Below are 57,076 nucleotides of genomic sequence, written 5' to 3'. Positions count from 1 at the left end.
GCGAGTTCGCGGTAGAACTTCGCGCCGTGGTAGTCGTGCGGTCCGACGAGGTCGGCGCGCAGGACCGTACGCGAGATCAGGCCGGAGACCGTGGAGTTGAGGCAGGCGGACGGGATGAGGAAGTCCTCGCGGGTGCCGTAGGTCCGTACGCACGCGCCGGGGTCGGCCAGCACCGCGATCTCCGGGTCGAAGCCGGTGATGCCCTCGGCTTCCTCGAACTCCCTGACAGCGTCGGCGAGTTCGCGGGTGATGGCGCCCTTGCCGGTCCAGCCGTCGACGAAGACGACGTCCTGCAGGTCGTGGTGGGCGGCCAGCCAGCGCAGCGCGTTCGCGTCGATGCCACGGCCGCGCACGATGGAGACGGCGTAGTGCGGCAGGTCGAGTCCGTGCCGGAACCGGGCCCAGCGGCGCATCAGCACGCCGACGGGGGTGCCCGCGCGGGCCAGGGAGACCAGGACGGGGCGCGGGGACCGCTCGGCGATCACCGTCTCGGTGACGACGCCGACCGCCCGTGCCAGCCGTGCGGCGGAGGCGTCGAGGGCCTGGTGGAACAGCTCCTGGTACTGCGCGCTCGGCTGGTACTCCACCGGCAGCGACTCGGCGTAGTGGGCCCCGCCGCTCTGGATGGCCTCCTCGCGCTCCTCGGTCGGCGCCTCCAGGGTCACGTCCGAGAGGTCCTGGAGCAGCCAGCCGACCTCGTCGGGTGCGTACGAGGAGAAGGCGGGGCCGCGAAGGGGCTCGGACAGCATGGCGGATCTCTCCTCGCAGGAGGCGGGGACGTACAGGGGCTCGGGGACGTACGACGGTACGACGGCGAGCAGGACGTGCGGGCTGTGCTCGCCGAGCAGGGCCAGCAGGCCGTCGGGGGCGTGCAGTTCGGGGGTGTCGGCGACCGAGTCGACGACCGCGACGACGGCGTCGAAGCCGCCGCCCGCCACGTTGTACGCGTAGCGCTCGCCGGGGCCGTCGGCCGGGTCGTCGTGGGCGGGGAAGACGATGCGGCTGCGTATCGCGTAGCCGGGGTCGTCGACGGCGAGGACGGGCGAGCGGGTGGTGGTGGAGTAGCGGACCTCGGCGGTGACGACCTGCTCCAGTTCGCGGGCGAGCCGCAGCGGCGCGTACATCAGTTCCTCGAAGCCGAGGACCAGGACGCGCCGGGCGTCGGCGGGCAGTGCCTCGGCGACGCGGGCGGCCATGGCCGGCAGGGCCCGCTCCAGGCGGGCCCGGTGCGCGGGCGTGAAGCCATGCCGCCCCCCGTCGGGCAGCCCGTGCGGCCAGCGCACCTCGATCCGCCCACTCCGAATGGGTGCGCCGGGGGCGTCGGCGGCTGTGCCGTCGGGTGTGGTGGGCTCGTGATGGGCGACCAGGGCGCGGCCCTTTTCCAGGACGCCCGCCGGGAGGCGTACCGTGCCCGAAGCCGCTGCGACGAGGTCCACCCGGGCGCCGATCTCGCGGGCGAAGTCCGCCAGCCGGGCGGCGTCGGCCGGCGAGCGCATGTCGACCAGGGCGACCACCACATAGCGTGAACGCGGATAGCGTTCGTGCAGATCACGAATGGTGTTCAGCACCGTGTTCCCGGTGGAGAACTCGTCGTCGACGAGGACCAGCGGGCCGTCGCCGACCAGCAGCGCCGGATCCTCCGGCAGCAGCAGATGCGAGGTGGCGTGCGAGTGGGACTCCTCGAAGCCGCCGGCCCGTGCCACGCCAGGTACCGGGCGGCGCGTGGAGTGCAGATAGGGGGCCAGGTACAGGCCGTCGGCGACCGAGTGGCCGAGCCCGGTGGCGGTCTCCGCGTAACCGAGGACGACCGCGGCGGCGGCCTCCTCGTCGCCCAGCAGCTCGCGCACCCGCCGGCCGAGGGCGACCCCGTGGCCGTAGACCACGGCCGGCGACTGCGGCACGTGCTTGCCGAGCACGTTGGAGACGAGCAGATGCGCCCGCTTGGGGTTGCGACGCAGCGCGAGCCCGAGCATGTCCGTCAGGGTGTCGTCGCCCGAAAGCTCGACGCCCAGCCGCTCGGCGACCCAGCTGCCGGACCAGACCGTGGGAGTGGGATTCATGGGGTTCATGGGTTCCTTGTGCCGCGGGCGCTCAGCCGGGTATTCCGGCGGCCAGCAACTCGACGAAGCCGACGTCCTCATGCGCCACGCCGAACATCTCGGCGCGCAGCAGGGTCCGCTCGGCCCAGGCGCGATGCGGCTTCACCTCGTTCATCTTGTTGGTGTACGCCGACCGGAGCACGCCCCCGCCGCCCCGGTCCGGGCGCAGGATGTCCTGGGCGTCGCTGAACTCCTCGTGACTGACCACGGACAGCGCGTGTACGGGGAGCACATGGGAAGGATGGATGCAGGTCTTGCCGAGCAGGCCGTTGGCCTGGTCCAGGGAGATCTCCCGCAGCAGTCCGTCCATCGCGTGCTCGATGAGCCGTTCGCGCAGCTCGACGGCCTGCCCCTCCAGGAAGGGGCTGCGGCGCAGCATCGGCTTGAACATGCGCTCCGGGACCCGGAAGTACTCCCACACCGGTCCGGTGACCGTGAAGCCGGTGCCGTCGGCCCGGCCCAGCATGTTGACCACGTCGGCGATCACGGAGGCGACGATCTGGACGTCGTACGCCGTCATGTCGGGCGGCCGGCGCAGTCCGTAGGAGGAGCAGAAGTCGGTCACGCCGAGACGCAGGGCAAGCACCCGGTCGCGGTACTTGTCGACCGCGCGCAGGATGCCCTCCAGGGTCTCCACCCGTGACTCCCGGTACAGCAGTTCGGGTGATTCCAGGACCGGCATGGCGAACAGTCGCCTGCCGCTGGCCGCCTCGGCGCCGGTCAGCGCCTCCAGGAAGGGGATGCCGCGCTCCTCGGTGAACTTCGGCAGGACGAAGCCGGACAGCAGCCGGATGCTCGGGCCCAGGCGCCGTACCAGGTCGGGGATCTGTTCGGGGTGGCGGACCCGGATGAACAGCAGCGGCAGCTGCGCGCCCCGACGGGACGCCAGGTCGGCGAACTGCCGGACCAGGTTCTCCTCGCCGGCCACGACGTCCGCGTCGTCGATCGAGTCCTCCAGGCACAGCACCATCGAGGCCACACCGAGTCCGGCCTGCTTGACGATGTCGTCGGCCAGCCGCGGCCGGGTGGCCGGGCTGTACAGCGTGGCGCCCAGGCCTGCGGAGAGCAGCCGGGCCGCGGAGTCGGCGGTGAACTCGCACGGCTCCTGATGGAAGAGGCGCCGTCGCACCTCAGGGGCGATGTGCCCGAAATGACGCATATAACTCCCCCGGGGGCGCAAGGTGGGCCTGTGGGTTCCGTGTTGGGGTGGCCGGTAATAGTACGTAGGGATCCATGCCCTAGGTTCCCGCCGGGCATGAATTTCAGGTAACTCGACGATGTCGACCACGGCCACCCCCCGCGTTGTCGTGACCAGGGCCGAGAGGGCAGGATGACCGCATGACGCACGCGATGCTGAAAGGGTCGAACGTCCCGCTGGAGGCCACGACCGTGCGGGCCGTGCTGCGCTGGTCCCCCGGGCAGGGGGTCCCCGACATCGACGCCTCGGCGCTGCTCCTCGGCCCCGGCGGTCGTGTGCGTTCCGACGAGGACTTCGTCTTCTACAACCAGCCCCGGCATCCGTCGGGGACGGTGTGGCGGCTCGGCAAGAAGCGGGTCGCCGAGGGCCTCACCGACACGATCCAGACAGACCTCTCGGGAGTCGACCCCGGGGTGGGCCGAATTCTGCTGGTCGCCTCGGCGGACGGCGTCGCCTTCGACCGCGTACGGTCCCTGCGCATCCTGCTGTACGACGCGACGGCGGCCGACGGTGAGGCGCTGGCGCACTTCGATGTGAAGCCGGAGACCGGGGCGGAGACGGCGCTGATCTGCGGCGAGCTGTACCGCCGTGGCGAGGGGTGGAAGTTCCGCGCCCTGGGCGAGGGTTACTCCAACGGGCTGAAGGGGCTGGCCACGGACTTCGGTATCTCGGTGGACGAGTCGGAGGCGGCGGAGGAGGAAGCGGCGGCGCCTGCTCCTTTGGAGGTGTCTCGGCCGCTGCCGCCCGAGCAGCCGTCCACGGTGCCTTCGACCGTGCCGGTGCAGCCTGCGTACGGGTATCCGCAGGTGGGGTCGCCCCAGCCGGCGTACGGGTATCCGCCGGCGGTGGCTGTGACCGCGCCGGTGAGTGCTGCTCCGCCGGATGTGCGGTTGCCGCCGCAGGGGCCGCAGTTCGTACGCTAGCGGTGTGGCGGGGTGCGGCCACTGCTGTGGCGGTGCGGCCACTGCTGTGGCGGTGCGCCCACTGGGGTGCCTCGGTTGGTCGTCGGCGGCTGCGGCGCCGTCGTGGCTTGGCGCGCAGTTCCCCGCGCCCCTTTGGGGCGGTTAGTGGCCTGGTTGGGTTTTGTGGCCTCTGCCCCATTGGAGGCCCCAGCCGTATAGGCGGTCCAGTTCTCCCTGGAAGCCGTAGACGAACTGGACCTCGCGTCGGACGACCAGTTCGCCCTTGATGTTCTCGATCATCACCACGGCGCAGGAGCGTGCCTGCGGGTGCCGCTCGTCCAGGCCTATCTCGATCCGCGGACCGTTGCTCGGATAGAGCGTGACGATCGCGTGCGTGCGGTCGAACGCCGGTGTCTGGTCGTAGATGTACACGAACACCAGCAGCCGCTTGATGTTCTCGCGGTGGTCCAGATTGACGTACATCGTCTCGCCGGACGCCGAACCGAACCGGTCGTCGCCGCTCAGCTTGACGTACGGCGGTGCGTTGATGTCGCCGAGGTAGCCGCCGAGCGGCTGTACGACCCCCTTCGTGCCGTCGGCCAGCTCATACAGGCAGCCCAGGTCGAGGTCGACGTTGACCATGCTCTGCCCGTGGCCCAGGATCTCCGGGGGTTTCAGTGCCTTGAAGGGGTGCCGGAACAGACTGGTGCGTTCGACGCCGCCCATGATGTCGGACGTCCGCATCCGCCAGGCCAGGTTGACCCGCAGATGCCCGGTGGCCGCGTCCTGCTTGGACAGGGACACCTGCTGGTGCCGCTTGGTGAGCTGGATGGAGTTGGTGGCGGCGCTGCCCGAGTCGAAGTCGGCCGCGCGCCCGCCCAGCAGCCCGTCGAAGAAGCCCATTCCCGCCCCCAGTACTCATGCCCGGCCTGTGCCGGGGCGGCCGAGCGCGTCGGCCGCCCCGCACAGAGCGTTCCTCACCGGCCGGGGTGTCACACCCCGGACGGGACCTCGGTCTTCTCGTCCGAGCCGGTGCCGCCCTCGGCCGCGGCGAGGGCGCGGTTGCGGCGCACGGAGGACCAGAAGGAGGCGGCGATCAGGACGACGCCGACCAGACCGGTGATGACCTCGTGGATCTGGTACTGGATGGTGACCATGAGGATCACGGCCAGCGCGCCGATCGCGTAGTGGGCGCCGTGCTCCAGGTAGACGTAGTCGTCGAGGGTGCCCTGGCGGACCAGGTAGACGGTCAGCGACCGGACGTACATCGCGCCGATGCCCAGGCCGAGGGCCATCAGCACGATGTCGTTGGTGACGGCGAACGCGCCGATCACGCCGTCGAAGGAGAAGGACGCGTCCAGGACCTCCAGGTAGAGGAACATGAAGAACGCGGCCTTGCCGGCCAGGGCGACGGCCGAGCGCTTCTTTCCGGTGCGCGCGGCCTCCTCCTCTTCGTCGTGTTCGCGTTCCTCCTCTTCTTCGAGGCGGTCCTCGAAGAAGCCGGACAGGCCGCCGACGACCATGTAGGTGATCAGGCCGGCGATACCGGAGATCAGGACGGTCTGGGCCTTGTCGACATGGGCGCCGCCGTGCTGATGGGCGTGGGTGGCGAAGGTGAAGGCGGTGACGAGCAGGACGACCAGCGCGATGCAGACCGACAGCATGTCGACCTTGCCGAGTTTGGCCAGCGGCCGTTCGATCCAGCGCAGCCACTGGATGTCGCGCTCCTCGAAGAGGAAGTCGAGGAAGATCATCAGCAGGAACATGCCACCGAAGGCGGCGATCGCCGGGTGGGCGTCAGTCACCAGTTCCTGGTAGCGGTCCTTGTTGTTGAGCGCGAGGTCGACGGCCTCGATGGGGCCCATCTTCGCGCTGATCGCGACGATCACGACCGGGAAGACCAGCCGCATACCGAACACCGCGATGAGAACGCCGACCGTGAGGAAGATCCGCTGCCAGAAGGCGTTCATCTTCTTCAGGATGCCGGCGTTGACCACGGCATTGTCGAACGACAGCGAGATTTCGAGGATGGACAGGATCGCCACGATACCGAATCCGGTCCACCCCCCGTAGAAGACCGCAGCGACCAGGCCGAGCGCGGTGACCGCGAACGACCAGCCGAAGGTTTTGAGAACCACTGGCTACCCCATCGTGTGTTGGGGGTCCCCACCCAGACGCAGTCTGGGGGAGGGGTCTCCCCCGCGCCGTACTCGGCTTTACGAAACGTTGACTCCGAAGTCTAGAGCGATGCCCCGAAGCCCCGCCGCGTACCCCTGTCCCACTGCACGGAACTTCCACTCGCCCTGGTAGCGATACAGCTCGCCGAAGATCATGGCGGTCTCGGTGGAGGCGTCCTCGCTGAGGTCGTACCGTGCGAGTTCCTGGCCGTCGGCCTGGTTGACGACGCGGATGAAGGCGTTGGAGACCTGGCCGAAGGTCTGGCCGCGCTCGTCCGCCATATGGATCGAGACGGGGAAGACGATCTTGTCGCAGTGGGCCGGGACCTTCGGCAGGTCGACCAGGATGCTCTCGTCGTCGCCCTCGCCCTCGCCGGTGAGGTTGTCACCGGTGTGCTCCACCGAGCCGTCCGGGCTCTTCAGCTGGTTGTAGAAGACGAACCACTCGTCGCCGAGGACCCGGCCGCTCTGGCACAGCAGCGCGCTGGCGTCCAGGTCGAAGTCGGCGCCGGTGGTGGACCGCGCGTCCCAGCCGAGTCCGATCAGGACGTTGGTGAGGTTCGGTGCGGCCTTGGAGAGGGAGACATTGCCCCCCTTGGCGAGTGTGACGCCCATGTTGCTGGTCCTCCCCTGGGTGGAGCCGTTCGGTTGTCCTGCGCGTCCGGCGCCGGCCCCGGGCGGGGCGGCGGCGCCGGACGGAACGGGTCACAATCTCAGACGTTGACGCCGAAGTCCTGCGCGATGCCGCGCAGGCCCGAGGCGTAGCCCTGGCCGATGGCGCGGAACTTCCACTCCGCACCGTGCCGGTACAGCTCGCCGAAGACCATGGCGGTCTCGGTGGAGGCGTCCTCGCTGAGGTCGTAACGGGCGATCTCCTGCTGGTTGGCCTGGTTGACGACGCGGATGAACGCGTTGCGCACCTGGCCGAAGGACTGCTGGCGGTTCTCGGCGTCGTAGATCGACACCGGGAAGACGATCTTGTCCACGTCGGCCGGGACCGACGCGAGGTTGACCTTGATGACCTCGTCGTCGCCCTCGCCCTCACCGGTGATGTTGTCACCGGTGTGTTCCACCGAGCCGTCCGGGCTCTTGAGGTTGTTGAAGAAGACGAAGTTCTGGTCGCTGCCGACCTTGCCCGACCCGTTCAGCAGCAGTGCGCTGGCGTCGAGGTCGAAGTCGGTGCCGGTGGTGGTGCGGACGTCCCAGCCCAGACCGACGAGGACAGCGGTCAGGCCCGGGGCCTCCTTGGTCAGTGATACGTTGCCGCCCTTGCTGAGGCTGACTCCCACGAGTCCTCCATATGTGTCCGGGGGCGGGGAGCCCCGTAGTGCGTCGGATACCGGATCAACGAGTCGATCCTAGTGACGGGTTCCCGCCCCCCGCAGGCCCTGGAACCGAAGAATCGACGGTATCGGTGGCGGGGGGCCGCGTCACAGGGCGCCGAGCGCCCGCACGTACTCGTCCAGGTCACGCGCGTTGGGCAGGGCGTTGACGACGGTCCAGCGCACGACCCCGTCCTTGTCGATGATGAAGGTGCCGCGCAGGGCGCAGCCCTTGTCCTCGGCGAAGACGCCGTACGCGCGCGAGGCCTCGCCGTGCGGCCAGAAGTCGCTGAGCAGCGGGTACTCCAGACCCTCCTGCTCGGCGAAGACGCGCAGGGTGTGGATGGAGTCGTTGGAGACGGCGAGCAGCTGCGTGTCGTCGTTGACGAACGTCGGCAGGTTGTCGCGCAGTTCGCACAGCTCGCCGGTGCACACTCCGGTGAAGGCGAAGGGGTAGAAGAGGAGCACCACGTTCTTCTCGCCGCGGAAGTCCGAGAGCCGCACGGTGCGGCCGTGGTTGTCCTTGAGTTCGAAGTCGGGCGCCTTGTCGCCGACCTGGATCGCCATCGTCCTGTGTCCCTTCGGTGGGGCTGTTCGGGTGAGACCACCCTACGCAGCGATCACCGGGGTGCGGCGGACGGGCCGGGGCGGGCCCGGCCCGTCCCGCGTACGGGATGAGGCGGCCTACTTCCTGGTCTTGGCGGCCTTCGGCGTCACCAGACGCGAGCCGCTCCAGTCCTTGCCCACGCTGACGCTCTTCGAGGCCGACAGCCCCGCCGTCGTCGCGGCTTCGGAGATGTCACTCGGCTCCACGTACCCCGAACGGCCGGTCTTCGGCGTGAAAAGCAGGATCGCGCCACCCTCCTCGATGTATGTGGTGGCGTCCACCAGCACATCCGTCAGGTCGCCGTCGTCGTCGCGGAACCACAGCACCACGGCGTCGGCCACGTCGTCGTACTCCTCGTCCACCAGGTCGCTGCCGATGACTTCCTCGATGGACTCGCGGAGCTCCTGGTCGACGTCGTCGTCGTAGCCGATCTCCTGGACCACCTGCTCGGGCTGGAACCCCAGCCTTGCGGCAGGGCTCGTCCGCTCCTCCGCGTGGTCCGCGGTCGCGCTCACGGGTTGCCTCCTGATCATGTTTCGGTGAATGACTCAGCCACGCGCGTGCGCGAAGCATTGGCCGTAGTCCACACGGGCGGGGCGGATCGCGCAAGTACCCGGCCGTTCAGACCGCCGAAACGGTGACGATCCCGGCCGTGTCGACGCAACTCCTGGCACCGTATCGCGCGGCACTCGACCGCACACCACACCCTTGTGCCCGGTTTGCCTCGTTCGGAATCATCCGCCTATACGGCCATCGAACAGCTTTGCCACGCACCGTACACCCTGAGGCGTATCGTTGCGTTTCGACTGGACCGCCCGGAATACGAGGTGGCCAGGGGCCGGACGGGCGCCTCCACGCCGCACGGTGGAGGTGACGTACGCCTTGCCGAGGTACACGATGTTGGCAGGCAGAGCCAGACACAGCAGCCCTTCGACAGGTAAGGAACAGCGTGGCTTCCGGATCCGATCGCAACCCGATCATCATTGGCGGCCTTCCGAGTCAGGTTCCTGACTTCGATCCCGAGGAAACCCAGGAGTGGCTCGACTCCCTCGACGCCGCCGTCGACGAGCGCGGCCGGGAGCGGGCGCGCTACCTGATGCTCCGCCTGATCGAACGGGCCCGCGAAAAGCGGGTGGCCGTGCCCGAGATGCGCAGCACGGACTACGTCAACACCATCGCGACCAAGGACGAGCCGTTCTTCCCGGGCAACGAGGAAATCGAACGCAAGATCCTCAACGCGACCCGCTGGAACGCGGCCGTGATGGTCTCCCGCGCACAGCGCCCCGGCATCGGCGTCGGCGGCCACATCGCCACCTTCGCCTCCTCCGCCTCGCTGTACGACGTGGGCTTCAACCACTTCTTCCGCGGCAAGGACGACGGCCGCGGCGGCGACCAGGTCTTCTTCCAGGGCCATGCCTCCCCCGGCATCTACGCGCGCGCGTACCTGCTCGACCGGCTCACCGAAACGCAGCTCGACGGCTTCCGCCAGGAGAAGTCGAAGTACCCCAACGGGCTGTCCAGCTATCCGCACCCCCGCTCCATGCCGGACTTCTGGGAGTTCCCGACGGTCTCCATGGGCCTCGGCCCGCTCGCCGCGATCTTCCAGGCCCGGATGAACCGTTACATGGAGGCGCGCGGCATCGCCGACACCTCCGGATCGCACGTGTGGGCGTTCCTCGGCGACGGCGAGATGGACGAGCCGGAATCACTCGGCCAGCTGACCATCGCCGCGCGTGAGGGCCTGGACAACCTCACCTTCGTCGTCAACTGCAACCTCCAGCGGCTGGACGGCCCGGTGCGCGGCAACGGCAAGATCATCCAGGAGCTGGAGTCGGTCTTCCGGGGCGCCGGCTGGAATGTGATCAAGCTGGTCTGGGACCGCACCTGGGACCCGCTGCTCGCCCAGGACCGCGACGGCGTGCTGGTCAACAAGATGAACACCACCCCGGACGGCCAGTTCCAGACGTACGCCACCGAGTCCGGCGCATACATCCGCCGGCACTTCTTCGGCGACGACCACCGGCTGCGCGCGATGGTCGAGAACATGACCGACGACCAGATCCTGCACCTGGGCCGCGGCGGTCACGACCACCGGAAGATCTTCGCGGCGTTCTCCGCGGCCAAGGCGCACAAGGGCCAGCCGACGGTGATCCTGGCCAAGACGATCAAGGGCTGGACGCTGGGCCCCAACTTCGAGGGCCGCAACGCCACGCACCAGATGAAGAAGCTGACGGTCGACGACCTCAAGCACTTCCGTGACCGGCTGCACCTGCCGATCTCCGACCGTGAGCTGGAGTCCGGCCCGCCGCCGTACTACCACCCCGGCCGGGACACCGAGGAGATGCAGTACATGCACGACCGGCGCAAGGGGCACGGCGGCTATGTGCCGACCCGGGTCGTGCGCTCGAAGCCGCTCGCACTGCCGGGCGACGCGACGTACGCGACCGTGAAGAAGGGTTCCGGACAGCAGTCCGTCGCCACCACCATGGCGTTCGTACGGCTGCTGAAGGACCTCATGCGGGACAAGGAGATCGGCCGGCGGTTCGTGCTGATCGCACCGGACGAGTACCGCACGTTCGGCATGGACTCCTTCTTCCCGAGCGCGAAGATCTACAACCCGCTCGGCCAGCAGTACGAGTCGGTCGACCGGGATCTGCTCCTCGCCTACAAGGAGTCGCCGACCGGCCAGATGCTGCACGACGGCATCTCGGAAGCGGGCTGCACGGCCTCGCTGATCGCGGCGGGCTCCGCGTACGCGACCCACGGCGAGCCGCTGATCCCCGTCTACGTCTTCTACTCGATGTTCGGTTTCCAGCGCACCGGTGACCAGTTCTGGCAGATGGCCGACCAGCTGGCGCGTGGTTTCGTACTGGGCGCGACCGCCGGGCGTACCACCCTGACCGGAGAGGGGTTGCAGCACGCGGACGGCCAGTCCCAGCTGCTCGCCTCCACCAACCCGGCGTGCGTGGCCTACGACCCGGCCTACGGGTACGAGATCGCGCACATCGTGCAGGACGGGCTGCGCCGCATGTACGGCGCTGACGCCGAGCACCCGCACGGCGAGGACGTCTTCTACTACCTCACCGTCTACAACGAGCCCATCCGGCACCCGGCCGAGCCGGCGAACGTGGACGTCGAAGGCATCCTGAAGGGCATCCACAGGATCGGCGAGGGCACGGCGGGCTCGATCCCGGCGCAGATCATGGCGTCCGGCGTCGCGGTGCCGTGGGCGCTGGAGGCGCAGCGGATCCTCGGCGAGGAGTGGAACGTCCGCGCGGACGTCTGGTCGGCGACCTCCTGGAACGAGCTGCGGCGGGAGGCGGTGGCGTGCGAGGAGCACAACCTGCTCCATCCGGACGAGGAGCAGCGCACGCCGTACGTCACGCGGAAGCTCGGCGGTGCGGAGGGGCCGTTCGTGGCCGTGTCCGACTGGATGCGGTCGGTGCCGGACCAGATCGCGCGGTGGGTGCCGGGGACGTATCAGTCGCTGGGCGCGGACGGGTTCGGCTTCGCCGACACCCGGGAGGCGGCGCGGCGCTTCTTCCACATCGACGCGCAGTCGATCGTGGTGGCGGTGCTGACCGAGTTGGGGCGGGAGGGGAAGGTCGACCGGTCGGTGCTGAAGCAGGCGGTCGACCGTTACCAGTTGGCTCCGCCGGCTTAGCAGTGGGGTCGTGTTTCGGGGCGGGGGTCGGCCTTTGGGGTGCGGGAGCGTTGTGGTTCTCGCGCCGTTCCCCGCGCCCCTGACGGGGCGCCGACCCCCGGCCTTCCCGTGCGGGAGCGTTGTGGCTTGTCGCGCCGTTCCCCGCGCCCCTAACGGGGCGCCGACCCCCGGCCTTCCCGTGCGGGAGCGTTGTGGCTTGTCGCGCCGTTCCCCGCGCCCCTAACGGGGCGCCAACCGCCGGCCTTCCCGTGCGGGAGTGTTGGGGGTTCTCGCGGCGTTCCCCGCGCCCCTGACGGGGCGCGGGGGTGTTTTGCTGCGGTAGCGCGGTGCGGGTGAGGGGGTGAACTGGTTAGATGTGGCCCACGCCCGCGCCTGCCTCCGCGTTTTCGCCGCGCTTGGTCAGGAACGCGACCAGGACGGCGACGATCGCCACGCCCGCGGCGACCAAAGAGGCCAGGCTCATGCCGGAGATGAACGTGTCGTGCGCGACGGCGGTGATCTTCCCGGCGACGGCCGCGGGCGTGCCCTCGGGCACCGGGGCCACCCCCACCTGTACCGCCTCGGACGCCTGGGCGAGCTGTTCGGACGAGAGCTTCGGCAGCCCCGCGTCCGTCCAGTTGCCCGGCAGTGCGCTGTCGACCTTGGACGCCATCACGGCACCCAGCACCGCCGTCCCGAGGCTGCCGCCGATCTGCATCCCGGCCTGCTGGAGACCGCCGGCCACACCGGACAGCTCCATCGGGGCGTTGCCGACGATGACCTCGGTGGCGCCGACCATGACGGGCGCGAGGCCGAGGCCCAGCAGGGCGAACCAGATCGACATCACAGCGCTGCCGGTGTCGGTGTCCAGCGTCGACATGCCGTACATGGCGATCGCGGTGGCGGCCATGCCACCCGCGAGCGGGATCCGCGGGCCCAGCTTGGTGATCATGGCGCCGGCGAGCGGGGAGCCGACGATCATCATGCCGGTGAGCGGGAGCAGGTGCAGACCGGCGTCGATCGGGCTCATGCCGTGCACGTTCTGGAGATAGAACGTGACGAAGAACAGGCCGCCCATGAAGGCGATGGCCATGAGGACCATCAGCACCACACCCGCCGACAGCGGGATGGAGCGGAACAGGCCGAGCGGGATCAGCGGCTCCTTCACCCTCGTCTCCCAGAAGGAGAAGAGCCCGAAGAGCAGCACAGAACCGGCGATGAACGCCCACGTCAAGCCGGCGCCCCAGCCCCACTCCGGCGCCTTGATGAGCGCCCAGACGAGGCAGAACATCGCACCGGACAGCAGGACGATGCCGGGGATGTCGAAGGAACGCGGCGCGTTCTCGGCCCGGTGGTCCCTGAGGATCAGCACACCGAGGACGAGGGCGAGGATGCCGACCGGCACGTTGATGAAGAACACCGACTGCCAGTTGACGTGCTCGACCAGGACACCGCCGAGGATCGGGCCGCCCGCGGTGGAGGCACCGATGACCATGCCCCAGATGCCGATCGCCATGTTGAGCTTCTCGGCCGGGAAGGTGGCCCGCAGCAGGCCGAGCGCGGCCGGCATCAGCAGCGCGCCGAACAGGCCCTGGAAGACACGGAAGGTGACGACAAGACCGATGCTGTCGGACAGGCCGATGGCGCCCGATGCGGCGGCGAAGCCGACGACGCCGATCAGAAAGGTCTGCCGGTGACCGAAGCGGTCACCGAGCTTGCCCGCGGTGATCAGGGAGACCGCGAGTGCGAGGAAGTAGCCGTTGGTGATCCACTGGACCTGGGCGAAGGTCGCGCCGAGGTCCTTCTGGATCGCCGGGTTGGCGATGGCCACGATGGTGCCGTCGAGGGCCACCATCATGACCCCTACGGCGACGGTGATGAGCGTGAGCCACGGATGGCCGCGCAGGCCTGCGGCCGGGGCCTGGACCGACGGGTCCGACGGAACCCGGTCCGCCTTGTCCCCCGACCCCGCCGCGTCGATGGTGGTCTGACTAGTCATACCTTCGAGGCTAATGACAGCGGCTGACAATTGACAAACCAATTCACAAGTCGGTAACTGTCATGTCACTCACATATAGCCTGAACTGGGAGAACGGTTCGCCCAAAGAGGCGCCCAGAGGTGGAGGAGCCCCGTGGAGACGCTGCGCGAGCGCAAGAAGCGTCGCACCCGGGACGCCCTGCTGCACGCCGCACTCGACCTGTTCACCACCCAGGGGTACGAACAGACGACCGTCGACGAGATCGCCGACGCCGTCGAGGTGTCGCAGCGCACATTCTTCCGGTACTTCCCCGGAAAGGAGGAAGCGGCCTTCGCCATCCAGGAGATCACCGAGGCCCACTTCCTCCAGGCGGTGCGCGAGCGCCCGCCGTGCGAGCCCCCGCTGGAGGCGCTGCGCCAGGCCGTGCTGGAGGGCTGGGAAACCCTGAACGAGGCCGTCGCCTCCGTCGTCCCGGTCGAGACGTATCTGCGCATGTTCCGGGTGATCGAGTCGACGCCCGCGCTGCTCGCCGCCCATCTGCGCCGCTCCGTGGAGACGGAGGAGGCGCTGGCACGGCTGCTCGCCGAGCGCGAGGGGGTGGACGTCGAGACGGACCCGCGCCCACGCCTCCTGGTGGCCGTGTTCGGCGCGGTGATAAGGGTCACCGGGCGCACATGGTCCGCGGGCGACGATGTCAGCGTCACGGCGATACGCGACCTCACCAGGTCCTATCTGGACCTGGTGGGACCCGAGCTGGTCGGGAGCTGGCGAGCGGGCTGAAGCCGCCGCGTCCGCCGAAACGTGATACCCGTCACTCGGTTACCGCGAGACCCTCTCGTTCTCCTAGTGTGTCCTCCCAGTGACTTCCTTCGACACCTCCCCGCAACTCAACGTCTGGCGCGCGCTGCTCGCGCTGGCCGTCGTGTTCGTGATGCTCGCGACCACCGGCTGGACCGCACTGCGCAGCCACCGCGAGGCGGGCCCCCTGCAGGCCTCGCTCACGGCGTGGGAGCACGGCAGCGTGCACGGCCGCCGGCTGCCCGACCCGCATGCGGCCCCCGCCGCGCTCACCCGGTTCTTCGCCTCGCTCAGCGCGCAGGAGCGGGTCCGGCTGGCGCACCGGTACCCGCTCGCGGTCGGCAACATGAACGGCGCCCCGGTCGAACTGCGCTACCGCGCCAACCGCATCGCCCTCGACGAGGCGCGCAAGGCCGAGCAGAAACGCATGCACGACACCAGGCTCACGCCCGCCGGCCAGCAGCAGGCGGGCCGTCGTATGCACCGCTTCGAGGCACTGCTGACCAAGGGCCGGCACATCCTGGCCTTCGACCCCGCGGGCCCGGGCCGGATCGCCGAGGTGTTCGGCAGTCTCCGCAAGGCGCAGCGGATCTCGGTCGTCGTCCCCGGCGTCGACACCGACCTGCTCACCTTCCAGAAGACGTACAGCCCGTACTCGGCGCCGGTCGGCATGGCCAAGGCGCTGTACGCGGCGGAGCGCACCCAGAGCCCCACGACCCGTACGGCCGTGATCGCCTGGGCCGACTACACCTCGCCCAACGGACTCGGCGTCGACGCGGCCACCGCGATGCGCGCCGAGGACGGCGCCGTCCGGCTGAACGCGCTGCTGCGGGCGCTGCCCGGCGCCGCGCCCCTGTCGCTGTTCTGCCACAGCTACGGCTCCGTGGTCTGCGGGGTGGCCGCGCACGGCATGCCGCGCCGGGTGACCGACCTGGCGGTGGCCGCGAGCCCCGGCATGCGGGTCGCGAAGGCCACCCACCTGGGCACGGACGCCCGGGTGTGGGCGATGCGGGACGCCACCGACTGGATCCAGGACGTGCCCTATCTGGAGGTCGGGGGGCTCGGGCACGGCGCGGACCCCGTGTCCGGCGCGTTCGGCGCGCGGGTGCTGTCGGCGCGGGACGCCCAGGGGCACAGCGGCTATTTCGAGCCGGGCACGGACAGCCTGCGCAACCTGGCCGACATCGGGGTAGGCGCGTACCACTCGGTGACGTGCGCCCGCGACGACGAGGGGTGCCGGACGGGTCTGACCGACGGCTCTACGGTCGAACGCGCGTAGAACTTGCAGGAAGTGCGGTCTGCTCGGGGAGGGACGGAGGAGCTTGTGCCGCATACGATGAGCCGCATGGGTGACGTGCTGGCCGGATTTCATGCCGCCTGGGAGTTCGAGTCCGACTCCGTGCTCATCCGTTACGAACGGGGGATTCGAACGCCCAAGTTGTTTCAGGCGCTGGGGGAACGACGTGTCCCACTGGCCGCGCTCGAAGGGGTGACGCTCTCCCCCGGACGGCGCGGCACCGTCGTGCTGCGCGCGGAACCCCGGCCCGGCGCCGATCCACTGATGGAGGCGGCGGCCGGGCAGCTCAAGGAGCACAGCGACCCCTACCGGCTGGTGCTGCCCGCCGAGCGGGCCACCCTCGCCGAGTACTACGCCGACGAACTGCGCGCGCAGCTCACCGAGTCCGGCCCGGCCGAGCGCCACCTGGTGGCCGCGCCCGAGGCGCCCCGGCACTTCAAGGCGTACGACGGGAAGGCGTCCTTCGACGGGACCTCGGTGCACTTCCGCTGGTCCTGGACGGGCGCCTCCACCGCGAAATGGAAGGCCGGCGACCAGCGCTTCCAGGTCGCCGACCTCGGCGGCGTCGAATGGCGCTCCCCCGAGGTGTTCGAGGGCCATCTGCGGCTTCTGCACCGCTCCCCCGCCGCCGGCTGGACCGCCCAGCCCGACCAGGACCCGGCGACGGTCGTCTTCGGCCTCGGCTACGGGCCCGTCCACGAGTCGCTGCCCTTCGCCGCGGCCGTGCTGGCCGCGGTGCGGGCGCGCGGGCCCGTGGCCGCGGTGCCGGCGACACCGCCGCGCCGGCGCGACCCCGCGGACATCGCCGAGCGGATCCGGCACCTCGGGGAGCTGCACCGGGCGGGGCTGGTCACGGACGAGGAGTTCTCCGTGAAGAAGGCCGAACTGCTGGCGGAGCTGTAGCCGCCGCGGTCAGCGGCCGGCCCGTTCCCGCTCGAAGTCGCGCCCGGCGTCCGCGTAGAAGCTGATCTTTCGGTCCAGTACGGCGAGGGTGTCCTGGAGTTCCGCGATCCGGGCCAGCACGTCCCGGCGGGTGGACTCCAGCAGTTCGTGCCGCTCCAGGAAGGTGTGGTCGCCCTCGCGCACCAGCTCCGCGTACCGGACCATGTCCGCCACCGGCATGCCGGTCAGCCGCAGCTTGGTGACCAGGTCGAGCCAGTCCAGGTCGCGGTTGGTGTAGCGGCGCTGGCCGGTGTGCGAGCGGTCGATGTGGGACATCAGGCCGATGCGCTCGTACCAGCGCAGGGTGTGGGCGGTCAGGCCGGTGAAGGCGACGACCTCGCTGATCGTGTAGTGGTCCTGGCCGTCGGGGCGTGGGTGCCGCCGGGGTGGGGCGGAGCAGATGTCGGCGGGGGTCTGGGCTTGCTCGGTGGCCGCGGGCGTGGTCTGCATCACCGTCATGGGTTCCACGCTATGACCTTTGAGTGCACTCCAAGCAAGTGGCTGCGCCGCCTTGGCCGGGTGGGGTGTTGCTCGCTGTGCCGTTCTTCGGGTGCGGGTGCGTCGTGGCCGGTCGCGCCGTTCCCCGCGGGCCCCTGCGGCGGGGCTTCGGCCGTCGATTCGGGTGCGGGTGCGTCGTGGCCGGTCGCGCCGTTCCCCGCGGGCCCCTGCGGCGGGGCTTCGGCCGTCGATTCGAGTGCGGGAGCGTTGTGGGTTCTCGCGCCGTTCCCCGCGGGCCCCTGCGGGGTGCCTCGGCCGTCGATACGAGTGCGGGAGCGTCGTGGCCGGTCGCGCCGTTCCCCGCGGGCCCCTGCGGGGTGCCTCGGCCGTCGATACGAGTGCGGGAGCGTCGTGGCCGGTCGCGCCGTTCCCCGCGCCCCTAACGGGGCGCCTCGGCCGTCGATACGAGTGCGGGAGCGTCGTGGCCGGTCGCGGCGTTCCCCGCGCCCCTATCGGGGCGCCTGCCGGCGTCGTTCGAGTGCGGGAGCGTTGTGGCCGGTCGCGGCGTTCCTCGCGCCCCTGGTGGGGTGCCCCGGCGTCGATCTGGTGTCGCGGTGTCGTGGGTTCTCGCGCCCTGGAGGGGGGGCGGGGAACTGCGTGGGCGGCCGCTATGGTGCCGCAGGCGGGCGGCGGTGGATGGCGGGGGTTTTGGGGGAGCGCTTAGCCTGCGGGGCATGAGTTTGGTACGCCGTGCAACGCCCGATGATGCGCAGGAAGTTCTGCGACTGCGACAGGTCATGATCGACTCAATGTTCGGGTCCGACCCGTCCACGGACTGGCACGGGGAGTCCCTGCCGACCCTGCGCAGCCGGCTCGCCGAGCCGGACGGCGACTTCGCCGCGTTCGTCGTGGACCACCCCGAGCGGCCGGGGGCGCTGGCCGCGCTGGTGGCCGGCACGATCGAGTACCGGATCGGCCGGACGCGCAACCCGCAGGGCACGGTCGGCTTCGTGTTCAGCGTCGCCACCGACCCCGGCGCGCGCCGCCGCGGGTACGCGCGCGCGTGCATGGGCGAACTGCTGGACTGGTTCCGCTGCCGCGGCGCCGCCCAGGTCCAGCTCACCGCCTCCGCCGAGGCCCGCCCCCTGTACGACTCCCTCGGCTTCCAGCCCAAGCCGGACCCTTTGCTGGAGCTGAAACTCTGAGGACCTAAGCTCGGCCGTATGGCGTTGGAGAGTCTTGCGTTGGTCGGGGAGTGGCCCGTGGCGACCGCCGCGGCGGGTGTCGTACGGGCCGACGGTACGGTGCTGGGAACCCATGGGCCGACCGGGCTGCGCTTCCCGCTGGCCTCGGTCACCAAGCCGCTCGCGGCGTACGCGGCACTCGTCGCGTACGAGGAGGGGGCGATCGAACTCGACGAACCGGCGGGGCCGCCCGGCTCGACGGTCCGTCATCTGCTCGCCCACACCTCCGGGCTGGCCTTCGACGAGCACCGGGTGACCGCACCGCCCGGGGAGCGGCGGCTGTACTCCAACGCCGGCTTCGAGCAGCTCGGCGACCATATCGCCAAGGCGACCGACATCCCGTTCGCCGAGTATCTGCGGCAGGCGGTGCTGGAGCCGCTGGGCATGACGGACACGTCGCTTGAGGGCTCGCCCGCGAAGGACGGGGTGTCGACGGTGGCGGACCTGCTGCGGTTCGCGGCCGAGGTGCAGGCGCCCCGGCTGCTGGATCCGCGGACGGTCGCCCAGGCGATGACCGTGCAGTACCCGGGCACCAAGGGCGTCCTGCCGGGGTACGGGCACCAGAACCCGAACGACTGGGGGCTGGGTTTCGAGATCCGCGACGCCAAGTCGCCGCACTGGACGGGCGGTTCGTCCTCCCCGCGTACCTTCGGACACTTCGGGCAGTCCGGTACGTTCCTGTGGATCAACCCGGACGCGCGGGCGGCGGGCGTCGCGCTGACCGACCGTGCCTTCGGTCCGTGGGCGATCGAGGCGTGGCCGGTGTTCACGGACGCGGTGCTCGCGGAACTGCGCGGCTGAGGCCCGCCGGGCGCTTTCCGCGCCCTACGCCGCCATCTCCCACAGCAGCAGCTCCGCCCCCGTCTCCGCCACCGCCTCCAGGCCCCGTGCGTCCGTGATGCGGGCCGAGTCGCCCGGTTCCAGCCGCTCCGCCGCGAACCGCAGCGCTCCGCGCACCATGTGCAGGTAGAGGTACGCGGCGTCCGGCAGCGCCGTGCGCTCCCCGGGCCGCAACCGCCGTACGTGGAGCATCGCGCCGGCCTCGGGGACGGCGTACGGGGTGGAGTCGGCGATGCCCCGGACGATCTCGTAGCCGGGGATGCCGCCGGGGGTTCGCGGGGCCAGCCACATCTGGACGAACGTCAGCGGCACCGGGCCGTCGTTGCGCTCCACGTGGCGGACACCGGCGGCGGAGCTGAGGCGCTGGACGTCGCCCGGGCCCAGCACCGTCTCGTGGCCCGTCGAGTCACGGTGGGTCAGCTCGCCCTCGACGACCCAGGTGACGATCTCGGTATGGCTGTGCGGGTGCTCGTCGAAGCCGGCGCCGGCCGCCAGCCGCTCCTCATTGCACGCGATGAGCGCACCGAAGCGCAGGTTGCCGGGATCGTAATGCGCCCCGAACGAGAAGGCATGCCAAGTCTCAATCCCGGCCCGCCCATCCCCACCCACATACCGCTCCCCAGCCCGCCGCACATCCATCACACCCCCACGTTAACCCGCCCCCATAGGGGCGCGGGACTGTCCACATCTGCGGCTCCGCCGCGCGGGCGCGACAAGCCACATGCGACCCGCACCCGGCAACGCCCCCGATCCACCAACGGCGCGCCCCATAGGGGCGCGGGGAACTGCGCGACAAGCCACAACGCACCCGCACCCGGCAGCGAACGGAACCACCCACGGCGCGCCACCGCACGCCACCCGCACCGCAGCCCCGTTGCCAAGGCCAGCCCCGGCGACACGTTCGGCCGTCCGGATGAGGCAGTCTTGTCACCGTGCCCGAACCCGAATCCCACAAGCCCGACCCCGCAGCGCACGCAGTGCACCCGCACTCCGCGACCCTGCGGCGGCTGGAGAAGTCGTCCGGCAGCCTCGCCGCCCAGGCCATCGCCCGCATGGACGAGTCCCTGCCGTGGTACCGGGCGATGCCCCCGGAGAATCGATCCTGGATCGGGCTCGTGGCCCAGGCCGGTATCGCCGCCTTCACCGAATGGTTCCGGCACCCGGACGCCCCGCAGGCCATCTCGACGGATGTCTTCGGCACCGCGCCGCGCGAGCTGACCCGGGCCATCACACTGCGTCAGACCGTGGAGATGGTGCGGACCACCATTGAGGTCATGGAGTCGGCGATCGACGAGGTGGCCGCGCCCGGCGACGAGGGCGTGCTGCGCGAGGCGCTGCTCGTGTACGCCCGGGAGATCGCGTTCGCCACCGCCCAGGTGTACGCCCAGGCCGCCGAGGCACGCGGTGCCTGGGACGCGCGGCTGGAATCCCTGGTGGTCAACGCCGTGCTCAGCGGGGAGGCCGACGAGGGCGCCGTCAGCCGGGCCGCCGCGCTCGGCTGGAACTCCCCCGAGCATGTGTGCGTCGTGCTCGGGACCGCGCCGGACGGCGACAGCGAGCTGACCGTGGAGGCGATTCGGCGGGCCGCACGGCACGCCAAGCTCCAGGTGCTCACCGGGGTGCTCGGCGACCGGCTGGTCGTCGTCGCCGGCGGCAGCGACAACCCGCTGGCCGTCGCCAAGTCGCTGATCGGCCCGTTCGCCGCGGGACCCGTGGTGGCGGGGCCCGTGGTGCCCGACCTGCTGGCCGCGACCCGGTCCGCGCAGGCCGCCGCGGCGGGGCTGAAGGCCTGTTCCGCCTGGCAGGACGCCCCGCGCCCGGTCCTGGCGGACGACCTGCTTCCGGAACGTGCCATGGCGGGCGATCCAAGCGCCCGTGAGCAGCTGGTGGAGGAGATCTACAGACCGCTCGAAGAGGCCGGTTCGGCCCTGCTGGAAACCTTGAGTGTCTATCTGGAGCAGGCGAGCAGCCTGGAGGGCGCCGCCCGCATGCTCTTCGTTCACCCGAACACCGTGCGCTACCGGCTCCGACGTGTGACAGACGTCACCGGATGGTCACCCTCCGATGTACGATCCGCGTTCACGCTACGGATCGCGCTGATCCTGGGGCGTCTGGCCGATGGAGATCCCCAGTCCTAGCCTTTTGTCGGAGACCCACAAAACCCCCTCGTGTTCTTCGTCCTTGTCCCCACGGGCGGCGCCGGCCGTCCCCAAGAGAGAGTGTGAGAGTGCTCGTACTCGTCGCTCCCGGCCAGGGCGCCCAGACGCCCGGCTTTCTGACCCCCTGGCTCGATCTCCCCGGTGCCGCGGACCGCGTCGCCGCGTGGTCCGACGCCATCGGACTGGATCTGCTCCACTACGGCACCCATGCCGACGCGGACGCCATCCGTGACACCGCGGTGGCCCAGCCGCTGCTGGTCGCCGCCGGGATCCTGTCCGCCGCGGCACTGGGTGACATCGCGCCCGGCGCCGTGGCCGGACACAGCGTCGGCGAGTTCACGGCGGCCGCGTTCGCCGACGTGCTGGACGACACCGCCGCGCTGAGCCTCGTACGCAAGCGCGGACTGGCGATGGCGGACGCCGCCGCGATCACCGAGACGGGCATGTCGGCGCTGCTCGGCGGCGACCCCGAGGTGTCCGTCGCGCACCTGGAGAAGCTGGGTCTGACCCCCGCGAACATCAACGGCGCGGGCCAGATCGTCGCCGCGGGCACGCTGGAGCAGCTGGCCGCGCTGGCCGAGGACAAGCCCGAGGGCGTCCGCAAGGTCGTCCCGCTCAAGGTGGCCGGCGCCTTCCACACCCGTCACATGGCGCCCGCGGTCGAGACGCTGGCGAAGGCCGCCGCGGACCTCACGCCCGCCGACCCGAAGGTCGTCTACGTCTCCAACAAGGACGGCCGGACCGTCGCCTCCGGCGCCGAGGTGCTGGAGCGGCTGGTCGGCCAGGTCGCCAACCCGGTCCGCTGGGACCTGTGCATGGAGACGTTCAAGGAGCTGGGCGTCACCGCGCTGCTGGAGGTGTGCCCCGGCGGCACACTGACCGGCCTGGCCAAGCGCGCCCTGCCCGGCGTCCGGACGCTGGCCCTGAAGACCCCCGACGACCTCGACGCGGCCCGGGAGCTGGTCTCCGAGCACGCGCCCGCCTAAGGAGCCGTACCGACCATGTCGAAGATCAAGCCCAGCAAGGGCGCCCCGTACGCGCGCATCCTCGGTGTCGGCGGCTACCGCCCGACCCGGGTCGTGCCCAACGAGGTGATCCTGGAGCGGATCGACTCCTCCGATGAGTGGATCCGCTCGCGCTCCGGCATCGAGACCCGGCACTGGGCGGGCCCCGACGAGACGGTCGCCGCGATGTCGATCGAGGCCGCCGGCAAGGCGATCGCGGACGCGGGCATCTCCGCCGAGCAGATCGGCGCCGTCGTCGTGTCGACCGTCTCGCACTTCAGCCAGACCCCGGCCGTCGCCACCGAGATCGCCGACAAGCTCGGCACGGACAAGGCCGCCGCCTTCGACATCTCGGCGGGCTGCGCCGGCTTCGGCTACGGCCTCACCCTCGCCAAGGGCATGGTCGTCGAGGGTTCGGCGGAGTACGTACTGGTCATCGGCGTCGAACGGCTCTCGGACCTGACCGACCTGGAGGACCGGGCGACGGCCTTCCTGTTCGGTGACGGCGCGGGCGCCGTCGTGGTCGGCCCCTCGCAGGAGCCCGCGATCGGCCCGACCGTGTGGGGCTCCGAGGGCGACAAGGCCGACACGATCAAGCAGACCGTGCCCTGGGACCGCTTCTGGAACGGCGATGTCTCCGAACTCCCCCACGACAGCGCGGGCAACGTCAAGTTCCCCGCGATCACCCAGGAGGGCCAAGCGGTGTTCCGCTGGGCCGTGTTCGAGATGGCGAAGGTCGCCAAGGAGGCGCTGGACGCCTCCGGCCTCACCCCGGACGACCTGGACGTCTTCATCCCGCACCAGGCCAACGTGCGGATCATCGACTCGATGGTGAAGACCCTCAAACTGCCGGAGCACGTCACGGTCGCCCGTGACATCCGCACCACCGGCAACACGTCGGCCGCCTCGATCCCGCTCGCGATGGAGCGGCTTCTGGCGACCGGCGAGGCGAAGAGCGGCGACACCGCGCTCGTCATCGGATTCGGGGCGGGTCTCGTCTACGCCGCCACGGTCGTTACCCTCCCCTAGGCACTCCGTGCCGGATCATGTCATCCGGTACGGCTCAGCAACACCTGCCGCTGACGCGGCGGGCGCCACCAACCCGTCTGGATATCGAAGAAGGAGCGCCTGACATGGCCGCCACTCAGGAAGAGATCGTCGCCGGTCTCGCCGACATCGTGAACGAGATCGCCGGCATCCCGGTTGAGGACGTCCAGCTGGACAAGTCCTTCACCGACGACCTGGACGTCGACTCGCTGTCCATGGTCGAGGTCGTCGTCGCCGCCGAAGAGCGCTTCGACGTCAAGATCCCGGACGAGGACGTCAAGAACCTCAAGACCGTCGGCGACGCGACCGAGTACATCCTCAAGCACCAGGGCTGAGCCACCGCTCAGACCCGAGGCTGCAATGCCCCGCCACCCGGCGGTGGCGCCGCTGAATCCCGTATCCGTTGGAGAAAGAATTCCCGTGAGCCCGACCAATCGCACCGTGGTCGTCACCGGTATCGGCGCAACCACACCGCTGGGTGGCGACGCAGCCTCTACCTGGGAGGCCCTGGTCGCCGGCACGTCCGGCGTCCGTCTCCTTGAGCAGGACTGGGCCGCCGACCTGCCGGTCCGCATCGCCGCCCAGATCGCCGTCGAACCGGGCGAGATCATCCCGCGCCCGCAGGCCCGCAAGCTGGACCGGTCCGCGCAGTTCGCGCTGATCGCCGCTCAGGAGGCCTGGAAGGACGCCGGTTTCACCGCCAAGGCCGGTGAGGACGGGTCCGTGAACCCCGACCGGCTGGGTGCGGTCATCGCCTCCGGCATCGGCGGCGTGACGACGCTCCTCGACCAGTACGACGTGCTCCGGGAGAAGGGCGTACGCCGTGTCTCCCCGCACACCGTGCCGATGCTGATGCCCAACTCCCCCGCCGCCAACGTCGGGATCGAGCTGGGTGCGCGCGCCGGGGTGCACACCCCGGTCTCGGCCTGCGCCTCGGGCGCGGAGGCCATCGGCTACGCCATCGAGATGATCCGCACCGGCCGCGCCGACGTCGTCGTCGCGGGGGGCACGGAGGCGGCCATCCATCCGCTGCCCATCGCCGCGTTCGGCAACATGATGGCGATGTCCAAGAACAACGACGACCCGCAGGGCGCCTCGCGTCCCTACGACAGCGGCCGGGACGGCTTCGTCCTCGGCGAGGGCGCCGGTGTGATCGTCCTGGAGTCCGAGGAGCACGCGAAGGCCCGCGGCGCCCGGATCTATGCCGAGGCGGTCGGCCAGGGCATCTCCGCCGACAGCCACCACATCACGCAGCCCGAGCCGTCCGGCAACGGCATCGCGCACGCGCTGCAGAACCTGCTCGACAACACCGATCTGAAGCCGGCCGAGATCGTGCACGTCAACGCGCACGCCACCTCGACCCCGCCGGGCGACATCGCCGAGATCAAGGCGCTGCGGAAGGCGTTCGGCGACGACCTCGACCACATGGCGATCTCCGCGACCAAGTCGATGACCGGGCATCTGCTCGGCGGGGCCGGCGGGATCGAGACCGTCGCGTCGGTGCTCGCGCTGGTGCATCGGATCGCTCCGCCGACCATCAACCTCGACAACCCCGACCCCGAGTTGGACGCGGACGTGGTCCGCGGGGAGGCTCGGCGGCTTCCCGAGGGGCGTATCGCCGCGCTGAACGACTCGTTCGGGTTCGGTGGGCACAACGTGGTACTGGCGTTTCGATCGCTCTAACGTCAGCGGCGTTTCTTCATGGCTCGGTCTCCTGTGGTGGAGGTCGGGCCATGCGCCGTTGGGGGATCGGTTGTGCGCCGGGTGCGGAAGCGTCGTGGCTTGTCGCGCCCGCGCGGCGGAGCCGCATATGTACACAGCCCCGCGCCCCTTCCGGGGCGCTCCTGCGCTGAGGGCGCTATACCACCTGGTGGAGCCAGCGGACTGGGGCGCCTTCTCCTGCGTATCTGAAGGGTTCCAGTTCGTCGTCCCAGGGCTTGCCGAGCAGCTTGGCGATCTCCGCCTCCAGGTCCGTCTCGCCGCGCTGGGACCGCGTCAGCGCGGCGCGCAGCCGGTCCTCGGGGATCAGGATGTCGCCGTGGATGCCGGTGACGGCGTGGAAGATGCCGAGGTCGGGGGTGCAGCTGTAGCGCTCGCCCTCGGCCGTGGGGCAGGGCTCGGCGGTGACCTCGAAGCGCAGCAGGTGCCAGCCGCGCAGCGCGGACGCCAGCTTGGACGCGGTGCCGGGCTCGCCCTGCCAGGAGAACTCCGAGCGCCAGGTGCCGGGGGCGGCGGGCTGCCGGATCCAGTCGAGGCTGACGCGGGTGCCGAGCACCCCGGCGACGGCCCACTCGACGTGCGGGCACAGCGCGCGCGGCGCGGAGTGCACGTACAGAACTCCACGTGTCGTCACCGGGACCTCCGGGCTGAGCGGGACAGGGTGCGGTCTGGCTGGGCGGCTGTGACACGACGGCCGCGTTGATGGCGAGGCTACCGTGCGACGACGGGCGGAGTGTGACGTACCGTCCGTCCCGGCGCCAGGAAACGCCGCCATTCACCCGGGGGGACGCTTGTACGGGTGTGAGACGTTGCATGCCGCCCGCCGGGAACCCTCGCGCGTTGTTATGGGTTGGGGACCACGACGGCACGGTGGGCCATGACGGCGCGCCGGCGGCACGACAAGGGGATGGACCAGGGCATGCGAAACCGACGCCGGCGTTCACGAGCCGTCCTCACCGTCGTGCTGGCGGCGGTCCTGGGCGCCGCGGGGTGCGAGACCGCGGGCGACAACTCCCCCGCGCCGGGCGGCACCAAGGCGCGGGCGGCCGCGGTGTGGAACCGCAGCCCGGCCTCGGTCGCCGCCGTCGGCGACTCCATCACCCGGGGCTTCGACGCGTGCACGGTGCTCTCGGACTGCCCTGAGGTGTCCTGGGCGACCGGCACCGGCACCCAGGTGGACAGCCTGGCGGTCCAACTGCTGGGGCGGACCCGGGCGGCCGAGAACAGCTGGAACTACGCCGTGACCGGCGCCCGGATGCGTGACCTCGCCGACCAGATGGCGCAGGCGGTGACGCGCGCGCCCGAGTTGGTGACGGTGATGATCGGGGCCAACGACGCCTGCCGGGCCACGACCTCGGCGATGACGTCGGTGACCCGTTTCCGCGAGGGGTTCGAGGAGGCGATGGCGACGCTGCGCGCGGCGCTGCCGAAGACGCAGGTGTATGTGGCGAGCGTGCCGAACCTCAAGCGGTTGTGGTCGCAGGGCCGCACCAACCCGCTCGGCAAGCAGGTGTGGAAGCTGGGCATCTGCCCGTCGATGCTGGGCGACGCGGACGCGCTGGACCTGGTGGCCACCAAGCGCCGGGACACGGTGCAGGAGCGGGTGGAGGCGTACAACAGGGTTCTGGCGGAGGTGTGCGCCAAGGACCGGCGGTGCCGTTTCGACGGGGGTGCCGTGTTCGACTACGAGTTCACCACCGAGCAGCTCAGCCACTGGGACTGGTTCCATCCGAGCAAGGACGGCCAGCAGCGGCTCGCGGCGATCGCCTACCGGACCGTCACGGCGCGGACCCCGTGACCTAGGGTTTCCCACATGAGCGAACTTTTCGGCACACTTTCCGACGGCACCCGGGTCCACCGCTGGACGCTGGAGCGCGCCGGGGTGCGGGTGCGGGTCCTGACGTACGGCGGGATCGTGCAGTCCGTCGAGGTCCCGGACCGGGACGGGCGGACGGCGAACGTCGTGCTGGGGTTCGCCGACCTCGACGGCTATGTCGCCCATCCGGAGCCGTACCTCGGTGCCGTGATCGGTCGCTACGCCAACCGGATCGCGGGCGCCCGCTTCCCGCTGGACGGCCTGGTCTACGCGCTGGAGCCGAACAACGGCCGCAACTCCCTGCACGGCGGTCGGCGCGGCTTCGACAAGCGCGTATGGGACGCGGAGGCGGTCGGGCACGGCGTACGTCTGACGCGTGTCAGTCCGCACGGCGAGGAGGGCTTCCCGGGCCGCCTGGAGGTGACGGTGACGTACGCGCTGGATGCGTCCGGGGCGCTGCGGATCGGGTACGAGGCGGTGACGGACGCGCCGACCCTGGTCAACCTCACCAACCACAGCTACTTCAACCTGGCCGGCGGCGGCAACGCGGGCGGTCACGAACTGCGGCTCGCCGCCTCCCGGTTCACCCCGGTCGACGCGGACCTGATCCCGACCGGGGAACCGGCGGACGTGACGGGCACCCGGTTCGACTTCCGCACGGCGCGCAAGGTGGGCGCCGGCTACGACCACAACCTGGTCCTCGACAAGGGCGTCACGGACTCCCCGGTGGAGGTCGGCGAGCTGTACGACGCGGCGTCCGGGCGGGTGCTGACGGTGGCGACGACCGAGCCGGGCATCCAGCTGTACACCGCCGACCACCTGGGCGATCCCTTCGCGCCGGGCGACGGTCTTGCGTTGGAGACCCAGCACTTCCCGGACTCCCCGAACCGCCCGGACTTCCCGAGCACCGAGTTGCGCCCCGGCGCGATGTACCGCTCGCAGACGGTGTACGGCTTCGGGGTCCGGGGCTGAACCCCCGGCCGGAAGCGGTGTGGTGCGCCGTCGTTCGTCTGCGACGGCGTCATGGCTGGTCGCGCCGTTCCCCGCGCCCCTTTCGGGGCACTGTCCGAGGGGTGCGGAACTCGCTCGGCCCATCGGTCGGTTGAGCCCCGGTCCGGGGGTCAGGTCCCGGGCCGGGGCCGTTCAGGGGGCGGGTCCCGGATCAGAGGTCGATCGTGGTCGTGACACGCCGGTCGGCGATCGAACGCCCGGCCGCAACCTCGTACGAACCCTTCACATACGTCCACGACTTCGCCTCCTCGTCCCAGATCTCGAAGGCGCGGCGCGGCAGTTCGACGGCGACCTCCACGCTCTCGCCGGGACCCGCCGCGACGCCCGCGAAGCCGGCCAGCCAGCGCGCCGGCCGCTCCGTGCCAGGCGTGCCGTTGCTCGGGGGCCTTGTGGGGGCTGCTCGGTGTTGCCGATCGTGTTGTGTGAGGTCGGGGGGCGGTTGTGCGGTGGCGTGGCGTTGGGTACGCCTGTCACGCGATACTTCCGCCGTCCCGGAGCACGCGCCCCACAGCGACGGAAGGACTCGAACACCCTTGACATCCCTACGCGTTCGCATCGGCGTCCTCGGCCTGACCCTGCTCGCCGGGCTCGCCGCCCCCGCCACGACCGCCGCCGCAGGACCGGCCCCCGCCGGCACCGCGGCCGCGCCCACCGCCGAGGAACAGCGGCTCGACCGGGCCGTACCCCAGGAGATCCTGAAGCGGTCCGGATTCAACACCGTGGCCCCCGAGTTCGCCCGCGCGCTCGGCCGGGCGCACTCCTTCGAGCAGGCCCGCCGGATCGTCGTACGCGAGGGGTCCGCGCTGTGGCGGCGGGCCGTCGACCGGGCGCAGGGCCGCGGGCCCGCGGTCGGCGACCTCAGCCGGGACGACGACCGGCCGCTGTACTGGGCCCGGCTGGGCATGGCCCGTCAACTACGCGCGTACCAGCCCGGGTTCGCACTGAACGAAGACCGACGCGCCGCCCTGCTGGACGAGTTGGAGCAGACCTCGCGCGGGCAGACCGACGTACGGTATCCGCGCGGCAAGAGCGTCAAACGCATTCTGGTGACCGGCTTCGACCCCTTCACCCTCGACCGGGACATCCGCATCTCCAACCCGTCCGGGGCGACCGCGCTGGCCCTCGACGGCACGGTGATCGAGACGGCGGCGGGGCCCGCCCGCGTGGAGACGGCCGTGTTCCCGGTGCGCTGGCAGGACTTCGCGGACCAGGTGGTGGAGCGGGCCCTGCGGCCGTATCTGCCGAAAATGGACCTGTTCACGACGGTGAGCCAGGGCCGGGTCGGGCGCTTCGACGTGGAACGCACCAACGGCGCCTGGCGGGGCGGGTTCCCCGACAACGACAACGCGTCGGTGACCGGCACCGTCCCGGTCGCCGACCCGGCGAGCCAGCCGCAGTGGACGACGACCACGCTGCCGTACGCCGCCGTGGTCGCCGCGGACACCGGCCGCTTCCCGGTGTACGACAACACGACGGTCACCGAGATACCGGCGGGCGGCACCGCTCCCGTCGTACGGCCGGACGGCCCGACGCCCGACTCGACGGCACGGGCCGGGGGCGGCGGCGACTACCTGTCCAACGAGATCGCCTACCGGGCGACGCTGCTGCGCGACCGGCTGGGCCTGCACGACACCCTGCCGGGCGGGCATGTGCACACGCCGGTGCTGCAGTTCGGCGCCGGGAACACCGACCCGGCGAGCGGTGCCGTCACCGACCCGGAGTTCGTGCGCAACCGGCTGGACATCATCGGTCAGGTACGGGCGATCCTGACGGTGGCGGCGGACGCGGCGCTCAAGAGGTGACCTGAGTCTGTCCGGGCGCGGCCGTGTCGTGCGCGGCGCGCGGGTCGTGCGCGGCGTCGTCCGGGTCATCGGCGTCCGCGGCGCCCTCCGTGATCTCCTCGCCCCGCAGGTCCCGGGCGAGGAGTGTCGCGCCGGCGACCGCGCCGGGCATCAGGAACACCGCGACGAACGGCACCAGGAAGGCCAGGCCGAGGGGGGTGCCGAAGCCCCAGACCAGCAGCTTGCGGGAGCGGAGCAGGGAGAGGCGCTCGCGGAGTTCGACGCCGCGGCGCTGGAGGGCGACCGCGGCGAGTTCCTCGGTGAGGAAGAAGCCGGTGACGAAGAAGCCGATCACCGGGACGACCGTCTGGCCGACGACGGGGAGGAAGCCGAGGGCGAAGAGGAGGACGCCCCAGACGGCGGCCCGGACCAGGATGCGCAGGCTGTCGCGGGCCGAGATCCACAGGTCGCGCCACAGGGGCAGGCCGGACTCGGGGGCGGTGCCGTCGGGCGACACGTCCCGGTCCACCGTCTCGGAGAGGCTTTCGTAGAAGGGCTGACCGACCAGGAGGGTGACCGCGGTGAAGGTCAGTACGGCCAGCAGCAGGCCGAGAGCGAAGAGCACGGCGGTGAGGAAGCCGCGGAACAGGCCCTGCCACGGGCTCGACCAGTCGTCGGCGAAGGGGGTGGCCCAGGCGACGAAGTCCCCGCCCCAGACGGCGAGCGCGACCAGGGCCGCCGCGTACAGGACGAGGGTGATCAGGCCGGGCAACAGCCCGAACCCGAACTGCCGGCCGTGCCGGACCACCCACCGCTGGCCCTTGAGGAGATAACCGAAACCCACCCCGAGATCACGCATGCCAAAACCCTACCGGCCGGCGGGCAGCGGGCAGCAAGACATGCACGGCCGCCTGTTGGGGGTCAGGGGGTGGCTGGGGTGTCGGGTTGGGTCATTCGGTGGAGGAGGTCGCGTAGGGATTGGCGTTCGGTGGGGGTGAGGGCCGCCAGGGGTTCGCGGGCGAAGCGGAGTCCGTCGCGGAGGTCGCGGGCGACCCGGCGGCCCTCGTCCGTGGCCGCCGCGAGCTTCACCCGCCGGTCGGCCGGGTCGGGGCGGCGTTCGGCAAGACCGCGGGCCTCCAGGCGGTCCACGATCCCGGTCACGTTCGACGGCTCGCACTTCAGCCGCTGCGCCAGCTTCCGCATCGGCAGCGGCTCCAGCGACAGCAGGCTCAGCAGCCGCGCCTGCGCCCCGGTCAGGGCGTGCTCGCCCGCCGCCTCCTCGTAGTCGGCGTAGAAGCGGGCCACGACGTCCCCGATGAGTTCGACGACCTCCAAGGTCAGGGCGTCGGGGCGGTGGGCCTTCGATGGGGTGGGCATGGCCTCCAGGGTAACCGGTTGCTTGACATCATGAAATATTCAGGACCATTGTTGTTTCAGTTCCTGAAGTAAATGGAGAGGCGTTGTCATGATCAACCGCGAATGGCACCTGCGCAGCCGCCCGGTCGGCTGGCCGAAGCCCGAGGACTTCGCCCTGGTCGAGACGGAGGCCCCGGCCCCGGGCGAGGGCCAGGTGCTGGTGCGGAACACGTACCTGTCCGTCGACCCGTACATGCGCGGCCGGATGAGCGCGGCCAAGTCGTACGCGGAGCCGTACCGGCTGGGCGCGGTCATGCTGGGCGGCGCGGTGGGCGAGGTCATCGCCTCCAACGCCGACGGGATCGCCGTCGGCGACCATGTGCTGCACTACCTCGGCTGGCGCGAGTACGCCGCCGTGGACGCGGCGCAGGCGGTCAAGGTCGACCCGGAGGCCGCTCCCCTGTCCGCCTACCTCGGTGTCCTCGGCATGACCGGGCTCACCGCCTACGCCGGGCTGCTGCGCACCGCCTCCTTCAAGGAGGGCGACGCCGTGTTCGTCTCCGGCGCGGCAGGCGCCGTCGGCAGTCAGGTCGGGCAGCTCGCCCGGCTCAAGGGCGCCTCCCGGGTCGTCGGCTCGGCCGGCTCCGACGAGAAGGTGCGGCTGCTGGTCGAGGAGTACGGCTTCGACGCCGCCTTCAACTACCGCAACGGTCCGGTGGCCGAGCAGCTGCGCACCGCCGCCCCCGACGGCATCGACGTCTACTTCGACAACGTCGGCGGCGAGCACCTGGAGGCCGCCGTCGGCGCGCTCAATCTGCGGGGCCGGATCGCGATCTGCGGAATGATCTCCGTGTACAACAACACCGAACCGGCGCCCGGTCCGCGGAACCTGGCCCGCCTCATCCAGACCCGCGGCCGTATCGAGGGCTTCCTGGTCGGCGACCACTACGACCTGCAGCCGCAGTTCGTGCGGGAGGTCGGGCCGTGGGTCGCCTCGGGGCGGCTGAAGTACCGCGAGACCGTCGTCCAGGGTATCGAGAACAACCTGGAGGCGTTCCTCGGCGTCCTGCGCGGCGACAACACCGGGAAGATGATCGTCAAGCTCTGAGCGCCGTCGTGGTGCGCCAATCGGTCGACTGCGGTGGCGTTGTGGCTTGGCGCGCAGTTCCCCGCGGGCCCTGGCGGGGCGCCGTCCGCAGAAAGTTACCGCGGTGCCGGTAGTCGGTCAGGCGCGGCACCGTCGTGGTTTCTCGCGCAGTTCCCCGCGCCCCTGACCGGGGCGCCTTTCCCGCACCGGGCGCAGAAAGTTACCGCGGTGCCGTCGTCGGTTGGGTGCGGCGGCGTCGTGGTCGATCGCGCCGTTCCCCGCGCCCCTGACGGGGCGCCTTTCCCGCACCGGGCGCAGAAAGTTACCGCGGTGCCGTCGTCGGTCAGGTGCGGCGCCGTCGTGGTTTCTCGCGCCGTTCCCCGCGCCCCTGACCGGGGCGCCTTTCCCGCACCGGGCGCAGAAAGTTACCGCGGTGCCGTCGTCGGTCAGGCGCCGCGCCGCCCGCCCGCGCGGCTCGCCGTCCACGCCGCCCTCGCCCTCGTAGGCGTCGTGGTCGTCGTGGCGTTCGCGCGGGTGCGTGCTTAGTTCGTCGACGGGTGTGCCGCACCCCGGGCAGGCGAGGGCGCCGTTGAGGTGCCGTCGGCACGGGTGGCAGTAGTCCATGACGCGGGAAGACTAAGTTCCGCGCGGGTCACGTTCCCAGGTGCGACTGTGAAAGTTCTGTGGGAGGCCGAAAGAGCTGTCGAGAGGCTTGCCTAAACCGTTATCTGTTCGACCCATTGACACCCCCGCCGCCCCGTCCTTACTGTCACGCCAGCATTTCGAACGTGTGACGAAATCTCGAACAGCTGAGGGGCATCTGCCGTGCGCATCACCGGAATCAGCACGCACGTGGTCGGGACGCCGTGGCGCAACCTGACCTACGTCCAGGTGCACACCGACGAAGGGATCACGGGAGTCGGCGAGACCCGGATGCTCGGTCACACCGACGCACTGATCGGCTATCTGCGCGAGGCGGAGGCCAACCACATTGTCGGCTCCGACCCGTTCGCCGTCGAGGACCTTGTGCGCCGTATGAAGTACGGCGACTACGGCCGGGCCGGTGAGATCGTCATGTCCGGGATCGCGGTGGTCGAGATGGCCTGCTGGGACATCAAGGGCAAGGCGCTGGGCGTCCCGGTGTGGCAGCTGCTCGGCGGCAAGGTGACCGACCGGGTCAAGGCGTACGCCAACGGCTGGTACACCACCGAGCGCACACCGGAGGCCTACCACAAGGCGGCGCAGGAGGTCGTGGCGCGCGGCTACCGGGCCCTGAAGATCGACCCGTTCGGCACCGGCCACTTCGAACTCGACCACGCGCAGGCCCTGTACTCCGTCTCCCTCATCGAGGCGGTGCGCGACGCCATCGGCCCGGAGGCCGAGCTGATGCTGGAGATGCACGGCCGCTTCTCCCCCGCCACCGCGGTCCGCCTCGCCCGGGAGTTGGCGCCGTTCAAGCCGGCCTGGCTGGAGGAGCCGGTGCCGCCGGAGAACCTGAAGGCGCTGCGGAAGGTGGCCGAGAAGGTGGACCTGCCGGTCGCGACCGGCGAGCGGATCCACGACCGGATCGAGTTCCGCGAGCTGTTCGAGAGCCAGGCCGCCGACATCATCCAGCCGGACGTCGGCCACCTGGGCGGCATCTGGGAGACCCGCAAGCTCGCGGCGACCGCCGAGACCCACTACGTCCTCGTCGCCCCGCACAACGTGGGCGGCCCGGTGCTGACCGCGGCGAGTCTCCAAGTCGGCTTCGCCACCCCGAACTTCAAGATCCTGGAGCACTTCAACGACTTCGCCGACGCGGAGATCAAGAAGGTGGTCAAGGGCGCGCCCGAGGTCGTCGACGGCTACTTCCAGCTGTCCGACGCGCCCGGCCTCGGCGTGGAGCTGGATGTCGACGCGGCGGCCGAGTTCCCGCAGCAGCAGGCCCGGTTCGACCTGTGGGCCGACGGCTGGGAGCAGCGCAAGCCGAAGGGCACGAAGTGAGTTCGCGGGTTGTCGTGGAGGCGCCGGGCGAGCACCGGGTCGAGGAGCACACGCCCCGCGCGCCCGGGCCCGGGGAGGCGCTGGTCGCCGTGCACGCGGTGGGCATCTGCGGCAGCGACCGGGAGGTGTACCAGGGCAACCGGCCCGAGGGGTACGTCCGTTACCCGCTGACGCCCGGCCACGAGTGGTCCGGGACGGTGCGGGCCGTGGGCGCCGGGGTGCCCGCGGCGCTGGCCGGCCGCAAGGTCGTCGGCGAGGGCTTTCGCAACTGCCAGGTGTGCGACCGCTGCCACGCGGGCGAGACCACCCTGTGCACCGCGGGCTACGAGGAGACCGGCTTCACCCAGCCGGGCGCCATGGCGGCCACCCTCACCCTGCCGGCCCGGCTGCTGCACGTCCTGCCGGACGCGGCCGATCTGACCGCGGCGGCGCTCCTGGAGCCGGCCGCCTGTGTGGCCGCCGCCGCGATCAAGGGCGGCGCCCGGCCGGGCGAGCGGGTCGCGGTGGTCGGCACGGGCACGCTCGGGATGTTCGCCGTGCAGTTCCTGCGGGCCGTCTCGCCGGCGGAACTGCTGGTGGTCGGCACGGGGCGGGACCGGGAGCCGCTGGCCCGGCGGTTCGGCGCCACCGGCTTCCGTACGAGGGACGAACCGCTTCCCGACGACTTCGACGTCGTCGTGGAGACCGCCGGGTCCGCGTCCGCCGCGCGCACCGCCGCCGCGCTGCTGAGACGCGGTGGACGGCTGGTGCTGACCGGCATCCCGGCGCCGGGCGCCGACGGCCTCGATCCGACCGACCTGGTGGTGCGGCAGCTGGAGGTGCACACCGTCTTCGGGGCGCCGCCGGACGCCTGGGCGCACACGGTGCGGATGTTCGGGGCCGGGCTGCTCGACCCGCTGCCGCTGGTCACGCACGAGCTGCCGCTGACCGGGTTCCCGCACGCCATCGAGCTGGTGGGGGCCGGCGATCCGAAGGTGGGCAAGGTGCTGCTCCGCCCCTAGCCGTACGCCGGTCCCGGCGTGACCAGACGGCGCCGGGACCGGCGTACCCCCGGCCGGTCGCCCCGGCCCTTCTCACACCCTGAGCCGCGAACCTTGTCCGATATATCGAACACTAAGGACAGCTTGTGACCGACGCATCCGCCACGGCAGCCCGCAGACCCGGTGAGCACGCGCTCACCGCGCTCGGCCTGGGCGCGCCCGCCCTCGACCCCGCCGACGCCTCCGCCCACAGCTTCCCGGGCGGCGGCCGCTGGCGCACCGAGATCCCCTCGTGCGAGGGTCCCGAGGCGCTGGCGGTCGTACTCAAGGAGTCCTCGCGGCTCGACGTGCCGATCCACCGCATCAGCCAGGGCAGCGGCGTGTGGATGCTGACCGACGCCGAGATCACCGAGATGGTCGAGGCCACCGCCGAACGCGGCATCGAACTCTGTCTGTTCACCGGCCCGCGCGGCACCTGGGACATCGGCGGCTCGGTGCGCTCCGGCTCGGGCGGCGCGGGGCTGCGCGCCCGCGGCCACGACGCGGTGGCCGGCTGTGTCGAGGACGCCGTCCGGGCCACCGAACTGGGCGTCAAGTGCCTGCTGGTGGCCGACGAGGGCGTGCTGTGGACGCTGCACCGGGCGCGCACCGCCGGGATCATCCCCGCCGACACCACACTCAAGGTGTCCGCGCTCGTCGGGCCGGTGAACCCGGCGTCGTACGCGGTCTTCGAGCGGCTGGGCGCCGACTCGGTCAACGTGCCCAGCGATCTGACGCTCGATCACCTCACCGAGATCCGCCGGGTGTCCGCCGCGCCCATGGACATGTACATCGAGGCGCCCGACGACCTCGGCGGCTATGTGCGGATGTACGAGGTCGCCGAGCTGATCCGGCGCGGCGCACCGCTCTATCTGAAGTTCGGCCTGTCCCGGGCCCCCGGCATCTACCCGTGGGGCGCCCATCTGCGGGACGTGACCCTGGACACCGCCCGGGAGCGGGTGCGGCGCGGCCGGCTCGCCCTCGACCTGCTCGCCCGGCACGGCGCGGGCGGCGACATGGCTCCGCTCGGCTCCCGCCTGCCAGGGCTTCTCCAACGGTTCCCCTCCGAAGGTGCCGCCGGATGACCGATGGGGACTGCGGGCCGTCTGTGGCTGGTCGCGCCCGCGCGGCGGAGCCGCACATTGACACAGCCCCGCGCCCCTTTGGGGCGCTCTTCACCGACCTCGCTCAAACATCTCAACGACGAGAAGAACAGGGACCGATCACCATGCGCATTCGTAGAAGCGCCCTCACCCTCATAGCCGGCGCCGCGTCCCTCGCCCTCACGCTGTCCGCCTGCGGGCAGAACAGCGAGGGCGGCAGCAAGGAGGACAAGGACAGCGCCAAGGGCGGCACCATCGGCATCGCCATGCCCACCAAGTCCTCCGAACGCTGGATCGCCGACGGCAACAACGTCGTCAAGAACCTGAAGGCCAAGGGCTACCAGACCAAGCTGGTCTACGGCGAGGACGACCCCGACCAGCAGGTCTCGCAGATCGAGAACCTGATCACGCAGGGCGTCAAGGGCCTGATCATCGCGGCCATCGACAACAAGTCGCTGAACAACGTGCTCCAGCAGGCCGCGGACGCCAAGATCCCGGTCATCTCCTACGACCGGCTGATCCTCGGCACGCAGAACGTCGACTACTACGCGTCCTTCGACAACACCAAGGTCGGCGAGTTGCAGGCCGGCTACATCGTGGACAAGCTCGGCCTGAAGGACGGCAAGGGCCCGTTCAACATCGAGCTGTTCGCCGGCTCCAACGACGACAACAACACCAAGTACTTCTTCAACGGCGCGATGAGCGTGCTCCAGCCGTACATCGACAGCAAGAAGCTCGTCGTCAAGTCCGGCCAGACCAAGCTCACCCAGGTGACCACGCTGCGCTGGGACGGCACGACCGCGCAACGGCGCATGGAGGACATCCTCACCTCCTCCTACAAGAGCGGCCGGGTCGATGCGGTGCTCTCGCCCTACGACGGGATCTCCATCGGCGTCATCTCCGCGCTGAAGTCCGACGGTTACGGCTCCTCCGGCAAGCCGCTGCCGGTCGTCACCGGCCAGGACGCCGAGCTGGCCTCGGTGAAGTCGATCATCGGGGGCGAGCAGACACAGACCGTCTACAAGGACCTCCGGAAGCTGGCCAAGGTCGCCGCGACCATGGTCGACGACGTGCTGAACGGCAAGAAGCCCGAGGTCAACGACACCAAGACGTACGACAACGGCAGCAAGGTCGTGCCCGCCTATCTGCTCCAGCCGGTGAGCGTCGACAAGACCAACTACACGAAGGAACTCGTCGACACCGGCTACTACACGGCGGGCGAACTCAAGTAGTCCCCACGTCGGTTCACCCACGGACTGAAAGGGCACGACCATGGCGGGACCCGTCCTGGAGATGCGCTCGATCGTCAAGACCTTTCCCGGCGTCACAGCGCTGTCGGACGTCACTCTGACGGTCCGTCAGGGCGAGGTTCACGCCATCTGCGGTGAGAACGGCGCCGGGAAATCCACCCTGATGAAGGTGCTCTCCGGAGTCCATCCGCACGGCAGCTACGAGGGCGAGATCCTCTTCGAAGGCGAGGAGTGCGCCTTCAGGGACATCCGGGCCAGCGAGCAGCGCGGCATCGTGATCATCCATCAGGAGCTGGCGCTGGTGCCGTTCCTGTCCCTCGCCGAGAACATCTTCCTCGGCAACGAACACGCCTCGCGCGGGCTCATCAACTGGCGGGACACCCTGCGGCACGCCACCGAGGTGCTGCGCCGGGTCGGCCTGACCGACCACCCCGAGACCCGGATCTCCGACATCGGCGTCGGCAAGCAGCAGCTCGTGGAGATCGCCAAGGCGCTCTCGAAGAAGGTGAAGCTGCTCATCCTGGACGAGCCGACGGCGGCGCTCAACGACGAGGACAGCGGCAAACTCCTCGATCTCATCCTGGAGTTGAAGAACCAGGGCATCACCTCGATCATCATCTCGCACAAGCTCAACGAGATCCGCCGGGTCGCCGACTCGGTGACGATCCTGCGCGACGGCCGGTCCATCGAGACCCTGGACGTGAAGGCGCCGGAGACCACCGAGGACCGGATCATCTCCGGGATGGTCGGCCGCGACCTCGACCACCGCTTCCCCGACCGCACCCCGTACGCGGGCGCGCCGGACGCGGCACCGGCGCTGGAGATCCGCAACTGGACCGTGCGCCACCCGATCGACCAGCAGCGCAAGGTGGTCGACGACGTGTCGATCCAGGTGCGGCGCGGGGAGATCGTCGGTATCGCCGGCCTGATGGGCGCGGGCCGCACCGAACTGGCGATGAGCGTCTTCGGGCGCACCTACGGCCGGCACGCGGGCGGCACGGTCCTCAAGGACGGCGAGGAGATCCGCACCAGGACGGTCGCCGAGGCGGTCCGGCACGGCATCGCCTATGTCACCGAGGACCGCAAGCACTACGGCCTCAACCTCATCGACACCATCAACCGGAACATCTCGCTGACCGCGCTGAACAAGGTCGCGAAGCGGGGCGTGGTCGACGAGCACGAGGAACGGCAGGTCGCCGAGGGCTTCCGCACCTCCATGAACATCAAGGCGCCGACCGTCTTCGAACCGGTCGGCAAGCTGTCCGGCGGCAACCAGCAGAAGGTCGTCCTCAGCAAGTGGATCTTCGCGGGTCCGGACGTGCTGATCCTGGACGAGCCCACGCGCGGCATCGACGTGGGCGCCAAGTACGAGATCTACACGGTCATCGACCGGCTCGCCGCCGAGGGCAAGGCGGTCGTCTTCATCTCCTCCGAGCTGCCCGAACTGCTCGGCATGTGCGACCGCATCTACACCATGGCCGCCGGGCGGCTCACCGGTGAGGTGCCGCGGGCCGAGGCCACGCAGGAAGTGCTGATGCGCCGGATGACGAAGGACACACAGGACAAAGAGGTAACCCGATGAGCACGGATGTGACCGACAAGCTCCCGGCCTCGGCGCCGCCCGGCAAGGGCGGGGGCCCGGCCGCCGCGGGCGGCCTGCTCCGGCTGATGCTGAACGGCCTGCGCCGCAACATGCGCCAGTACGGCATGCTGATCGCGCTCGGCCTGATCGTCGTCCTGTTCCAGGTGTGGACCGGCGGCGACCTGCTGCTGCCGCGCAACGTCTCCAACCTGGTGCTGCAGAACAGCTACATCCTGATCCTCGCCATCGGCATGATGCTGGTGATCATCGCGGGCCATATCGATCTGTCGGTCGGCTCGCTGACCGCGTTCGTGGGCGCGTTCGCGGCCGTACTCACGGTGCAGCACGGCCTGGCCTGGCCCGTCGCCCTGGTGCTGTGCCTGCTGGTGGGCGCGGTGGCCGGTTCGGTCCAGGGCTTTCTGATCGCGTATCTCGGCATACCGTCGTTCATCGTGACCCTGGCGGGCATGCTGCTCTTCCGCGGTCTGACGGAGATCTTCCTGAAGGGCCAGACCCTCGGCCCGTTCCCGAACGGGCTGCAAAAGCTCGGCAACGGCTTCCTGCCGGAGACCGGCCCGAACACCAACTACCACAACCTCACCCTGCTGCTGGGCCTCGCCCTGCTGGCCTTCGTGGTCTTCCAGGAGGTCCGGGACCGCAAGCGGCAGCAGGAGTTCTCACTGGAGGTGCTGCCGCGCAACGCGTTCCTGCTGAAGCTGGTCGCGATCGCCGCGGCGATCCTCGCGGTCACCCTGCTGCTCGCCAGCTACAAGGGCGCCCCGATCATCCTGATCATCCTCGGGGTGCTGGTGGTCGGCTACGGCTATGTGATGCGCAACGCCGTCTTCGGCCGCCACATCTACGCGATCGGCGGCAACCTGCCGGCGGCCAAGCTGTCCGGGGTCAAGGACAAGAAGGTCACCTTCTACGTCTTCCTGAACATGGGTGTGCTCGCGGCCCTGGCGGGTCTGGTGGTCGCCGCCCGCCTGAACGCGGCCTCGCCGAAGGCGGGCCTGAACTTCGAACTGGAGGCCATCGCCTCGTCGTTCATCGGCGGCGCGTCCATGAGCGGCGGTGTCGGCACCGTACTCGGCGCGATCATCGGCGGTCTGGTCCTCGGCGTGCTGAACAACGGCATGAACCTCCTGAGCGTCGGCACCGACTGGCAGCAGGTCATCAAGGGCCTCGCCCTGCTCGCGGCGGTCGGCTTCGACGTATGGAACAAGCGCAAGTCCGGTTCGTAAGGCAGCCGGGCCCCGTCCGCTTCGGACGGGGCCCTCAACTTGCAGGAGCCGCAATGGACATGAGCAGACGTACCGTTATCGCCGGGGCCGCCGCCGCGGGTATCGCCGCGGCCACCGCGGGCCCGGCCCGGGCCTCCTCCCGGCAGCCCGTCAAGGAACCCTTCGGGACACTCGCCGACGGCACCGAGGTGCACCGCTGGTCGCTGGAGAACGGCGGGATCCGGCTTAAGGTCCTCTCCTACGGCGGCATCGTCCAGTCCCTGGAGATACCGGACCGCCACGGCCGGCACGCCAACGTCTCGCTGGGCTACGACAACCTCGCGGCCTACGTCGCCGGGACGACGTTCTTCGGCGCGACCATCGGGCGTTACGGCAACCGCATCGCCAAGGGCCGCTTCACCCTGGACGGCAGGACCCACCAACTGTCCGTCAACGACGGCGAGAACAGCCTGCACGGCGGCGCCCGCGGCTTCAACACCAGGGTGTGGGACGTGGCGAAGTTCACCTCCGGCTCCGACGTCGGCCTGCGCCTGTACTACACGAGCGTCGACGGCGAGATGGGCTACCCGGGCACCCTGCGCACCAAGGTCACCTACACGCTGACCCGGCACGGCGACTGGCGCATCGACTACGAGGCGACGACCGACCGGCCCACGGTGGTCAACCTCACCAACCACACGTACTACAACCTCGCGGGCGAGGGCAGCGGCGGCATCCACGACCACGAACTCACCCTGCGCGCCACCCGCTACACCCCCACCGACGCGGGCCTGATCCCCACCGGTGAACTGGCCCGGGTCGCGGGCACCCCGTTCGACTTCCGCCGGGCCAAGGCCGTCGGCCGCGACATCCGCGCCGGCCACCCGCAACTGGTCACCGCCAAGGGCTTTGACCACAACTTCGTCCTGGACAAGGGGGTGACCGCGCGCCCCGAGCACATCGCCACCCTGCGCGACCCCGGGTCCGGCCGCACCCTGAAGATCGCCACCGACCAGCCGGGCGTGCAGTTATACTCGGGCAACTTCCTCGACGGCACCCTGGTCGGCACCTCCGGCCGCACCTACCGGCAGGGCGACGGACTGTGCCTGGAGACCCAGCACTTCCCCGACTCGCCCAACCAGCCGTCGTTCCCGTCGACCGTGCTGCGCCCCGGGCAGACCTACCGGACCACGACGGTCCACTCGTTCGGGGTGTGAGCCCGCGTACCCGGAGCGTCACGCGGACACACTTCTTTCACATCCGGTGAACAGCGCCGCCCCCGTCTCCGTATCCAAGGGTGGCCCGTGCTCCCCCGCGCGGGCCACCCACAGACGACGAGCCCGGTCGTCCCCGCGGGCTCGCCCCCTACGGAGGTTCCATGGCCGACAACGTCACCTCGTTGTTCCGCGGCACAGCGGCACACAGCCCGTCGATGGCGGCGCTGACGCGGGAGGGCGGCGACGTGGTCGGGCCGGTGGACTTCTGCATCCCCTGCAACCCCTACTTCCCCACCCCGGCGATGTTCGAGGAACTGGCGGGCCGGCTGCGGGACATCATCACGTACTACCCGAGCAGCGCCGACACCATCACGGCCGAGCTGTGCACCCTGCTGCAACTGCCGCCGCAGTGCGTGGCGATGGGCAACGGCTCCACGGAACTCATCACCTGGATCGACCATCTGCTGGTCCGCGAGTCCCTGGCCATCCCGGTCCCCACCTTCGGCCGCTGGACCGACCAGCCGATGGAGACCGGCAAACGGGTCGACATGTTCCCGCTCCAGGAGTCCGGCGGTTTCGCCCTGGACCTCGCGCAGTACGCGGAGTTCATCCGGGCGCGCGGCACCCGGGTCGCCGTCGTCTGCAACCCCAACAACCCCGACGGCGGCTTTCTGCACCGGCACGCGCTGGTGCAGTTCATGGACGCCATGACCGACCTGGACCTGGTGGTGATCGACGAGTCGTTCCTCGAATTCGCCGACGCCGAGGCCGAACCCAGCGTCGTGCAGGAGGCGATGCTGCGCCCGAACGTGGTGGTGCTGCGCAGCCTCGGCAAGAACTTCGGGCTGCACGGCATACGGTTCGGCTACCTGGTCGCCAATCCGGCTCTCGCCGGGCGGATCCGTTCGATGCTGCCGAAGTGGAACCTCAACTCCTTCGCCGAGCATGTGGTGTTCATGCTGAAGGAGCACGGCGCCGAGTACGCGCAGAGCCTGTTCCAGGTGCGCCGGGACCGGCTGGAGATGGCGAGCCGGCTGTCCGCCCTGCCGGGTCTCACCGTCTACCCCTCCCAGGGCAACTTCCTCTTCGTACGACTGCCGGTCGGCGCCGAGGGCACCGTGGTCCGGGACCGGATGCTCACCGAGCACCGGATCCTGGTCCGCGAGTGCGGCAACAAGATCGGTTCGTCCAGCCGCTTCCTGCGGCTCGTGGTGCGCCCCCAGGTGGACGTGCGTCGCCTGGTGTCCGGCCTGGAGTCGGTGCTCTACGGGTCCGGGAGCGGAGCCGCCGTGCCCGAGCCGGGCGCCCGGACCGGCTACAGCTCGGGCACGGCAGCGGTGGACCGGCTGGTGAGCGAAACCAACGGAGCCGGCCTGCACGGCCTCGCCGCCCAGGCACTCGCAGCCGGCCCCGCCCCGGCACTCGCAGCCGGCCCCGCTCCGGCGCTCGGCGCCGCCCCCGCCCAGGCGGTCGGTACCGGCCCCGCCCAGGCGGTCGGTACCGGCCCCGCTCCGGCACCGGCCGCCGCCCCTGCCGCCGGCACCGGCATGCCGCTCCCCGCCGCCGGTCAGCCGACCGGCGGCGGGATGCCGATGCCGGCGGCAGCCCAGGCGGTGCCACCACAGCCCGCGGCGCCCGAGGCACCACCCCAACTGCTCCCCCACCACCCGACCCCGGTACCGACCGTGCCACCGCTCACCACCCCCACCCCGGCCCCCGCGTCCCAGCCGACGGCGCCGGTCCCGGCCCCCGCGCCCCAGCCGACGGCGCCGGTCCCGGCCCCCGCACCCTTCCCGGCGCCGGTGCCAGCCCCGGCCGCCGCCGCGATCGGCCCGACCCCGCCCGGCGTCCCGGCGCGCGGTGGCCTGACCGCGGCGCAGGTCCGCGGCATGACCGGCCCACCCCCCACCCCGCCCCTGACCCCGGCCCCGGCCACCGGCTGGCCCAACGCCCAAAGCTGGCCCAACGCAGCAGGCATGGGCCAGGCGGGATAACCCCGAGCGGCCCCCGCCCGTCCCACGACGCCAAGCAGGGAACGATCAGCACATTCACCCCACCGGACGCCGCCCCGGGCCAACGACGCCCATCGCCCCAACCGCCGCCCGCGCCCGCCCGACATCCGAACAGAAGGGGTGATCGGCGCATTCGCCCCACCGGGCAGCCGCACACCTCCAGCGCCAACACCGCCCGGCGGCACTCCCACCGGTCCGCCGCCGCCCGCCCCCGAATGATCCCGCTGGACCCCCGGAGGGGCTGGTTACGGGTTTTGCCAGGATGCTGGGTCTGCTGCCAGGTGGTTCACCAGGGGTGGGAGGCGGGACGTGGCCAGGTCGGTCAGGGTGACGCCCTCCAGGATCCTGCGGACGTTCGCGCGCAGCGCGATCCACAGCGGCAGCAGGGGTTCGGCGGTGCCCGTGTAGGTGAGGCTCGACGGGCGTTCTCCCCGTACCGAGACGATCGGGCCGTCCACGGCCCGGATGACGTCCGCGACCGTGATCTCCACAGGCTGCCTGGCCAGCCGGTATCCGCCGCCCCCACCTCGTCGGCTGGACACGATCCCGGCGCGCCGCAGATCGCCCAGGATGCCCTCAAGGAACTTGTGGGGGATGTCCTGTACAGAGGCGATTTCCTCTGCCTTCACCGGGCCGTTACCCTGCCGTACGGCCAACTCCAGCACCGCCCGCACCGCGTAGTCCGCCCGTGCCGAGATCCTCATGGGTCCATTGTGGGGCGTACCGCCGGGGAGAATGGCCGGACCGCGCCCCCGTAAGATCGCCCGGGAGGAACCCCTTGGCGCTCAGCAGACGTACCTTCAGTGCCCTCGCGGGCTCCGCCGCGCTCGGCTTCGCCCTGGGCGGCAGCGGCGGCCCGGGGGCGCTTTCGGCGTACGCGGCGCGCAGTGTGCCGACCGGCCCGGCCCCGGCCCCGCCGAGCGCGGACCGGCGCCGGCACACCGTCGGCTACGACCGCCACTCCCTGCTCGTGGACGGCAGACGGCTCGTGGTGTGGTCCGGCGAGATGCACCCGTTCCGGCTGCCGAGCCCGTCCCTGTGGCGCGACGTGCTGCAGAAGATGCGAGCGCACGGCCACAACACGGTCAGCGTCCGCGTCGCCTGGAACTACCACTCGTCCGCCCCCGGACGCTACGACTTCAGCGGCGTACGCGATCTGGACCTGTTCCTGCGCACGGCCGCCGAGACCGGGCTGTACGTCATCCTGCGCCCCGGCCCGTACATCGACGCGGAGCTGGACGGCGGCGGCTTCCCCGGCTGGCTCACGGTCACCGGGGCAACGGCGCGGACCGCCGATCCCGGCTATCTGTCACATGTCGACGAGTGGTTCACGGCGGTGAACCGGATCGCCCGCCGGCACCAGTTCACCGACGGCGGCGGCACGGTCCTGCTGTACCAGATCGAGAACGAGTACGACGCCCGCGCGGACGAGCCGACCGGCCGCGCCTACATGTCCCACCTGTACCGCAAGGTGCGGGCGGACGGCATCGACGTACCGCTCTTCCACAACGACAGGGGGCCGAGCGGCCGCTGGGTCCCGGGGTCGTTCGACACCGGCGGGGACAAGGGCGGCTGGCTGTACGGCTTCGACGTGGATTCCGAGCCGTCCCGGACCCCGCAGGACCGGGGGCGCTTCGGCACCGTGGGCACGGCGGCCGGCGCCGGTGCGAGCCCGCGCACGCCGGGTTTTGTGACGGAGTTCGGCGACGGCCGGTACGACCCGTGGGGCGGGGCCGCCTTCGACGGCAAGGGGTACGCCGAGGCGCGGCGCACCCGGGACGCGGCCTTCGAACGCCGCTTCCACCTCACCGACCTGGCCAACGGACTGACCCTGCACAACGTCCGCATGGCCTTCGGCGGCACCTCCTGGGGCTGGCTGCCCGCGCCGGTCGTCTACACGTCGTACGACTACGGGGCGGCCATCGACGAGGCCCGCAACGTCACTCCCAAGATCGCCCCGATGCACCAGCTGGGTCATCTCCTGCAACGGGTGCCGGACTTCGCCAAGCTGGACCGGGCGGCGGATGTGACGGCGAAGGGTCTCAAGGCCTACCACCTCACCAACCCGGACACCGGCTCCCATGTGTATGTGGTGCGCAACGACGGCGCCGAGGCGGTCACCTCGACCCTGCCGACCGCGGCGGGCGGCGTGGAGGTCACCGTCCCGGCCCGGGACGCCCGGCTGCTGACCACCGGGCTGTCCCTCGGCAGACGGACCTTGCGGTACAGCACCGCCCAGCCCATGTTCCGGCTCACCGCCGGCCGCCAGGACATCGCCCTGTTCACCGGGCCGCGCGGCGAGATGGCCCGCCTGGTGCTGGACTGCCCGAGCGAGCCGCTGGTCAACCGCCTGGACCCGGAGGCCGCCTGGGTGTACGAGCGGGGCGCCCTGCATGTGTCCGTGCCGCTCGGCGAGGGCGGGCTCACCCGGGTGATGGTCGAGCACGGCGAGAGCGAGACGCCGCTGCTGCTGCTGTTCGCCGACGAGGCGACCGCCGTGCGGCTGTGGCCGTACGACACCCCGTCCGGGACGGTGCTGGTGTACGGCCCGGCGCTGCTGCGCGAGGCCGTCCTGGACGGCTCCACGGTCCGGCTGACCGGCGACACCGTCCAGGAGACCGGCCTTGAGGTGTGGGGGCCGCGCGGGATCGACGCCGTGGAGTGGAACGGGCGCCCGGTGAGCACACGTGTCACGAAGGCCGGCAGCCTGACGGCGCAGGCACTGCTGCCGGGGGTGCCGGACGTCGCGCTGCCCGCGCTGGGCGGCTGGCGCCGGAAGGCGGAGAACCCCGAGTCCGCGCCGGGGTTCGACGACTCGGCGTGGCAGGTGGCCGACAGACGGACGTCGCACAGCACGACGCCGGTGCCGAAGGGCGGGCCGGTGCTGTTCGCCGACGACTACGGCTTCCACTACGGCGACGTCTGGTACCGGGGGCAGCTGACCGGCACGGCCGGCCTTGAGAAGGTGTCCCTCGGCTACAGCACCGGCACCCAGGGCATGCTGATGGCCTGGCTGGACGGCGAGCCGCTGGGGGTGCACCGGATGCCGGTGCCGGACGACGGCACGTCCGGCCGGGGGACCTGGACGGACACGGCGGTGTTCGCCCTGTCCGCGCTGCCCCGCCACCGGCGCGAGCGGCTGCGCCGCAGGCTGGCGGCGCCCGGCGGGCATGTGCTGTCCGTGCTGGTACGGCGCATGCAGCACGACCGGGACGGCGGGGCCGAGGACACCCACAAGGCGGCGCGCGGGCTGACCGGGGCCGGCTTCGAGGGGGCCGCGCCGACGGTGCGGTGGCGCATCCAGGGTGCGCTCGCGCCGGACGCGGTGCGCGGGCCGATGAACAACGGCGGACTGTACGGGGAACGGGAGGGCTGGCATCTGCCGGGGTTCGCGGACGGCGGCTGGCGGCCCGTCGAACTGCCGTACCGCGGCCGGGAGCAGGGGGTGGCCTGGTACCGGACCACGTTCCGGCTGGCGGTGCCGGGCGGCATCGACGCCTCGGTCGGTCTTGTCCTGGACGACGATCCGGCCCGCGCCTACCGGGTGCAGGTCTTCCTGAACGGCTGGAATCTGGGCCAGTACATCAACGACGTGGGCCCGCAGCACACCTTCGTGCTGCCGAACGGCATCCTGAACACCCGTGGCACCAACACCCTGGCACTGGCCATGCTGTCCGACGGCACCACGGAGTCGGGACCGGGCGAGGCCCGGCTGACCCTCCTGGGCAGCGCGTCCGGCGGCGTCCCGGTGACCCAGATGGCCTCTCCGGGCCGCTGAGGTTCAGGCAATCAGCAACCAAGTACCGCCTCCCGCGCGGCACATGACCAGATGGCCCCGCACCTGTTGCGTCAGCCGCGTTGCTGACCTGGTCGGGATGCTGGAGGCGTCACGGCCAGGCGATCGTGACCCGCGTGTGCGGCCGGTCGATGATCCGGCCCGCGGGAAGCTGGTCGTCCGGCGTTCCGGCCGGGTAGACCTCGATGCGCGCCCTGTCCTCACGGTGATCGCGGTCCCAGGACTGGATCTCCCGGACCAGGCGCTCGGCGACCCGCTGTCCCTGGGGCCCGTGGCCGATCGCACCCAGCTCGAATCGGTTGGGGTCGTCGGTGGCGCGGACCGTCCGGTAGGCGAGGCTGCCGCCGTCGACAAGGGTCGGCACGCCGAGCGGTGAGGCGGAGGCGACCAGGCCGCGCTGCCAGGCAGCGGGCTTCGCGGCCATCAGGCGACCGCCGTCAGCTCCGCGACTCGGGTGAACTCCTCCTCCAGGCGGTCGCGTCCGAGGGCCGCGAACTCGCGGTCCAGGTCCGCCGGTGTCACTCCGCGGAGTTCCACCATCGTGCGGGCGGCCCGGACCCACGGAGCCCACTCCGACCCGTACTTCACCTGCTCCATGTGACACCCCGGGACCGGCTGAAGCGTCACGGGATGATGAAGGGGACCGACGACACCCCACGCGGGCACGCGCCGCGCCCATGCCGCCACGAAGCGCCCACCACGCAGGGCATGGCAGAGCTGGATGGAGATCCCGGCGCAGGGAACGCACACCGGCGGGCTCGTCGTACGCTCCCCCTCCCGGATCGGGCCGACGCTGTCCCGCAGGAGAAACAGATGCGGGCCGTGCGGGTCCGGCGGCATGCGGGAGCACACCTGGCACATCATGTTCAGCATCGCCCGACGCTGCCGGTACGGATGGACGTTCCGCAGCTGCGGGCTGCCCCTGCGCCGCTTCGGCCGCAGGGCGTACCGGGCCCACAGCACACCGAAACTGTCACGGTCGTACGGCGTCTCATCCACGTACGCGATCCCCGGGCCCACGCGGCGGCGGACGAGCGGACACGACAGGAGCCTTTCCTCACTCCATCCGGCGATGTACGGGACGACACCTGGCGGGGCCGGAGGCAACACGATCGAGAACCTTCCTTTGTCGGGACGAAACTGACAGCCAGCACGTCGCGGGGCATCACGGGGTTGGGGTCGGCGGGCCGGGGCCGTCCGCCCTCGGGGGGAGAGCCGGTAGCGGGAAACCGGCGGGCACCGGCCATCCCCGGTCAGCTCTGCGCCTAACGGGTCGTGGCTCCTCATGCGATCACCTGCGGTGCGCCCGACAGGGCGTCCTGCTGCTTCGCCGCCAGCGCCTGGTGCAAGAGCTGTGGGTCGGTGAGGTGGCCGGTGCCGTCCGGGAGCGTCACCCAGTACGGGCCCGGAGGAGAAATCAGGTCCAGGCGCGGCACTCCCACATAGCGGACGTACGAGCGGGTACCGCCCAGGCACTCCACTCCCGCCGCGACGAGGTCGCGGGGCCACTCGCGGTCAGTACCGGGCGGCACCAGGACGTACAGGGACGGCCAGTAAGGGCCGCAGAACACCGGACCCGTCACCCGCAGTTCGGCCAGTCGGCGGCGCAGCTGGGCGGGGTCGGCGTGGCGGTCCAGATCCGCGCCGAGCGATGTGTACGGCACGCGTACGGCGTCCCACACGATGCCCGCGGTCAACACGGCAATGCTCTGCGTCGTCCACTCTTCACTGGTCGCTTCGTGGGACGGTGCCGCCTGGTATAGCCAGGACTTGGCCACCGCGCGGCGCTCCCGGTCTTCCCCGCGCAGTACGAGGGCCGGGACCCGCGGCGCCGGGCTCCCGGCGGGTTTCACTGCGCCACTCCTTCGGCTGTGGACGGCGCAGTAGCCACCTCGGAAAGGAACGCCTGGTTGTCGCGCAGCCAATCCTCCAGATCCGAGGCGACGGGCGTCTGGGGGCACGCGGTGGCGACGATGCCCTTGGCCTGGCCGCTGGTGACCGCATTCCTGGCCGCGGGCCAACCGCGGCGCTCCTGGAACGGGATGGTGGCCGGGCTCAGGTCGGTTACCTCCCCTATCACCACCCAGTCACGCGCGTCGGCGTAGCGGCGCAGCCGGGTCATGACGTCCCGCTCGTCCTGGCCGGGCTCGGGGCAGCCGTAGAGCACGACGGTTGCTCGGGAGAGAAAGCCACTCGCCGCGTCGGCGATATTGCGGCGCCGGGAGATGTCGCCGGGTGTCCTCGTCATGCCCGTAACCGTGCCGCTACACGCCGTGTTGGTACAGAAAGGAGGCGGACGACTATGAGAATCCGTCAGATTCCAAGTCGTCCACGTCCCACCACACTTGACGACTAATCATCCGCAAGTCGTCCGCTACATACCAATCAGCGGCTCACAGGGCTGTCTTCGACGTCGCCGGCAGGAAACCCTGAATGCCCGGAGACACCCCGATCAGCTCCGACACCCGCCGCAGCCTAGCCGTGGAAGCCTTCCCGACTTTCTGCACGATCACCCCCGGCAGGGTCTGGTGGCGTGCCCACTGCGGGGCGCTGCGCAGCGTCTCCTCCAGCGTGTCGAGGGATGCGTCCCACTGCTTCGCGTCGGCCTGCGCCATCGCCTTGTCCATCGCGTACCGGTTCCGTGCAGCTTCGGTCAGCGCGGACACGTCGGCGATGGAGTCGATGAGCTCCAGGGCCTTGCCCGTCTGCCCAAGCGCGACGTTGATACCGACGGCCTGCGTCGTCGCGGACACCGGCCCGAACAGAGTTCCGTGCGCGCGCACCTCCCGGCCCATCCGGGCGCCGGTGGCGTGGGATTGAGACAGGAAGTCCGCAGCCCGCGCCTTGTCGCCCATCCGGGAGGCGACCACCGCGGCGAAGTTCACGTGGCTGCCGTACGCTGTCAGCTCCTCCGGTGTCGCCTTGGAGAACCGGGGCTCGATGTCCGCCGCAGACTTCTCCGCCAGTGCCAGGGCCTCCGGGAGACGGGCGTCCCGCAAGTACACCCACGACCGGCCCGAGCCGACCAGGGCCACTCGCAGGTCATCCGCGCCCCGCTCGGCCGCCTGCTGCGCGTGCCCGATCGCCGCGTATGCCAGGTCGCGGGCACCCATGAGGTTCGCCACGTACCCGGCAATGCGGTAGGCGTCGGAGAGCGCCCCCCATGCCTGGGCTTGCTCCCCGTCGGGCTGCTGGTGCAGTCGGGCGGCGGCCGCCGTCAGGAACGGTGCGACGAGCGCACCGGACTGCACGTAGCGGCCCCGCCAGTACAGGTCCCAGCACCGGTCGGTGGTCTCTTGCAGCTCCTCGAAGGTGGCGGGCTCGGCCGTGTCGGGGAGGATGCCGGCGGCCGTGTCGTGGACGGCCCGCGACAGATCGCGGATCATCATGCGGTCGCCCTGGTCCAGCGCCCGGCGGGGCGCCTGCTGGCCGAGGATGACCGAGGTGTCGACGCTGAGCGCGTCGGCGATGGCGAGGAGGGTGGGCAGAGACAGTGCCTTGTCCTGCTCTGCCTTCTGGATGGTGACGATCGACAGGCCCGTCATCTCAGCAAGGTCGGACTGCCGGATCTCGCGGCCTCGGAGGATCTTGATTCGTTCACCCGTGCTGTAGTCGCTCCATTGGGGCATACTGGCTCCATTCCTAGCGTCCACTAGGTACGGTACCCCCGCCCGGCCGGGGGAGACTGCGAAGCCTCTTACGCGAGGATTGCGTAAGAGGCTTTCGCATGCCTGGAGTTGGGCACTACACCATGGTTGCTACGTCAGTTTGCGACATGGCCGAGCCCCACCATCTCCCGGTTGTCGGCAAGGATTCCGTCGAACTTCCCATCGATCCGTGAGACCAGTCGCGTCGTCCGTCGACCGGTACCGCGGCGGCTGCGCGTACCCAAGCAGCGCACCCGCCGCACCTTTGAGCCAGGCCCGGCCGCCTGTTCATCACCCGATGCCGGATCGACGTTGACGACTGCGCCGTTCCAGCACGAGGACACTTCGGGGACGTTTGAGGCCGGGGGTCTTTCGCGGCGCGGCTAAATCGGCGATCGTTTCCGATTGAACCACGCTCGTCCGATCACCTGACGCGAACACGTCCGGACGCGTAATCTCGGACGAGCCGCCGTCCGGCGGTGCGAAGGGGGAGGCGATGGACATCTCGGGCGCGCGGCAGCGGGCGGCCCGGATCGCCACGCGGCTGCGGAGCCTTCGGCCCGGCTCGGCCCAACGCACGCTCGCCGCCGCTCTGGCCCGAGCGGTGCGCGCCAGACCCCGTCCCCCCTCCGACATCGGCGAGTTGTGCCGGGCCCTGTGCGAGGAGATGAGCGCACAGCGCGGCGGCCGGCCCGTCGAGCTGCGCTTCGAGCGCTTCCCCGACGAGATCGAAGTCACCGGCCTGTGGGTGGAGTTCGCCGATTTCGACCTGGTCATCGTCGAGCAGCGCGCCGAAGCCGTGCAGCAACTCGTCATACTCGGCCATGAGTTGTGGCACATGCACGCCGGGCACCGGCACCACCGGCTGCCCGGCGCACAGGCGGCCCGCGCCCTCGCCGAGACGCCGGGACTGCGCGACGCGGCCCTGACGGTGGCCGCGCGCAACGGCTCCCGGGAGGCCGACGAGGCCGAGGCCGACGACTTCGGACACCGGCTGGCCACCCTGTGCCGCCCCTGCGTCGCCGGCACCGGTGCCGCCCCGGACCCGCTCCAGCGGTCCCTCGGCTACCGCGGCCGCCGCGGAGCACCCCGGTGACCCCGCTGGCGCTGAACCCCTCGGGATTCCTCAGCGAGTTCTACATCTCCTTCTGGATCCCCACCGCGGTGCTGACCGCCGCCCTGCTGATCAAGCTGCCCACGATCATCCGGCTGTGGCGGGACCCGCTGCTGCGCGCCGTCGGCGGTCTGCTGCTGCTCGCCTGCGCGGTGTTCGTCTTCGTGACCCCGTCCACGATCGCCTGGACCAACCGGGTCACCGGGGTGCCCAACATCTCGGCACCCTGGTGCTATTCGCTGATCACCGCGTTCTGCGGCTCCTGCCTGCTGCTGATCATCGTCTGGCGAGGCGGACTGTCGGAACGCTCGGCCGCCACGCGTCGCGCGATGCGCTGGGTGATCCGCGCCTACTGCGGGGTGATCGTGGCCCTGTGGGTTCTCTTCGCGCTCGCCGACGCGCCCGTGGAGCGGCTGCGGGACCTGGACACGTACTACGCCACCACCCCGTTCATGCGCGAGGAGATCCTGCTCTACCTGCTCGCGCACTTCGTGGCCTGCCTCATCACGTCCAGGCTGATCTGGAACTGGGTGCGCACCGAGGGCCTGGACGCCTGGCTGCGCTGGGGGCTGAAGCTGCTGGGCGCCGGCTACGTGCTCAACCTGATCTTCGACGCGTCCAAGCTGACCGCCGTCGCCGCCCGCTGGTTCGGGCGCAACCTGGACTGGCTGAGCACCGACCTGGCACCGCCGGTCGCCGCCCTGTCCGCCATCCTGATCGCGGTCGGCTTCATCCTGCCGCACGCCGGCCAGTACCTGCACGACCGCTGGCGGGTCCGGCTCGCCCACCACGAACTGCGCCCGCTGTACCAGCTGATGCGGACCGTCAGCGGCGACGGCGTGCGCCACGCGCTGCGCGCCACGCCCGAACTCAAACTGACCCGCCGGGAGACGTTCATCCGGGACGTGCTGCTGCCACTGGCCCGGCGCATCGACGTGGACCTGGGCGCGCGGGCGTACGAGGCCGCGCTGAAGCTGGGCAACCCGCCGGCCCGGGCCAGGGCGCTGGCCGCCGCGGTGAGCATCCTGGACGCCGTCGGCCGACAGCGCGCGCCCGAACCGTACGACGCGGCCGCCGGGCCCGACACCACCCATCTGCTCCAGGAGATCGGGGCGGTCTCCCGGGCCCTCCGCCATCCCGACCAGATCGAGGCGGTGCGCGCGCGTGCCTCCGCCCCAGCAGAGAGCGTTCCCGCACATGAGTGATCGCAGCACCGTCGCCGTCGTCCTCGGCGGCTCCCTCGCCGGACTGCTCGCCGCCCGTGCACTGACCTCGTTCGCCGACCGGGTCGTGGTGATCGAACGGGACACGCTGCCCGCCGGGCCCGAGCCGCGCACGGGGCTGCCACAGGCCCGGCATGTGCACCAGCTGTGGTCGGGCGGGGCCCGGGCGCTGGAGCGGCTGGTGCCGGGTGTCGGCGAACGGCTGCGGGCGGCCGGGGTGACCCGGCTGCCGGTGACCACGGACATGGTCGTGCTGTCGCCGCACGGCTGGTTCCGGCGCTGGACCGAGTCGGCGTTCCTGCTGCCCGCGAGCCGCGACCTGCTGGACTGGGTGGTGCGTACCCGGATCCTCGCCGACCCGCGGATCGAACTGGTCGAACGGGCCGAGGCGCTGGGTCCGGTGGGCACCGACACGGCCGTCACCGGGGTGCGGATCCGGGACCGGGACGGAACCGAGCGCACCCTGCCGGCCGACCTCGTCGTCGACGCCACCGGGCGCGGCTCCCGCGCCCCCCGGTGGCTGGCCGCGCTCGGCCTGCCCACGCCCGAACTGCGCGAGGTCAACCCCGGCCTGGCGTACGCGACCCGTCTGTTCCGGGCGCCGGAACAGGCGCGGGACGGATTCCCGATCGTCAACGTGCAGGCGGATCCCCGGGGCCCGCGGCGCGGACGGGGCGGTGTGCTGATGCCGATCGAGGACGGCAAGTGGATGGTCACCCTTCATGGCTGCCGGGGCCACGAACCGACCGCCGACGCCGCCGACTTCCTCCGGTACGCCCGGCAGGAGCTGCGGCACCCGATCATCGCCGAGCTGCTGGCACGGGCCGAACCGCTCGGCGAGGAGGTCGCGTTCACCAGGACCACGGCCAACCGCCGGCACTACTTCGAGCGGATGCCGGTGTGGCCGGAGAACTTCGTGGTGCTCGGCGACGCGGTGTGTGCGCTCAACCCGGTGTACGGGCACGGCATGTCGGTGGCGGCCCAAGGGGCGCTCGCCCTACGAGAGGTGATGAACCGTCACGGCCTGGGCCGGCCCGGACTCGCCCGGCGCGTCCAGCAGGCGGTGAGCCGGCCCGTGCGGGCGGCCTGGGACCTGTCGACCGGGGCGGACGTCTTCTACCCGGGGGCCACCGAGACCGGGCCGACGCTGCGGGAGCGGATCACGGCGGCCTACGTGGGCCGGCTGATGCACACCGCGACGGGCAACGGGCGTATCGCGCGGCGGGTGACGGATGTGACGTCGCTTGAGCGTGGCTCGGGGGTGCTGTTGGCTCCCAGCGTGGTGGTTGCGGCGGCGGTGGGTCCTTTGAAACCGGCGTTGGGCTTGCCGCCCCTGACGGCGGAGGAGTTGAAGGCGGTTGGGCTTCGCTGAGTGGGGGTGGTGATGTGTTGTCGGTCGTCTTGCGGGTTGCGTTGTGGTTGCTCGCGCCGTTCCCCGCGCCCCTTACGGGGCGTCTGGTGTGCTAGCCGGTGAAGGAGGGCTGAGGGAGGCCCTTGCCTGCTGTGGGGATCACCAGGAGTGAACCCGACAGGGGGTGGGGGGTGTTCAGGCCCGTGCGGGCTGTGGTGATGTACAGATCCGTCAGGTCCGCGCCGCCGAAGGCGCACGCCGTCGGACGCGCCGTCGGCAGGGTGAGCACGCGGTCCAGGACGCCGCCGGGCGTGTAGCGGCGTACCGCCGCCCCGTCCCACAGCGCCACCCACACACAGCCGTCGGCGTCGACCGTGAGGCCGTCGGGGAAGCCGGCACCCTCCTCGATCTCCACCAACGGGCGCCGGTTCAGGGCCTGTTCGCCGTCGAAGTCGAAGACGTCGATCCGGCGCGTGGGACTGTCGACGTAGTACATCAGGCGCCCGTCGGGGCTCCAGCCCGTGCCGTTGCTCACCGTGACGGACGGCAGGACCGTGCGGACCTCACCGGCGCCGGTGACCCGGGACAGCGTGCCGCCGCCCGCCGTCTCGTCGTAGCGCATCGTGCCCGCCCACAGCGCACCGTCGGGCGCGACGGCGGCGTCGTTCGCGCGGCGGCCGGGCACCGGCTCGTGGTGCAGCCAGCGGAAGGCGCCGTCCGGGTCCAGCAGGCCGATCCCGTCCCGGAGGTTCAGCACCAGGCCGCCGCCCGCGCGCGGCTTCACGGCGCCGACGTGCTGCTCGGTCGTGCGGACCGTGCGGCGGCCGGATACCGGATCGTAGCCGTGGACCCGCATGCCGAGGATGTCGATCCAGAGCAGCCGGCCCGTCGCCGGGTCCCAGGTCGGTCCCTCGCCGAGCGTCGCCTCGGCCCGCACCGCCACCTCGTACCCCGTCATGCCGCGCTCCGGTGCCCCAGGCGCTCCGACAGTTCGACCGCGCCCTTGGCGGCCAGGTGGGCCAGCTCGGCCAGCCGCTCGTCGCTCCAGCGGATCATGGGCACGGAGATGGACAGCGCGGCGACCACCTGGCCGGTGCGGTCGCGGACCGGGGCCGCGACACAGCTGACGTCCGGATTGGACTCGCGGCTCTCCACCGCGATGCCGCGCTCCCGGATCGCCGCCAGTGCCGCGCGCAGCGCGCCGGGGTCCGTGATGCTGTTGGGGGTCATGGCGGCCAGCTCGGCGCCGTCCGGGATGCGCGCGGCCAGCTCCGGCTCGGGCAGCGAGGCCAGCAGCATCTTGCCGACCGAGGTGCAGTGCGCGGGCAGCCTGCGGCCGGCCGCGGACACCATGCGCACCGCGTGCGTGGAGTCGACCTTGGCGATGTAGATGACGTCCGTGCCCTCCAGGATCGCCACGTGCACGGTCTCGTCGCAGGTCTCCGCGACCGAGCGGGCGACCTGTTGCCCCTCGGCGGCCAGGTCCAGCTGCTCGGCGTAGCGGCTGCCCAGCTGGTAGGGGCGCACCCCGAGCCGGTACCGTCCGGGCTGTCCGGGTACGGGCACGATGTACTGGCGGGCGGCGAGCGTGGTGACCAGCTCGTGCACGGTGGTGCGCGGCAGTTGGAGCCTGCGCACGATGTCGGGGGCGGAGAGCGTCCCGTCCCCGTCGAGGAAGAGCTCAAGTATGTCGAGAGCCCGGGTCACGGCGGGTACGAGGCGTCCCATCCTCCGGCCCCCTCCCTTGATCAGCGCCTGCGTTCGAGATTTCAACAGACGATCGGCATGACGAACACAGGCTAGTCATGGAGGATTGTCCCGGCAATGGGCGCGTACCGGGCGGTGGGCGACGATGGTGTCCATGCCGTCCTCCGCCAAGCGCCCCGCCGCCCCCTTCACCCCGCTCGACTTCCAGCTGGTGCTGCTGCGCCGCATGGCCGACCACAATCCGATCTCCGCCTCGTGAGGTGTCGTGTTGAGGCTGAACTGCTTCTTACAGCGGCTAACACAATGAGCTGAGTTGTCGGTGGGTGATGAGGCAGCAGGCGAGTTTGAGGAACGCCTCGTGGATGTCAGCTCGCCGTTCCCAG

General features: G+C 70.9%; 50 protein-coding genes and 2 pseudogenes (1 of these 52 cut by a window edge). 28 read left to right on the top strand and 24 right to left on the bottom strand.

Translation table 11 applies throughout. From position 1 onward, the window contains the following. Together ACFYTE_RS31685 and ACFYTE_RS31680 are read right to left on the bottom strand one after the other, a co-directional pair. Window positions 1–2,060, bottom strand: partial view of a phosphoribosyltransferase gene (locus ACFYTE_RS31685; protein ID WP_388717988.1) — the 5' portion only. Its footprint begins 409 nt before the window's first position; the window shows 2,060 of its 2,469 coding nt (coding positions 1–2,060); the start codon lies at window positions 2,058–2,060; the stop codon falls past the left edge of the window. A gap of 31 nt (window positions 2,061–2,091) precedes the next feature. Beyond that, on the bottom strand, window positions 2,092–3,258 hold the full coding sequence (locus tag ACFYTE_RS31680; RefSeq protein WP_388717985.1) for an HpcH/HpaI aldolase/citrate lyase family protein: 1,167 nt from the start codon (window positions 3,256–3,258) through the stop codon (window positions 2,092–2,094). A 179-nt stretch (window positions 3,259–3,437) separates the two neighbouring features. On the opposite strand from ACFYTE_RS31680, the gene ACFYTE_RS31675 reads away from it, so the two are divergent. Next, window positions 3,438–4,220 carry a TerD family protein gene (locus tag ACFYTE_RS31675; RefSeq protein ID WP_388717982.1) on the top strand — a complete coding sequence of 261 codons (783 nt, stop codon included), beginning with the start codon at window positions 3,438–3,440 and terminating at the stop codon, window positions 4,218–4,220. A gap of 141 nt (window positions 4,221–4,361) precedes the next feature. Here the strand turns inward: ACFYTE_RS31675 and ACFYTE_RS31670 are convergent, their stop codons facing one another. The 6 genes from ACFYTE_RS31670 to ACFYTE_RS31645 all read right to left on the bottom strand — a co-directional run bounded on the left by ACFYTE_RS31670 (window position 4,362) and on the right by ACFYTE_RS31645 (window position 8,820). Continuing rightward, the gene (locus ACFYTE_RS31670) at window positions 4,362–5,102 is read right to left on the bottom strand and encodes a Tellurium resistance (protein ID WP_388717979.1); all 741 of its coding nucleotides are present in this window, start codon (window positions 5,100–5,102) and stop codon (window positions 4,362–4,364) included. A gap of 89 nt (window positions 5,103–5,191) precedes the next feature. Continuing rightward, the gene (locus ACFYTE_RS31665) at window positions 5,192–6,337 is read right to left on the bottom strand and encodes a DUF475 domain-containing protein (protein WP_388717976.1); all 1,146 of its coding nucleotides are present in this window, start codon (window positions 6,335–6,337) and stop codon (window positions 5,192–5,194) included. Window positions 6,338–6,415: 78 nt separating this feature from the next. Then, window positions 6,416–6,991, bottom strand: a complete 576-nt coding sequence (locus ACFYTE_RS31660) for a TerD family protein (RefSeq protein WP_388717973.1) — start codon at window positions 6,989–6,991, stop codon at window positions 6,416–6,418. A gap of 98 nt (window positions 6,992–7,089) precedes the next feature. After that, entirely contained in the window at window positions 7,090–7,665 is a 576-nt protein-coding gene (locus ACFYTE_RS31655) for a TerD family protein (RefSeq protein WP_388717970.1), read from the bottom strand. 141 nt (window positions 7,666–7,806) lie between these two features. After that, window positions 7,807–8,265, bottom strand: coding sequence for a peroxiredoxin (locus ACFYTE_RS31650; RefSeq protein WP_388717967.1), 459 nt, complete (start codon window positions 8,263–8,265; stop codon window positions 7,807–7,809). Between the two features lie 117 nt (window positions 8,266–8,382). Continuing rightward, a complete protein-coding gene (locus tag ACFYTE_RS31645; protein WP_388717964.1) occupies window positions 8,383–8,820 on the bottom strand; it encodes a DUF3052 domain-containing protein in 438 nt (145 codons plus the stop codon). A 434-nt stretch (window positions 8,821–9,254) separates the two neighbouring features. On the opposite strand from ACFYTE_RS31645, the gene aceE reads away from it, so the two are divergent. Then, window positions 9,255–11,969: a pyruvate dehydrogenase (acetyl-transferring), homodimeric type gene (aceE, locus tag ACFYTE_RS31640; RefSeq protein WP_388717961.1), complete on the top strand. Its 2,715-nt coding sequence runs from the start codon at window positions 9,255–9,257 to the stop codon at window positions 11,967–11,969. Window positions 11,970–12,318: 349 nt separating this feature from the next. Here aceE and ACFYTE_RS31635 read toward each other — a convergent pair whose 3' ends face one another. Continuing rightward, window positions 12,319–13,947 (bottom strand): MFS transporter, encoded by a 1,629-nt coding sequence (locus ACFYTE_RS31635; protein WP_388717959.1) that lies wholly within the window; start codon window positions 13,945–13,947, stop codon window positions 12,319–12,321. 133 nt (window positions 13,948–14,080) lie between these two features. On the opposite strand from ACFYTE_RS31635, the gene ACFYTE_RS31630 reads away from it, so the two are divergent. The 3 genes from ACFYTE_RS31630 (at window position 14,081) to ACFYTE_RS31620 (ending at window position 16,925) form a co-directional block, all read left to right on the top strand. Next, window positions 14,081–14,707 (top strand): TetR family transcriptional regulator, encoded by a 627-nt coding sequence (locus ACFYTE_RS31630; RefSeq protein ID WP_388717956.1) that lies wholly within the window; start codon window positions 14,081–14,083, stop codon window positions 14,705–14,707. Window positions 14,708–14,786: 79 nt separating this feature from the next. Beyond that, complete coding sequence (locus ACFYTE_RS31625; RefSeq protein WP_388717954.1) at window positions 14,787–16,004, top strand: alpha/beta hydrolase; 1,218 nt, start codon at window positions 14,787–14,789, stop codon at window positions 16,002–16,004. A gap of 66 nt (window positions 16,005–16,070) precedes the next feature. Next, the gene (locus ACFYTE_RS31620; RefSeq protein ID WP_388717951.1) at window positions 16,071–16,925 is read left to right on the top strand and encodes a DUF4429 domain-containing protein; all 855 of its coding nucleotides are present in this window, start codon (window positions 16,071–16,073) and stop codon (window positions 16,923–16,925) included. 9 nt (window positions 16,926–16,934) lie between these two features. Here ACFYTE_RS31620 and ACFYTE_RS31615 read toward each other — a convergent pair whose 3' ends face one another. Continuing rightward, window positions 16,935–17,423: a MerR family transcriptional regulator gene (locus tag ACFYTE_RS31615; RefSeq protein ID WP_388717948.1), complete on the bottom strand. Its 489-nt coding sequence runs from the start codon at window positions 17,421–17,423 to the stop codon at window positions 16,935–16,937. A 713-nt stretch (window positions 17,424–18,136) separates the two neighbouring features. Here ACFYTE_RS31615 and ACFYTE_RS31610 point away from each other — a divergent pair. Together ACFYTE_RS31610 and ACFYTE_RS31605 are read left to right on the top strand one after the other, a co-directional pair. Continuing rightward, entirely contained in the window at window positions 18,137–18,607 is a 471-nt protein-coding gene (locus tag ACFYTE_RS31610; RefSeq protein ID WP_388717944.1) for a GNAT family N-acetyltransferase, read from the top strand. 18 nt (window positions 18,608–18,625) lie between these two features. After that, complete coding sequence (locus ACFYTE_RS31605) at window positions 18,626–19,447, top strand: serine hydrolase domain-containing protein (protein ID WP_388717942.1); 822 nt, start codon at window positions 18,626–18,628, stop codon at window positions 19,445–19,447. A gap of 24 nt (window positions 19,448–19,471) precedes the next feature. On the opposite strand, the gene ACFYTE_RS31600 is transcribed toward ACFYTE_RS31605, so the two are convergent. Continuing rightward, window positions 19,472–20,125: a pirin family protein gene (locus ACFYTE_RS31600; RefSeq protein ID WP_388718150.1), complete on the bottom strand. Its 654-nt coding sequence runs from the start codon at window positions 20,123–20,125 to the stop codon at window positions 19,472–19,474. Window positions 20,126–20,418: 293 nt separating this feature from the next. Between ACFYTE_RS31600 and fasR the strand changes: the two genes are divergently transcribed. The 5 genes from fasR to fabF all read left to right on the top strand — a co-directional run bounded on the left by fasR (window position 20,419) and on the right by fabF (window position 25,379). Beyond that, window positions 20,419–21,624 carry a fatty acid biosynthesis transcriptional regulator FasR gene (fasR, locus tag ACFYTE_RS31595; protein WP_388717938.1) on the top strand — a complete coding sequence of 402 codons (1,206 nt, stop codon included), beginning with the start codon at window positions 20,419–20,421 and terminating at the stop codon, window positions 21,622–21,624. Between the two features lie 89 nt (window positions 21,625–21,713). After that, window positions 21,714–22,631 carry an ACP S-malonyltransferase gene (locus tag ACFYTE_RS31590; RefSeq protein WP_388717935.1) on the top strand — a complete coding sequence of 306 codons (918 nt, stop codon included), beginning with the start codon at window positions 21,714–21,716 and terminating at the stop codon, window positions 22,629–22,631. 15 nt (window positions 22,632–22,646) lie between these two features. Then, window positions 22,647–23,678 (top strand): ketoacyl-ACP synthase III, encoded by a 1,032-nt coding sequence (locus ACFYTE_RS31585; RefSeq protein ID WP_388717932.1) that lies wholly within the window; start codon window positions 22,647–22,649, stop codon window positions 23,676–23,678. A gap of 104 nt (window positions 23,679–23,782) precedes the next feature. Continuing rightward, the gene (locus ACFYTE_RS31580; RefSeq protein WP_030040115.1) at window positions 23,783–24,031 is read left to right on the top strand and encodes an acyl carrier protein; all 249 of its coding nucleotides are present in this window, start codon (window positions 23,783–23,785) and stop codon (window positions 24,029–24,031) included. 85 nt (window positions 24,032–24,116) lie between these two features. Next, on the top strand, window positions 24,117–25,379 hold the full coding sequence (gene fabF, locus ACFYTE_RS31575) for a beta-ketoacyl-ACP synthase II (protein WP_388717927.1): 1,263 nt from the start codon (window positions 24,117–24,119) through the stop codon (window positions 25,377–25,379). Between the two features lie 175 nt (window positions 25,380–25,554). On the opposite strand, the gene ACFYTE_RS31570 is transcribed toward fabF, so the two are convergent. Further along, a complete protein-coding gene (locus ACFYTE_RS31570) occupies window positions 25,555–26,049 on the bottom strand; it encodes a DUF3145 domain-containing protein (RefSeq protein WP_351728916.1) in 495 nt (164 codons plus the stop codon). Between the two features lie 285 nt (window positions 26,050–26,334). On the opposite strand from ACFYTE_RS31570, the gene ACFYTE_RS31565 reads away from it, so the two are divergent. Continuing rightward, complete coding sequence (locus tag ACFYTE_RS31565) at window positions 26,335–27,213, top strand: SGNH/GDSL hydrolase family protein (protein WP_388717924.1); 879 nt, start codon at window positions 26,335–26,337, stop codon at window positions 27,211–27,213. Window positions 27,214–27,228: 15 nt separating this feature from the next. Continuing rightward, on the top strand, window positions 27,229–28,203 hold the full coding sequence (locus ACFYTE_RS31560; RefSeq protein ID WP_388717921.1) for an aldose epimerase family protein: 975 nt from the start codon (window positions 27,229–27,231) through the stop codon (window positions 28,201–28,203). Window positions 28,204–28,393: 190 nt separating this feature from the next. Here ACFYTE_RS31560 and ACFYTE_RS31555 read toward each other — a convergent pair. Further along, window positions 28,394–28,609 (bottom strand): annotated as a pseudogene (locus tag ACFYTE_RS31555) (fibronectin type III-like domain-contianing protein); the annotation flags it as partial. A gap of 166 nt (window positions 28,610–28,775) precedes the next feature. Here ACFYTE_RS31555 and ACFYTE_RS31550 point away from each other — a divergent pair. Continuing rightward, window positions 28,776–30,044 carry a pyroglutamyl peptidase gene (locus ACFYTE_RS31550; RefSeq protein WP_388717918.1) on the top strand — a complete coding sequence of 423 codons (1,269 nt, stop codon included), beginning with the start codon at window positions 28,776–28,778 and terminating at the stop codon, window positions 30,042–30,044. On the opposite strand, the gene ACFYTE_RS31545 is transcribed toward ACFYTE_RS31550, so the two are convergent. Then, window positions 30,034–30,882: an EI24 domain-containing protein gene (locus ACFYTE_RS31545; RefSeq protein ID WP_388717915.1), complete on the bottom strand. Its 849-nt coding sequence runs from the start codon at window positions 30,880–30,882 to the stop codon at window positions 30,034–30,036. The two genes, ACFYTE_RS31550 and ACFYTE_RS31545, sit on opposite strands and share 11 nt — an antisense overlap. Before the next feature lie 62 nt (window positions 30,883–30,944). After that, entirely contained in the window at window positions 30,945–31,400 is a 456-nt protein-coding gene (locus tag ACFYTE_RS31540; RefSeq protein WP_388717912.1) for a MarR family winged helix-turn-helix transcriptional regulator, read from the bottom strand. 88 nt (window positions 31,401–31,488) lie between these two features. Between ACFYTE_RS31540 and ACFYTE_RS31535 the strand changes: the two genes are divergently transcribed. The 9 genes from ACFYTE_RS31535 (at window position 31,489) to ACFYTE_RS31495 (ending at window position 43,837) form a co-directional block, all read left to right on the top strand. Beyond that, window positions 31,489–32,487 (top strand): NADP-dependent oxidoreductase, encoded by a 999-nt coding sequence (locus ACFYTE_RS31535; protein WP_388717909.1) that lies wholly within the window; start codon window positions 31,489–31,491, stop codon window positions 32,485–32,487. Window positions 32,488–33,291: 804 nt separating this feature from the next. Then, complete coding sequence (locus ACFYTE_RS31530) at window positions 33,292–34,449, top strand: mandelate racemase/muconate lactonizing enzyme family protein (RefSeq protein WP_388717906.1); 1,158 nt, start codon at window positions 33,292–33,294, stop codon at window positions 34,447–34,449. Then, window positions 34,446–35,450 (top strand): zinc-binding dehydrogenase, encoded by a 1,005-nt coding sequence (locus tag ACFYTE_RS31525; protein WP_388717903.1) that lies wholly within the window; start codon window positions 34,446–34,448, stop codon window positions 35,448–35,450. Before ACFYTE_RS31530 ends, ACFYTE_RS31525 begins: the two co-directional genes overlap by 4 nt. 125 nt (window positions 35,451–35,575) lie before the next feature. Further along, window positions 35,576–36,553, top strand: coding sequence for a hypothetical protein (locus ACFYTE_RS31520; protein WP_388717900.1), 978 nt, complete (start codon window positions 35,576–35,578; stop codon window positions 36,551–36,553). 143 nt (window positions 36,554–36,696) lie between these two features. Further along, the gene (gene chvE, locus ACFYTE_RS31515; protein ID WP_388717898.1) at window positions 36,697–37,803 is read left to right on the top strand and encodes a multiple monosaccharide ABC transporter substrate-binding protein; all 1,107 of its coding nucleotides are present in this window, start codon (window positions 36,697–36,699) and stop codon (window positions 37,801–37,803) included. Between the two features lie 40 nt (window positions 37,804–37,843). Next, entirely contained in the window at window positions 37,844–39,403 is a 1,560-nt protein-coding gene (mmsA, locus tag ACFYTE_RS31510) for a multiple monosaccharide ABC transporter ATP-binding protein (protein WP_388717895.1), read from the top strand. Further along, on the top strand, window positions 39,400–40,647 hold the full coding sequence (gene mmsB / locus ACFYTE_RS31505; protein ID WP_388717892.1) for a multiple monosaccharide ABC transporter permease: 1,248 nt from the start codon (window positions 39,400–39,402) through the stop codon (window positions 40,645–40,647). Before mmsA ends, mmsB begins: the two co-directional genes overlap by 4 nt. 53 nt (window positions 40,648–40,700) lie before the next feature. Continuing rightward, a complete protein-coding gene (locus ACFYTE_RS31500) occupies window positions 40,701–41,843 on the top strand; it encodes an aldose epimerase family protein (protein ID WP_388717888.1) in 1,143 nt (380 codons plus the stop codon). Between the two features lie 161 nt (window positions 41,844–42,004). Further along, on the top strand, window positions 42,005–43,837 hold the full coding sequence (locus ACFYTE_RS31495; protein WP_388717885.1) for a pyridoxal phosphate-dependent aminotransferase: 1,833 nt from the start codon (window positions 42,005–42,007) through the stop codon (window positions 43,835–43,837). 263 nt (window positions 43,838–44,100) lie between these two features. Here the strand turns inward: ACFYTE_RS31495 and ACFYTE_RS31490 are convergent, their stop codons facing one another. Continuing rightward, window positions 44,101–44,559 carry an RrF2 family transcriptional regulator gene (locus ACFYTE_RS31490; protein ID WP_388717882.1) on the bottom strand — a complete coding sequence of 153 codons (459 nt, stop codon included), beginning with the start codon at window positions 44,557–44,559 and terminating at the stop codon, window positions 44,101–44,103. Between the two features lie 74 nt (window positions 44,560–44,633). Between ACFYTE_RS31490 and ACFYTE_RS31485 the strand changes: the two genes are divergently transcribed. Further along, window positions 44,634–47,633 carry a beta-galactosidase gene (locus ACFYTE_RS31485; RefSeq protein ID WP_388717879.1) on the top strand — a complete coding sequence of 1,000 codons (3,000 nt, stop codon included), beginning with the start codon at window positions 44,634–44,636 and terminating at the stop codon, window positions 47,631–47,633. 109 nt (window positions 47,634–47,742) lie between these two features. Here the strand turns inward: ACFYTE_RS31485 and ACFYTE_RS31480 are convergent, their stop codons facing one another. From ACFYTE_RS31480 to ACFYTE_RS31460, 5 genes are all read right to left on the bottom strand, one after another. Continuing rightward, complete coding sequence (locus ACFYTE_RS31480) at window positions 47,743–48,075, bottom strand: hypothetical protein (RefSeq protein WP_388717876.1); 333 nt, start codon at window positions 48,073–48,075, stop codon at window positions 47,743–47,745. Then, window positions 48,075–48,650, bottom strand: coding sequence for a hypothetical protein (locus tag ACFYTE_RS31475; RefSeq protein ID WP_388717873.1), 576 nt, complete (start codon window positions 48,648–48,650; stop codon window positions 48,075–48,077). The genes ACFYTE_RS31480 and ACFYTE_RS31475 overlap by 1 nt, the downstream gene beginning before the upstream one ends. A 284-nt stretch (window positions 48,651–48,934) precedes the next feature. Next, window positions 48,935–49,348 (bottom strand): hypothetical protein, encoded by a 414-nt coding sequence (locus ACFYTE_RS31470; RefSeq protein WP_388717870.1) that lies wholly within the window; start codon window positions 49,346–49,348, stop codon window positions 48,935–48,937. Window positions 49,349–49,500: 152 nt separating this feature from the next. Beyond that, the gene (locus ACFYTE_RS31465; RefSeq protein ID WP_388717867.1) at window positions 49,501–49,899 is read right to left on the bottom strand and encodes a hypothetical protein; all 399 of its coding nucleotides are present in this window, start codon (window positions 49,897–49,899) and stop codon (window positions 49,501–49,503) included. A gap of 145 nt (window positions 49,900–50,044) precedes the next feature. After that, window positions 50,045–51,280 (bottom strand): helix-turn-helix domain-containing protein, encoded by a 1,236-nt coding sequence (locus ACFYTE_RS31460; protein ID WP_388717864.1) that lies wholly within the window; start codon window positions 51,278–51,280, stop codon window positions 50,045–50,047. 514 nt (window positions 51,281–51,794) lie between these two features. Between ACFYTE_RS31460 and ACFYTE_RS31455 the strand changes: the two genes are divergently transcribed. The 3 genes from ACFYTE_RS31455 to ACFYTE_RS31445 are packed head-to-tail and all read left to right on the top strand — an operon-like array spanning window position 51,795 to window position 55,007. After that, entirely contained in the window at window positions 51,795–52,394 is a 600-nt protein-coding gene (locus ACFYTE_RS31455) for a toxin-antitoxin system, toxin component family protein (RefSeq protein ID WP_388717861.1), read from the top strand. After that, window positions 52,391–53,617: an MAB_1171c family putative transporter gene (locus ACFYTE_RS31450; protein WP_388717858.1), complete on the top strand. Its 1,227-nt coding sequence runs from the start codon at window positions 52,391–52,393 to the stop codon at window positions 53,615–53,617. The genes ACFYTE_RS31455 and ACFYTE_RS31450 overlap by 4 nt, the downstream gene beginning before the upstream one ends. Continuing rightward, window positions 53,610–55,007, top strand: a complete 1,398-nt coding sequence (locus tag ACFYTE_RS31445; protein ID WP_388717855.1) for an FAD-dependent oxidoreductase — start codon at window positions 53,610–53,612, stop codon at window positions 55,005–55,007. Before ACFYTE_RS31450 ends, ACFYTE_RS31445 begins: the two co-directional genes overlap by 8 nt. A 91-nt stretch (window positions 55,008–55,098) precedes the next feature. On the opposite strand, the gene ACFYTE_RS31440 is transcribed toward ACFYTE_RS31445, so the two are convergent. The 3 genes and pseudogenes from ACFYTE_RS31440 to ACFYTE_RS31430 all read right to left on the bottom strand — a co-directional run. Continuing rightward, window positions 55,099–55,944 (bottom strand): SMP-30/gluconolactonase/LRE family protein, encoded by an 846-nt coding sequence (locus tag ACFYTE_RS31440; RefSeq protein WP_388717852.1) that lies wholly within the window; start codon window positions 55,942–55,944, stop codon window positions 55,099–55,101. Further along, window positions 55,941–56,714, bottom strand: a complete 774-nt coding sequence (locus ACFYTE_RS31435) for an IclR family transcriptional regulator (RefSeq protein WP_388717849.1) — start codon at window positions 56,712–56,714, stop codon at window positions 55,941–55,943. The genes ACFYTE_RS31440 and ACFYTE_RS31435 overlap by 4 nt, the downstream gene beginning before the upstream one ends. Before the next feature lie 274 nt (window positions 56,715–56,988). Then, window positions 56,989–57,076 (bottom strand): annotated as a pseudogene (locus ACFYTE_RS31430) (IS5/IS1182 family transposase); the annotation flags it as partial.

This window comes from Streptomyces sp. NPDC004629 (assembly GCF_042873595.1).
In the GTDB taxonomy this organism is placed as follows: domain Bacteria; phylum Actinomycetota; class Actinomycetes; order Streptomycetales; family Streptomycetaceae; genus Streptomyces.
This window is presented reverse-complemented; position numbering and strand designations above follow the sequence as displayed.

Excerpts from the sequence above, each read along its gene's own strand:
- ACFYTE_RS31565 (WP_388717924.1), top strand. The coding sequence starts at position 26,335 with ATGCGAAACCGACGCCGGCGTTCACGAGCCGTCCTCACCGTCGTGCTG.
- ACFYTE_RS31435 (WP_388717849.1), bottom strand. The coding sequence starts at position 56,714 with ATGGGACGCCTCGTACCCGCCGTGACCCGGGCTCTCGACATACTTGAG.
- mmsA (WP_388717895.1), top strand. The coding sequence starts at position 37,844 with ATGGCGGGACCCGTCCTGGAGATGCGCTCGATCGTCAAGACCTTTCCC.
- ACFYTE_RS31540 (WP_388717912.1), bottom strand. The coding sequence starts at position 31,400 with ATGCCCACCCCATCGAAGGCCCACCGCCCCGACGCCCTGACCTTGGAG.
- ACFYTE_RS31635 (WP_388717959.1), bottom strand. The coding sequence starts at position 13,947 with ATGACTAGTCAGACCACCATCGACGCGGCGGGGTCGGGGGACAAGGCG.
- ACFYTE_RS31560 (WP_388717921.1), top strand. The coding sequence starts at position 27,229 with ATGAGCGAACTTTTCGGCACACTTTCCGACGGCACCCGGGTCCACCGC.
- ACFYTE_RS31660 (WP_388717973.1), bottom strand. The coding sequence starts at position 6,991 with ATGGGCGTCACACTCGCCAAGGGGGGCAATGTCTCCCTCTCCAAGGCC.
- ACFYTE_RS31535 (WP_388717909.1), top strand. The coding sequence starts at position 31,489 with ATGATCAACCGCGAATGGCACCTGCGCAGCCGCCCGGTCGGCTGGCCG.
- ACFYTE_RS31670 (WP_388717979.1), bottom strand. The coding sequence starts at position 5,102 with ATGGGCTTCTTCGACGGGCTGCTGGGCGGGCGCGCGGCCGACTTCGAC.
- ACFYTE_RS31460 (WP_388717864.1), bottom strand. The coding sequence starts at position 51,280 with ATGCCCCAATGGAGCGACTACAGCACGGGTGAACGAATCAAGATCCTC.
- ACFYTE_RS31490 (WP_388717882.1), bottom strand. The coding sequence starts at position 44,559 with ATGAGGATCTCGGCACGGGCGGACTACGCGGTGCGGGCGGTGCTGGAG.
- ACFYTE_RS31600 (WP_388718150.1), bottom strand. The coding sequence starts at position 20,125 with ATGGATGTGCGGCGGGCTGGGGAGCGGTATGTGGGTGGGGATGGGCGG.
- ACFYTE_RS31605 (WP_388717942.1), top strand. The coding sequence starts at position 18,626 with ATGGCGTTGGAGAGTCTTGCGTTGGTCGGGGAGTGGCCCGTGGCGACC.
- ACFYTE_RS31440 (WP_388717852.1), bottom strand. The coding sequence starts at position 55,944 with ATGACGGGGTACGAGGTGGCGGTGCGGGCCGAGGCGACGCTCGGCGAG.
- ACFYTE_RS31675 (WP_388717982.1), top strand. The coding sequence starts at position 3,438 with ATGACGCACGCGATGCTGAAAGGGTCGAACGTCCCGCTGGAGGCCACG.
- ACFYTE_RS31455 (WP_388717861.1), top strand. The coding sequence starts at position 51,795 with ATGGACATCTCGGGCGCGCGGCAGCGGGCGGCCCGGATCGCCACGCGG.
- ACFYTE_RS31680 (WP_388717985.1), bottom strand. The coding sequence starts at position 3,258 with ATGCGTCATTTCGGGCACATCGCCCCTGAGGTGCGACGGCGCCTCTTC.
- ACFYTE_RS31615 (WP_388717948.1), bottom strand. The coding sequence starts at position 17,423 with ATGACGGTGATGCAGACCACGCCCGCGGCCACCGAGCAAGCCCAGACC.
- ACFYTE_RS31480 (WP_388717876.1), bottom strand. The coding sequence starts at position 48,075 with ATGGCCGCGAAGCCCGCTGCCTGGCAGCGCGGCCTGGTCGCCTCCGCC.
- ACFYTE_RS31465 (WP_388717867.1), bottom strand. The coding sequence starts at position 49,899 with ATGACGAGGACACCCGGCGACATCTCCCGGCGCCGCAATATCGCCGAC.
- ACFYTE_RS31445 (WP_388717855.1), top strand. The coding sequence starts at position 53,610 with ATGAGTGATCGCAGCACCGTCGCCGTCGTCCTCGGCGGCTCCCTCGCC.
- ACFYTE_RS31580 (WP_030040115.1), top strand. The coding sequence starts at position 23,783 with ATGGCCGCCACTCAGGAAGAGATCGTCGCCGGTCTCGCCGACATCGTG.
- ACFYTE_RS31610 (WP_388717944.1), top strand. The coding sequence starts at position 18,137 with ATGAGTTTGGTACGCCGTGCAACGCCCGATGATGCGCAGGAAGTTCTG.
- ACFYTE_RS31545 (WP_388717915.1), bottom strand. The coding sequence starts at position 30,882 with ATGCGTGATCTCGGGGTGGGTTTCGGTTATCTCCTCAAGGGCCAGCGG.
- ACFYTE_RS31500 (WP_388717888.1), top strand. The coding sequence starts at position 40,701 with ATGGACATGAGCAGACGTACCGTTATCGCCGGGGCCGCCGCCGCGGGT.
- chvE (WP_388717898.1), top strand. The coding sequence starts at position 36,697 with ATGCGCATTCGTAGAAGCGCCCTCACCCTCATAGCCGGCGCCGCGTCC.
- mmsB (WP_388717892.1), top strand. The coding sequence starts at position 39,400 with ATGAGCACGGATGTGACCGACAAGCTCCCGGCCTCGGCGCCGCCCGGC.
- ACFYTE_RS31620 (WP_388717951.1), top strand. The coding sequence starts at position 16,071 with ATGGGTGACGTGCTGGCCGGATTTCATGCCGCCTGGGAGTTCGAGTCC.
- ACFYTE_RS31585 (WP_388717932.1), top strand. The coding sequence starts at position 22,647 with ATGTCGAAGATCAAGCCCAGCAAGGGCGCCCCGTACGCGCGCATCCTC.
- ACFYTE_RS31650 (WP_388717967.1), bottom strand. The coding sequence starts at position 8,265 with ATGGCGATCCAGGTCGGCGACAAGGCGCCCGACTTCGAACTCAAGGAC.
- ACFYTE_RS31495 (WP_388717885.1), top strand. The coding sequence starts at position 42,005 with ATGGCCGACAACGTCACCTCGTTGTTCCGCGGCACAGCGGCACACAGC.